The organism is Plantibacter sp. MPB07, from assembly GCF_046619465.1.
GTDB lineage: Bacteria > Actinomycetota > Actinomycetes > Actinomycetales > Microbacteriaceae > Plantibacter > Plantibacter auratus.
On record NZ_CP177043.1, the window covers coordinates 1,080,515 to 1,137,491 of the forward strand.

A 56,977-nucleotide genomic window follows, 5' to 3' on the forward strand; every position below is an offset into this window, starting at 1 on the left:
GACCGAACCGCGAGTGGGTGTACGGACGGGTGCCGCGCAGGATCATCGTCGAGGAACTGCTGGAGGGACCGGACGGCGGGATCCCCGACGACCTCAAGTTCTTCGTCTTCCACGGGCGCTGCCGGTACATCCAGCTCGACGCCGGCAGGTTCGGACGCCGGACCCAGGACTTCTTCCTCCCGGATTGGCGGCACCTGCCACTCAGCGGTGGGCCCGCGTGGGCCGACCCGGAACCGTCGGCGCCCGAACGGCTCGACGAGATGATCGACCTGGCCGAGCGCCTGGCCGCCGACACCGACTTCGTCCGCGTGGACCTGTACGACCTCGGCGACCGCATCGTGTTCGGCGAGCTGACGAGCTACCCCGCCGGTGGCGAGAGCCCGTTCGACCCGGAGCGGTACAACGCGGAGTTCGGTTCCTGGTGGACGGTGCCGAGGCGATACCGGTGAGTGACGTCCCGCGTGGTCCACGACGGCAGCGCTGGCTCGTGGCCGCGACCGAGTATGCGGGGCTCACGAGCTACACGGGCGGGATCGGACGGCACTACGCCGCGCTCCTTCCCGCCCTCGTCCGCTCGGGAGTCGAGATCGACCTCGTCGTGTGCTCGGACGACGAGCTGCCCGTCGGCGCGGACATCGACGGCGTCCGTCTCATCGACGCCGTACGGCACGGCAGTCGATCACCACGCGTCCTCAGGATGCTCCTCGGCGCCCGAACCGTCCGCCGGGTGTTCCGACGCGGTTCGTACGATCGGATCTTCCTGCCCGAGTGGAGCGCCCTCGGATCGGCGCTGCCGCGCTCGGCGCCCCTCGTGACGAACCTCGCCACGAGCATTCGTCTCTCCAACCTCGTCTCGGGACTCCGCCTCAGTGACCTGCCGGTCGCAGGGCGCATCGCGGTGATCGTCCAGGACGCGCTCGAGACCCGACAGATCCGACGGTCTGCTGTGCTCGTCGCGATCTCGACCGCGATGCTCGCGCGCACGAAGGACCTGCTCGGCGCCCTGCCGCCGGCCGCCGTCGTGCGCAACTGCATCGACGTCGACGCCGTCCGCGTTGCCGCGTCGACCGCCGGGCTGCCGGCTCAGTGGCCGACCGGGGCGGAACCGGTCGTGCTCTTCCTCGGCCGGCTCGAGTGGCGGAAGGGTGTCGTGGAGGCGTTTCAGGCGTTCGCGTTGCTCGTCCGGCAGAAGCCCGATGCCCGACTCGTCCTCGCCGGTTCCAGCGGTGACCGGCGGTTCGAACCGGACCTGACGGCGCTGCTGTCCATCCTGCCCGAGTCGGTACGGGACCGGGTCGTGTGGCTCGGGCATGTGGCGGGAGCGGAGCTCTATCGGGCCGTCGGAGCTGCGACGGTGGTCATGTGCCCCTCGCGCTGGGAGGGGTTCGGCAACGTCGCACTCGAGGCGAAGGCGATCGGGACCCCGCTGGTCGTGACCACCGGGAGCGGGTACGACGACTTCTGCACGGACGGCGTCGACTGTCTCATGGTGCCGCCGGGAGACCACGGAGCCCTTGCGCGAGCGCTTCGAAGGGTGCTGGACGCGCCGTCGGACGCCCTGACGCGGGCCGCGACCGCACGTGCGTCCGTCGATCGTTACGCGCCGGAGCCTGTCGCCGCGGCGCTGGTGGCCGCAGTCGACGGACTGCTCGGGCCGGTCGGCTGAACCCGGACCCAGTCGTCGCCGATCCGTCGGACTGCACCAGCCTGAGCGAACGCCTCCAGCCAACCGGTCATCGGCCAGGTTCCCCACCGGTCGGCGAACCGCGCGCCGTTCCGGAGGATGTCGTCGAAGTGCTGCCAGGGCGGGCGCTGCGTCTCGTGGTGCTGGTGGTAGGCGTGCGCGCCTCCGACCCACACGAGGGGTGTCCGCGACGCGCTCAGGGTGAACGCGAAGTCGGTGTCCTCTCCGCCGTACCCTTCGTACCTCTCGTCGAAGCCTCCGCTCCGGGACCAGGTCGACGCACTCGTCGCGAAGGACAACGACCAGAACAGCGGGTACTCGTCCTCGGAGGCGACGCGCTCCGCGCCGTCGTCCGGGTTCGGTCTCGCCGCATGCGGTGCCGTCGCCGCCGCCAATGCACGGCGGTCGGTGACGTCCACGCCTGGCTGCAGGTAGGTCACCGGGCCGCAGAGGACGGCGCCCGGGTGGCGATCGGACGCCTCACGGTATCGGTCGAGCAGGGCCGGCCCGGGGACGCAGTCCGCGTCGAGGAACACGATGAGGTCTGCACCACGGTCGATGGCGAGCGCTGCACCGGCGTTCCGGCCTGCCGCGAGACGGAGTCCGTCGGACCCCGGTGGAAGGTGGACCGTCAGCTCCGCGTCGAGGGTCGGGGGTGCGTCGTCCCCGATCCACACGACGAGTCGCTCCACCGCGTCGCCCGAGGTCGGTATGGACGCCCCGACGGCCTCGAGCTGCCGTTCGAGGTGTCCGAGTCGGGGGCGCGAGCACAGGGTCACGACAGACGTCCTCATCGCCCACCCCCTGCAGGATCGCCGGCCGCGACCGCTTCGATGGCCTCCGCTGCTCGTCGGGCGGCACCCGCAACCTGCCAACGAGACCAGTCGGGCCGGAGCTCCGAGGCCCGGTCGAGGATGCCCTTCCAGTCTGTGGCGTCTGGCCAGGACGACCGCACGACCGCCAGCTCGTTCGCCTCGAGTGCACGTGCGGTGGACACCTGCTCGTCGAAGGGGCGTTCCTGCGGGACCACGACCGCCGTGACGCCAGCCGCAGCGAGATCGGCGATCGCGTTCTGACCGGCCCACGACACCACCACCTCCGCCCGGCAGAGCGCGTCCCACGGGTCGTCGGTCCAGACGGACCCGGCACCGGCGCCGAGCGAGGTCCAGTCGCGACCGCTGGCGTGGGCGGCCTCCTCCACGGCTTCCTGCGACACCGAGGAGCCGCCGGCCCCGGCGAGGAGGAGCACCCCGCTGCGCCCGGCTTCCGCGGCAGTCCGCTCGCGACCCTCGAAGCGACTGATACCGCCGGTGTACACCACCTTGTCCCGTACGGGATGGAGGTGCTCCAGCTGCAGCACACCGTGAGGCCATGGGGCGATGATCGTCGACGCCGCGCGGAAGGCGAGCGCGTGCGGTTCGTCGTCGCGGTGGCCCGGCTGTGCCATGACGACGGTGGGGACGCCGAGCAGGCGTGCGAGGAGCACCACCTCGACGGAGACGTCCACCACCATCGCGTCCATCTGCTGCTGCGCGAGGGCGGCGGCGATGGTCGCAAGACGAGCACGGTGACCGGCGTGACCGAGCGGCGCCCAGTGCAGCAGCCCCTCCGCGGTCGGATCGCAGTCGTCCGGGGGAGACGCACCTTCCGGCACGTCGTCATCCCGGTCGAGCACCACCCAGGAACAGTTCGAGGGGAGTCCCATCGGCGCCGGGAACGAGCTGAAGCAGACGATGTCGGCGTCGAGGTGGGGTGCGACGGCGAGCAGACGCGTCACGTGCCCCCGTCCGTGGTGATGCACGTACCAACCGATGCGGGGCCTCACGAGCTGAACTCGTCGACGCGACCGGAACCGAACACGGGCGAGTCGCCGAGGAGCGCGGTGAAGTGCTCCTCGAGCCGGCCCACCCTGGCGTCGAGCGAGAACCGCGCGAGGGCGGATGCCCGGATCGAGGCGCGGAACCCCCGGTCGAGCTCCGACTGCCGGATCAACCCGTCCACGCGGTCCGCCATGGCCGCCAGGTCTCCTGGTGCGACGACCTGCATACCGACGCTCGCCTGGGCGATCTCGGGCACGCCGCCGACGGCGAAGCTGACCACCGGGGTCCCGGTCATCAGCGCCTCCGGTGCGACGAGACCGAACGGCTCGGCCCATGCCGGCGTCGAGACCGCTGCTGCGCTCCGCCCCACGAGCGTGGCGAGTCGCATCGGGTCGAGCGGCCCGACATGTCGGACGTCACGCCCCAGCAGCGGCGACACCACGCGCTCGGCGTACACCGGATCGCCCACGCGACCGGCGATGACGAGCCGTCGCCCCAGTCGACGGGCGACGTCGACCGCGAGGTGCGGAGCCTTCTCCGCGACGACCCGTCCGAACCACACGAGGTCGTCACCGCCTCGGCCTGCCCGCCAGGCATCCGGATCGATGCCGTTCAGGAGCACCTCGGACTCGACACCGGCCGTCGCCCAGGTGCGCTTCGTGAACTCGCTCACCGCCAGGAACCGGCTGCCGTCGGAACCGGCCCGGTTCGCGGCAGCGGCGACGGCCTCGTCGACCGGCGTGTGCAGGGTGGTGATCATGGGGACGCCCAGCTCAGGTGCCAGTTCCACCGGGAGCGCGTCCAGGCAGTGGTTGGACACGACGTCGTATCGCCCTGGCCGAGCGGCGATCGCCTCGAGCGCGCGGCGCAATGCCGGGACGGATCGGGTCAGGTGACCGGGGGGATACCGCTCGTCGTCGGGGGAGGACCAGCGCGGCCACCGCAACTCCGGCAGTTCGAAGACGCTGCCGCGCTCGACGAAGTCGGACCCCCGGACGCCGATGAACGTCACCTCGTGACCTCGTGCGCGCAGTGCGTTGACCTCCGACCACACGGCGGATTCGAGCCCGCCGGCGTGCGGGCGACGGATGGGGAAGCGCAGCGGGGCGATGACGACGACGCGCAGTCGTGGACCGGCCGTCACGAGGCGCGCTCGGCGACGACGCGGCGGTACAGCTCGGCGTGTGCTGCTGCGCTGACGGCGTCGTCGACGTCGCGCCGGGAGCGGCGCGCGGCGACGGCCGCGATCCGGTCGGAGGAGCCGGCACGGGTCGTGCCGTCCGCATCGAACAGCGCGCCGATGAGATGCTCGAGTGATGCTCCGTCCCCGAGGTCGTAAGCGGAGACGGTGTCGTCGGGATGCTGATCGAGGTACGCCCCGACTCCGGACGGGACGGCGACGGACACGCCGAGATCCCAGCAGAGTTCGAGCCAACCCGAGTGCGTGCCGTGCCGGTAGGGGAGGAGACAGACGTCCAGGCGGCTGAGTGCGATGGCGAGTCCGAGGTCGTCGAGACGCTCGTGCTCGATGAGCAGCGCGGCTTCCGAGCTGCTGACAAGCCGTCGGACGGCCTCGCATGCCTCCGGATCGCGGACCGCATGGTGCATCCGGACCTCTGCGACAACGTCCGCTCCACGGCGGCGGAGGCGTTCGACCGCGTCGATGAGGGTGGTGACGGCACCGACCGCGTCGACATTGGGGCGCAGGTCCTTCAGGTGGACGCCGACCCTCGTCTCCGCCGACGGCAATACGAGCGGAACCGTGACGTCATCCGACAGGAGCGACGGGTGCGGGATGACGACGGCGTCGCGGCCCCAACGTTCCCGGATGCGGGCGGCGGCGCCAGGGGTCAGGGTGATCAGGGCGTCTGCTCCACGGACGAGCTCGTCGAGCTGCCGGTCATAAGCGGCCTGGTTGTCGAGCTGCGGGTGTTCAAGATCGTGCACCGTGTACACGACCGACCAGCCGACCTGGTGCGCTGCCTCGATGCACGCGGTCACGTGTCCGGGTGGGAACGACTCCGTCCCGAAGTGGATGTGCAGCACGTCGGCATCGACGGCGTGGTCGTGGATCCAGTCCGGATCGAGGGCGGCGGGCGGCCACCAGACGCCCGATGGCGCTCCGTCGACCGGCGGATCGCTCAGCACGTCGATGTCGGGCGAGGCGGTGATGCGGCCGACGTAGGGGTGCGCGGCCGGGATCGAGACGACGCGGATCGGACGAGATGCCGGGTCGGCAGCTCGATCGGTGGCGTGCGGCATCACGGTCGACTGCATGGCGGGATCCCCTGTACGGATGCGGGCGCGAGACGCGCGGACGGGTCGGCACGATACGGGCGCCGTCCTCCGAACATAGGTCCGATGACGAGAGTGCCCGCGACCCTTGACGCGGGCCCCCCACTGCACCACGATGACGCAGGTGATCGCAGCCCCACCCCGTCTCCTCATGGTCGGCCCACAGCACCACGGAGTCGTCCAGTACGCGATCGACGTCGCCGACGCTGTCGTCCACGCAGACCCTCGCGCGGAACGGATGTACGCTTCGACCCCGGCCGACGCCGTGCTTCTGCTCGACGGCGTGGACCGTGCCCACGTCCACGTCACCGACCGTCTCTTCGGCCGGTCACCCGAAGAGGCGGCGGACGCCGTCGAGCGTCTCGCGGACGCCACCGAGTTGACGGTCACCCTCCACGACGTCCCGCAGACCTCCGACGGCAGGATGCTGGACCGCCGCATCGCCGCGTACGCCCGGTTCATCGCCGCCGCCCATGCGACAGCCGTCAACAGCCGGCACGAACAGGCGCTGGCTGAAGAGTTCCTCGGTGTCAGTGCCGCGACCGTTCCGCACGCCATCCCGCTCGGCTCCCGGATCGGTACGGCGGCGGTCTCGGCCGACGATGCATCGCTGCCGGGACCACGCCCACTCACCGTCCTCATCGCCGGGTTCATCTACCCGGGCAAGGGGCATTCGTCGGCGATCCAGGCGGCTTCGCGTGCGGCGGAGGTGCTCCGTGCCACCGGTCACCAGGTCGCCGACGTCGTCGTCCGTGCCATCGGCGCCCCCTCGGCCGGGCACGAGGACGACGTGCTCGACCTCGAGGCGGAAGCACGCGCCGCCGAAGTCTCGTTCGAGGTGACCGGATATCTCGACGATGCGGCGTTCACCGCGCAGATCTCGCGCCCCGGCATCCCCCTGGCCGCGCACGGCCATGTCTCCGCGTCACGCTCGATGCTCGACTGGGTCGAGGCAGGCCGCCGACCGCTCGTCGTCGACTCGCGCTATGCAGCGGAGATGGACCAACTGCGCCCGGAGACGATGGTCCGCTACGACCCGTCGACGCTTCACACCGAGTTGGCCGCGGCCTGGCTTGATCCCTCCCGGACGCGCCTGCCCGCCGGTCGTAGCCTCCGCCCGGCGCTGCCGGACACCGCGAGCGCGTACCTCGACTGGTGGGGCGCGACGGCCGGTACCGGTCGGCACCGCCCGCCGACGCTTTAGCACGCTCGCAGGAGCGACGCACCACCCTGGCCTCCGGTCGCTCGACCTGGGATCGTGGAACGATGACGCACAACGCACGGGACGGGTCGACGACGGACAGCTGGCGGTCTCGCGGCACGAGCGAGCCGGTGTCCGAGCGGAGCATCGAACAGGTCGACGCCTGGTGGCGCGCCGCGAACTACCTGTCCGTCGGGCAGATTTACCTGCTCGACAACCCGCTCCTCCGCCGCCCGCTCGAAGCCGTTCATGTGAAGCGCCGGCTCCTCGGCCACTGGGGGACCGCTCCGGGATTGAATCTGACGTACGCGCATCTCAACCGCGTGATCGCGGAGCGCCACCAGTCGGCGATGTTCATCGCCGGGCCCGGGCACGGCGGGCCGGCGATCCTGGCGAGCGCCTACCTGGACGGCACCTACAGCGAGATCTACCCGGACGTCGCCGAGACCGAGGCCGGGTTGACCCGGTTCTTCCGTCAGTTCAGCTTCCCCGGCGGGGTTCCGAGTCATGCGGCGCCCGAGACACCCGGCAGCATCCATGAGGGTGGCGAACTGGGGTACGTCCTGAGCCACGCGTACGGCGCGGCCTTCGACAACCCAGATCTCCTCGTCGCAGCGGTCGTCGGCGACGGTGAAGCGGAGACCGGACCGCTCGCGACCAGCTGGCACTCCAACAAGTTCATCGACCCGGTCCAGGATGGCGTCGTCCTGCCCATCCTGCACCTGAACGGCTACAAGATCGCGAACCCGACGGTCCTGGCGCGCATTCCACGCTCCGAACTCGAGAGTCTCCTGCGCGGATACGGACACGAACCGTTCTTCGTCGAGGGCGGGTTCGACGGCGAGGATCCGATGGAGGTCCACCGCAGGTTCGCCGAGGTCGTCGACGTCGTGCTCGACCGCATCGCGGCCATCAAGTCCCGGGCCGCCGCCGGAGACACCGGACGGCCGGTGTGGCCCATGATCGTGCTGCGCACACCGAAGGGCTGGACCTGCCCGGAGGTGATCGACGGCGTCCGGGTCGAGGGGACGTTCCACGCGCATCAGGTCCCGCTCGCCGACGCTCGGGACACCGAGGAGCACACGCGGATCCTGGAGTCCTGGATGCGGAGCTACCGGCCTGAGGAGCTCTTCGACGAACATGGTGCGGTGGTTCCGCTCGTGCGGGAGCTCGCTCCGCTCGGGGAGGCCCGGATGAGCGCGACCCCGCACGCCAACGGAGGTCTGCTGCGCACGGAACTCGACCTCCCCGCGATCGACGACGCCGCCGTCGTGGTGGACGCCCCGGGTGGTCGCGACGCCGGGGCGACGGGTGTCCTGGGGTCGTGGCTCACGGAGGTGATCCGGCGTAACCCGACCACCTTCCGGATCTTCGCTCCCGACGAACTCGCCAGTAACCGACTCCAGGCGGTCTTCGAAGTGACCGAACGGCAGTGGAACGCCGAGACCGTCCCGGGCGACGAGCATCTCGCCCGCGCCGGCAGGGTCATGGAGATGCTCAGCGAGCACCAGTGCCAGGGCTGGTTGGAGGGCTACCTGCTCACCGGTCGGCACGGCCTGTTCACCTGCTACGAGGCCTTCATCCACATCGTCGACTCCATGTTCAACCAGCACGCGAAGTGGCTGAACGGTTCACGTGAGTTGCCGTGGCGGCGCCCGGTGGCGAGCCTCAACTACCTCCTCACGAGCCACGTCTGGCGTCAGGACCACAACGGCTTCAGCCACCAGGACCCCGGGTTCATCGACCACGTCGTCAACAAGAAGCCCGATGTCATCCGGGTGTATCTGCCGTTCGATGCGAACACCCTCCTGGCCGTCTCGGAGCACTGTTTGCAGAGCACGGACGAGATCAACGTCATCGTCGCGGGCAAGGACCAGGAACCCGTGTGGCTCGGCATCGACGACGCTCGCGCGCACTGCGCCCGCGGGCTCGGCATCCTGCCCTTCGCCGGTTCAGAGCGTGCGGGGGAGCGCCCGGACCTCGTCATGGCCTGTGCCGGGGATGTCCCCACGCTCGAGACGCTGGCCGCCGTGAGTATCCTGCGCGAACGTATCCCGGAGCTGTCCGTCCGGGTCGTGAACGTGGTCGACCTCATGCGACTCATGAGCGAGGATCAGCATCCGCACGGCCTCTCCGACGCCGAGTACGACAGCGTGTTCACGACGGACCGTCCAGTCGTCTTCGCCTACCACGGGTACCCGTGGCTCATCCATCGGCTGACGTACAAGCGCCACGGGCACGATCAGCTGCACGTCCGCGGGTACCTCGAGAACGGGACCACCACGACACCGTTCGACATGGTGATGCTCAACGAGATCGACCGGTTCTCGCTCGTGTGCGACGCGATCGACCGGACGCCGGGGCTCGGCGAGCGGTTCGCGGGTCTCCGTCAGGAGATGCAGGACGCCCGGGTCCGAGCCCGAGCGCACACCAGGGAGTTCGGCGAGGACGCACCCGAGATCACCGGCTGGCGCTGGCCCGCTGTCGGTTAGGACCGCCCCGTGACGGGTCGCCCGAGCTCTCGGAGGAGCGTCGGGAACTCGTCCGCGAACTCGCGGGCGAGGGCTCCGAGGGGGCCGATCCGGTCGGCGAGCCGATCGCCGGAGGCGGCGTGCAGCACGGTACCCCAGCAGCTCGCCGCGAGCGCGGAGAGTCCGCGTGCCGCGAGCCCGGCGATCGCACCGGCCAGGACGTCACCGCTCCCCGCCGTCCCGAGGGCCGGACTCCCGCCGGGCGCGATGAAGTCCCGCTCACCGTCGGAGACCCTGCCCTGACAGGTGACGACGGCTCCGAACCGTCGCGCCAGCTCGAGCGCCGCCGTGTCCGGGTCGGCCTCGTCCACGTCGAGGAGGATCGCGGCCTCGGCCACGTTCGGAGTGAATACAAGGCGGCCCTCCAGCCCCTTCGAGAAGTCGGGAGCGTGTGACAGGGCACCGAGCGCGAAGGCGTCGAGGACCACCACGGTGTCGGCGCCAAGGAGCGGGCGCACACCGTCGAGGAGTGCCACGGCTTCGTCCGCGTCGTCGAGGCCAGGACCGAGCAGCAGACAGTCGACGTCCAGGACGTCCTCGAGGGGGCCGGCCCCGTCACCCCGGACGGCTCCGCCGCTGGTCTCCGCCAACCCGATCACGCCTGCCTCCGGGAAGGCGATCGCGAGTGGGGACGCTGCCGACGCACCGACCGCGAGCGTGATCCGACCCGCGCCGACCCTGAGAACGGCGAGGCCCGCCAAGGCGACCGCCCCGGGCGTCATCCGCGCGCCGCCGACGACGAGCACCGACCCACGATCGTCCTTCGACGATCCGGGATCGGGGAGTGGCCAGTCGGCGAGGACCTCGGGCGTGAGCGTGGTGGGGTCAGCTTCGGACATCGTTCGCCCCCGAGTGCTCGGTGACCGGAACCTGCGCCTGCTGCAGGTGCGCAGTCGCATTCGCCGCCCGCGCCTTCCACGCGCGTCCGTCGTGGACGAGGTGGGTGAAGGACGCGTTCGGCGTCGGACGGAGAGCGGCCTCCTCCAGGACGCGACGCTCGTCCCACCCCTCGCAGATGTAGCGGAAGAGCGAGATGACGGCGTCGTGACAGACCACCAGGGCCCGCGTGCGGTCGGTGTGCCGGTCCAGGTCGCCGATGAACGAGCGGAGGCGGAGGGCCACGTCCGTCCAGGCCTCACCTCCAGGCGGTCGATAGTAGAACTTGCCGAGGAACCGTCGTCGAGCGGCCTCTTCCGGGAACTCGGCGTCGACGCCGATCGAGGTGAAGGTGTCGAGGATACCGAGTTCGCGATCACGCAGCCGCTCGTCGACGACAGGACGAAGCTCATCGGCGTCGAGCGCTGCGGCCCGAAGGGCGACCACGGCCGTCTCGTGCGCTCGCCGATAGGGCGAACTGAACACGATGTCCGGCCGGTCGGCGGGTGTGAGGGCCGCGAGACGTCTCCCCACCGCAGCCGCCTGCTCGAGCCCGAGTGCTGAGAGCGGGACGTCGGCGTCACGGCTCGGAACGGCGATGCGGTGGGATTCCGAGCGATCGGCTTCGAATGCGGCGACGTTCCCGGCGCTCTCACCGTGGCGGACGAGGATCAGTTCCGTGATGGCCATGGATCCACGGTAGCCAGCACGATTCGGCGGCCGCAGACCTTGACGATTCGACGATGATCCTCCATGGAGCGACGCCGGCGGCCGTCCACGCGACGGTGATGCACCGTTCGATGATTGCGACAAACCGACGATGCCCCGGTCGCGACGGCGTCCTATCGTTCGACCATGTCGTCACCCTCCGCAGTTCCATCGTCGCAACCGTCAGCATGGGCTCCCATGGCGATCACCGCCTTCAGGGTGCTGTGGTTCGCCCAGCTCGGGAGCAACATCGGCACCTGGATGCAGACCGTGGGGGCCCAGTGGGTCTTGGTCGAGGCCGCAGCCGGCGCAGCGGTCATCGCGCTCGTGCAGACCGCGAGCCTCGCGCCCGCCATCCTGGTCGCCCTCCCGGCAGGTGTCCTCGCCGACTCGCTCGACCGGCGACGGCTGCTCATCTGGGGATCGGCGGCGAGTGCGGTCCTCGCGGCCGGACTCACCGTCGTGGCGTGGATCGGCGCGCTGTCGCCGTGGACGATCCTGGCCTTCACCTTCCTGCTCGGCATCACCTCCACCCTGACCTCACCCGCATGGCAGGCGATCCAGCCGGAGCTCGTGCCGCGCAACCTGATCGCGGCTTCGTCGGCGCTCGGTGGTGTCACCGTGAACGGAGCCCGCGCGGTCGGTCCCGCCCTGGCCGGCGTCGTCCTGTCGGCCTTCGGAGCCCCCGTCGTGTTCGGTGTCAACGCGCTGAGCTTCGTCGGGGCCGTGATCGCCCTCATCTGGTGGAAGCGGCCGGCGCAGACCGGTCTCGACGACCGCGAGCCGTTCGGGGCGGCGTTGCGAGCGGGGGTCCGGTACGTCGTGTCCGCGCACCTCGTCCGCCGGATCCTGCTGCGTTCCGCGCTCTTCGCCCTGCCGGCCAGCGCGCTCTGGGCGCTGCTGCCCCTCACCGCGAAGCGACTTCAACTCGACTCGAGCGGCTACGGCGTCCTGCTCGGCGCGCTCGGCGTCGGCGCGGTGCTGGGCATCTTCGCCCTGCCGCTCGCTCGCCGTCGGTTCTCAGACAACCTCGTCATCGCGGTGAGCGCGGTCCTCTTCGCGACGGGGTCGCTCGCAGCGGCTGTCCTGCCCGTCGTCCCGACGCTGGTGCTCCTGGTCCTCGCGGGGCTGGCCTGGATCGGCACGCTGACCGTGCTGAACGCCGCCCTGCAGCTCACCCTGCCGCAGTGGGTGCGATCGCGTGGCGCGTCGATCTACATCCTCGTCTTCATGGGGGCGATGGCCATCGGCTCGACCGGCTGGGGCATCGCGGCGCAGTGGCTCGGGACGTCGCTCGCCTACAGCGCTTCGGCCGTCCTGCTCCTGCTGGTGGCGGCCAGTGTGCGGGTGCTGCCCCTGCTCCCCGGAACAGGGACCGTCGACCGCAGCATCTCGATGTCCTGGCCCACACCCACGCTCGTGTTCGAGCCACAGCCGACCGACGGGCCGGTCCTCGTGCAGATCTCCTACGCGGTCCATCCCGACTCGCTCGCGGCGTTCCAGAAGGCCATGGGCCATGTCGAGTCCTCTCGTCGCCGGACCGGTGCCTCGAGATGGGCCCTGTACCGGAGCGGCGAGGAGTCCGACGTGCAGTTGGAGACCTTCATGGTGCCGTCGTGGGGCGAGTTCCGACGACAGGAGACGCAGCGTCTGACCGGCCGCGACCGCGACATCCGCGCTGCAGCGCTGGCCCACGCCGACGGTGCACCCGTCGAACGACACTTCTTCCCGAGTGATGCCCGCCGGACCGGTTCTGCCAGGGCGGAACGTCCTGATCTCGCGGAGTGAGTCGCAGCCGTGGAGGTGGAACAACCCGGGCGATGGTGAATGATGTGGGCGATACCGGACTCGAACCGATGACCTCTTCCGTGTGAAGGAAGCGCGCTACCAACTGCGCCAATCGCCCGCAGGTCGTCCGCACCGGAGAGGTGCCGAACAGCCGCGAGTCACGATACTAGCCGATGCCGGGGGACCAACGCACATCCGCACCGCTGTCGACCCAGTATGCGCGCCGGTTTGAACATCGGTCCCGGTTTCGGCTAGAGTCGTTCGAGCACGCAGTGATGCGGGCAATGCGGATGTGGCGCAGTGGTAGCGCATCACCTTGCCAAGGTGAGGGTCGCGAGTTCGAATCTCGTCATCCGCTCGAGTGTCAGTGGTGTTGTTCCGGCAGGAATCCTACTCGGCAGTGTGTTCGGTCACACATGGTGGCGTGGCCGAGAGGCTAGGCAGCGGCCTGCAAAGCCGTCCACACGGGTTCGAATCCCGTCGCCACCTCACCTCAGCAACACAGTTCCACCAGCAACATCCCGGCGTCGTGTTCACACACGCCACCCGGGCGATTGGCGCAGCGGTAGCGCGCTTCCCTGACACGGAAGAGGTCACTGGTTCGATCCCAGTATCGCCCACCACAGAAAGCCCCCGGACCCCCGGGGGCTTTCGTCGTTCGAGCACGTGCAGGCAACGCAGGGGGACCATGCTTCAGCGAGTCATGGCGGAGACCACCGGGCCGCAGCGGCGCTCGTCGCCATGGCGCGACGGACGTGTGGCATGAGCCGCATCGGCGATTGGTGGCGGTCAAGCAACGCGAAACCGCGACTGCATCCCACGGACCCGGGCCACGCCGCCGTCCCGTACCCGGCGCTCAGCCGGTCGGGCCGGGTGGCGTTCGCCCAGTGCGAGCAGTACCTCCTCCGTGAGATCGTCGAGGCCAGAGCGTGGGGACGACAGGTCGCCAGCCGCGGTGACACGCCCGACACCAACGGTTGGCTCGTCATGCCCGGTCGGACGCACTCCTCCCTGATGGACGACTCGAGGGGCATGGGGGCGATGCCGGCGGTGATGGACTCCGTTGTCCAGTGGCTCGCGGACGCCGGGGCGATCCGCCCACTCTCGGAACACACGCGGCGGGCCATCGCGGCATCGAACGCCGAGGAACGGCTCCGCGATCACCCGGAGTACCACCCTGACGGCGACGGCCGGCGCACCTGGGACGACGATGTCTGGGAGGTGGAGCCGATTCGGATGCTCCAGATCTACCCGCACCTCGCCGATGCGAACGACGACTGGAGCCAGCAGGCGCGCCGGTGAGTGGCTCCACCCACGTACCGCCCCCCGCCTGGCCGACGCGCCGAGGAAGACGGAATTTCGGCCCGATTTTCCGCGGAACATCAAGGGTTGGGCCGACTCGCCCGCGCCGAGGTGTCAACGAGCGCCCTCAACATCGGCTAGAGTTTCCAAGCACCCGGAAACGGGATGCAATGCGGATGTGGCGCAGTGGTAGCGCATCACCTTGCCAAGGTGAGGGTCGCGAGTTCGAATCTCGTCATCCGCTCGAGTGTCAGTGAGAACGTGCAAGCGTTCCGCTCGACAGTGTGTTTCATCACACGTGGTGGCGTGGCCGAGAGGCTAGGCAGCGGCCTGCAAAGCCGTCCACACGGGTTCGAATCCCGTCGCCACCTCGCTGGCAACACCACTCACCTGGGCGATTGGCGCAGCGGTAGCGCGCTTCCCTGACACGGAAGAGGTCACTGGTTCGATCCCAGTATCGCCCACAGGAACACGAAGGGCCCGAGCGAACAGCTCGGGCCCTTCGTCGTTGCACAGACCACCTCTTGCGCAGACCACCCGTCGCACGCCCGGACGTCCGTTCAAACGGCGAGGACCGCCCGCTCTCGGCGACGCAGGACCTCCGCGACGCCCCACACGATGAGGCCTTGGCCCGCGGCGTACGTCGCCATGATGATCTCGTCTGCCGCCCAGATCGTCACTGCAGGCACGAAGCGGTCGAGCCCGATCAATGAGTCGGAGACGAGGAACAGCGCACCGCCCACGGCGATCGTCGGCGTCGTCATCGTGGAAGACGCTGCCATGGCCCCGATCACGACGGCATAGAGGACCACCGCCGGATACAGCGCCCCCATGTCCTGCTGACTGAGGAGCGCGATGCCGGCGACGAGCCACACCAGGTACACGAGCGCCCAGACCGGCGGACGGTTCCTGATGCGCAGATGCCGCACGAAGAGCACGACATAGCCGGCCTGAGCGAGCATGAAGAACAGTATCCCCACGCCGAACGCGAGTTCGCCCGGGACCATGAGGGCGACGTCGCCCAGCCAGCTGCAGAGGATCGCGACGAGCGCCGTGACCGCAGCGGCCGACAGTCGTCGAACCGACCACACGAGCGCCAGCGCGAGGACCAGCATGATGAACGGCTTGGTGAGGAGCGACAGCCACTCCTGACCGGAGGCGAGGGCGATGATGTGCACGAGCGCGACCACGGGCAGCGTGGCGAACAGCGCCGTCGCAGCCCCGCTCCTCTGCACAGCCGTCATCAGCGCCACCCCCGTCACGTCGTAGGCCTTCACTCTAGCGATGCGGCCGAGCACGAACCACGGCCGCCGACCGACGGCAGCGTCTCCTCGTCGTGGACGACGATAGGCTTGCACGGCCAAGGTTTCACCTGAGAAAGAGAGATCATCCGTGAGTGACGGGTTCGCACTGTTCACCGACCGATCCGTGGTCGCCATGCGCGTCAACGGCGAACTGAAGGACCTCGCCGCCACGGTGACGGAGACGGACACCGTCGAGCCGGTGCACCTCGACTCGCCCGACGGTCTCAACATCCTCCGCCACTCCGCAGCCCACGTGCTCGCCCAGGCCGTGCAGCAGGTCGACCCGCACGCGAACCTCGGCATCGGCCCGCCGGTCACCGACGGCTTCTACTACGACTTCGACGTCGCCGCACCGTTCACGCCTGAGGCGCTCAAGGTGCTGCAGAAGACGATGGACCGCATCATCCGCCAGGGCCAGCGCTTCGTGCGACGCGTCGTCACCGAAGACGAGGCTCGCGCGGAACTCGCTGGGGAGCCCTACAAACTCGAGCTGATCGGCCTCAAGGGCGGATCGGCAGCCGACGACGAGAACGTCGAGGTGGGCGGCGCGGAGCTGACCATCTACGACAACGTCGACCCGAAGACGGGGGAGACGGTCTGGAAGGACCTCTGCCGCGGTCCACACCTGCCGAACACGCGCATGATCGGCAACGGCTGGGCCCTGACGCGTCTCGCCGCGGCGTACTGGCGGGGGAGCGAGAAGAACCCGCAGCTGCAGCGGATCTACGGCACCGCTTGGGCGACCAAGGATGAGCTGCGCGCCTACCAGACGCGGATCGAGGAGGCGGCCAAGCGCGACCACCGCAAGCTCGGTGCCGAGCTCGACCTCTTCAGCTTCCCCGAGGAGATCGGCTCGGGTCTCGCGGTGTTCCACCCCAAGGGCGGCATCATCCGCAACGAGATCGAGAACTACATGCGCGAGCGCTTGCTCGCTTCCGGCTACGAGCTGGTGAACACCCCGCACATCACGAAGGGGCACTTGTTCGAGGTCAGCCAGCACCTGGCCTGGTACAAGGACGGCATGTTCCCGGCGATGCACCTCGACCAGGAGGTCGACGCCGACGGCCACATCACCCGTCAGGGCCAGGACTACTACCTGAAGCCCATGAACTGCCCGATGCACAACCTGATCTACCGGGCTCGCGGGCGCAGCTACCGCGAACTGCCGTTGCGACTCGCCGAGTTCGGCACGGTGTACCGGTATGAGAAGAGCGGCACCCTCTCCGGGCTCACGCGCGTCCGTGGCCTCACGCAGGACGACGCCCACATCTACGTGACCGACGACCAGGTCAAGGACGAGGTCGGCCGCCAGCTGCAGTTCGTCTTGGAGACCCTCCGTGGCTACGGTCTCGACGACTTCTACCTGGAGCTGTCGACGAAGGACCCCGACAAGTACGTCGGCACCGACGAGGTCTGGGACGAAGCGACCGAGACCCTTCGCCAGGTGGCGGTCGAGTCCGGTCTCGAGCTCGTCCTCGACCCCGCCGGCGCAGCCTTCTACGGTCCGAAGATCTCGGTGCAGGCGCGCGACGCGATCGGTCGGACGTGGCAGCTGTCCACCGTGCAGCTCGACTTCAACCTGCCCGAGTTGTTCGAGCTGGAGTACACCGCCGCGGACGGCACGCGCAAGCGTCCGGCGATGATCCACCGCGCACTCCTCGGCTCGATCGAGCGCTTCTTCGCGATCCTGCTCGAGCACTACGCGGGTGCTTTCCCGGTATGGCTCGCCCCCGTGCAGGTCGTCGGCATCCCCGTCTCCGAGCAGTACGAGGAGTTCCTCGGCGGAGTCGTCGCCGAGCTGCGCTCGTCCGGGGTCCGAGCAGAACTCGACGCCTCCGACGATCGGATGCAGAAGAAGATCCGCAACCACACCAAGGCGAAGACCCCGCTGCAGCTGATCGTCGGCGAGGAGGACCAGGCCAACGGCGCGGTGAGCTTCCGATTCCGCGACGGCACTCAGGAGAACGGTGTCCCCGTGGCCGACGCCGTGCGCCGGATCCGCGCCGCCATCGCCGCGAAACTGCAGGTGAACACCGCAGCGGATCTGCCGGCATGACCCCGGGCACCGAACCGGAGTCGTTCGAGTCGATCGACACCTCCCACCTGGTGGGCGTCCCGGACGCGTTCCAGCGTCTCTGGACGCCCCACCGGATGGTCTACATCAAGCAGGGCCAGCCATCCGACGACGGTTGTCCGTTCTGCATCGCGCCGACGCTCGACGACGAGTCAGCGCTCATCGTGTATCGGGGCGAGCACGCCTTCGTGCTGCTGAACCTCTTCCCGTACAACTCCGGGCACCTGCTCGTCTGCCCGTACCGCCACGTCGCGATGTACGACGACGCGACGACGGAGGAGGTCGCCGAGATCGGTGGCCTGACGCAGACGGCGATGCGGGTCGTCCGGTCCGTCTCGAGGAACGACGGCTTCAACCTCGGCATGAACCAGGGTGCCGTGGCCGGCGCCGGGATCGCGGCGCACCTGCACCAGCACATCGTGCCGCGCTGGGCGACGGACGCCAACTTCTTCCCGATCATCGCCCAGACCAAGGCGCTCCCGCAGCTGCTCGGCGATGTCCGACAGGCGATCGCGGACGCCTGGCCGACCTCGGCCTGATCCGTCGTCGGCCGGTCCATCTGGACCGGTCCACCCAAGTCCAATTTCCGGCCTGTGGACGGAGCACCGTCAGGCCACCCGGCGGTACGCTCGCCATCATGACCGAGAGCAGCACGACCACTGGACAGCACGGCTCGAACCGCGTGAAGCGCGGACTCGCGGAGATGCTCAAGGGCGGCGTCATCATGGACGTCGTCACCGCCGAGCAGGCCCGTATCGCCGAGGACGCCGGGGCCGTCGCCGTGATGGCCCTCGAGCGCGTCCCGGCGGACATCCGGTCCCAGGGCGGCGTGGCTCGCATGAGCGATCCGGACCTCATCGAATCGATCATCGCCGAGGTGTCCATCCCCGTCATGGCGAAGGCTCGCATCGGACACTTCGTCGAAGCCCAGGTCCTCCAGGCGCTCGACGTCGACTACATCGACGAGTCCGAGGTCCTGAGCCCGGCCGACTACGTGAACCACATCGACAAGTGGGGCTTCGACGTGCCGTTCGTGTGCGGCGCCACCAACCTGGGAGAGGCGCTGCGGCGTATCAACGAGGGTGCCGCGATGATCCGCTCGAAGGGTGAGGCCGGCACCGGCGACGTGTCCGAGGCGACGAAGCACATCCGCAAGATCCGCTCCGAGATCGCGCACCTGTCGTCGATGTCGAAGGACGAGCTGTACGTCGCGGCGAAGGAGCTCCAGGCCCCGTACGACCTCGTCGTGGAGATCGCCGAGACCGGCAAGCTCCCGGTCGTGTTGTTCACCGCCGGGGGTGTGGCGACGCCGGCGGACGCCGCGATGATGATGCAGCTGGGTGCCGACGGTGTGTTCGTCGGATCCGGCATCTTCAAGTCCGGCAACCCGGCTCAGCGGGCGGCGGCCGTCGTCAAGGCGACGACCTTCTTCGACGACCCTCAGGTCATCGCCGAGGTCTCCCGCGGTCTCGGTGAGGCGATGGTCGGCATCAACGTCGCCGACCTCGCGGCACCGCACCGCCTCGCCGAGCGTGGCTGGTAGCCCCGCGTCCGGCCTGAGCCAGGTGACGTCGTGACCGGGGCGGCACGCGTCGGCGTCCTCGCCCTGCAAGGGGACTTCCGAGAGCACGCGGCCGTCCTCACCAGCCTCGGGGCGGATGTCAGCCTCATCAGGCGCCCCTCGGAACTGACCGGCCTCGACGGACTCGTCCTGCCCGGCGGGGAGTCGAGCGTGATGGACAAGCTCGCTCGCTCCTTCGACCTCGCCGGTCCGTTGCGCGAAGCGATCACCGCTGGCTTGCCCGTGTACGGCACTTGCGCCGGGCTCATCCTCCTGGCGGACCGGATCCTCGACGGGATCACCGGCCAGCAGAGTCTCGGCGGACTCGACGTCTCGGTCCGGCGCAACGCCTTCGGGTCGCAGCTCGACTCCTTCGAGACGGACCTGTCGATCCCGGTCCTCGGCGACCCGCCCGTGCACGCCGTGTTCATCCGCGCACCGGTGGTCGAAGCCGCCGGTCCGGCGGTGACACCCCTCGCCTCGCTGCCCGACGGTCGGATGGTCGCCGTCGAGCAGGGGAACCTGCTCGGCACGTCCTTCCACCCCGAGGTCACCGGCGACACCCGTTTCCACGCCTACTTCCTCGACAAGGTCGAGCGATCCCGCTGAAGCGCTGGCGCCCGATCCCGCGGCCCGTCCCGGCGTGATCGCGAGTTCCGGGCCGCTGGCCTAGACTGGTCAGGTTCTTTTCACGCAGTTAGGGAGCACATGTCCGGACACTCCAAGTGGGCGACGACCAAGCACAAGAAGGCCGTCATCGACGGCCGTCGCGCGAAGTCGTTCGCCAAGCTCATCAAGAACATCGAGGTCGCGGCCAAGATGGGCGGCGCAGACCTCGCGGGCAACCCGACGCTGCAGGACGCCATCCAGAAGGCGAAGAAGACCTCGGTCCCGAACGACAACATCGACCGCGCCGTCAAGCGCGGTGCCGGCCTCACCGGTGAGGTCGTCGACTACACCACGATCATGTACGAGGGCTACGGGCCGAACGGCGTCGCCCTGCTCGTCGAGTGCCTCACCGACAACAAGAACCGTGCAGCAGCCGATGTCCGGACGCTGATGTCCCGCAACGGCGGCACCATGGCCGACCCTGGCTCCGTCGCTTACAACTTCCAGCGCAAGGGCCTCATCGTCGTCCAGGCCGAGGGCACCACCGAGGACGACGTCCTCGGCGCCGTCCTCGACGCCGGCGCAGAAGAGGTGAACACCGAGGGTGAGACCTTCGAGGTCGTCACCGAGCCGAGCGACATGGTCGCGACCCGGACCGCCCTGCAAGAGGCCGGTATCGACTACGACTCCGCCGACGTCGCCTTCGTCCCGAACCTCAAGGTCGAGATCGACGCCGACACGGCGCGCAAGGTCTTCAAGCTCATCGACGCCCTCGAGGACAACGACGACGTCCAGAACATCTACAGCAACTTCGACCTCACCCCCGAGGTGCAGGCCGAGTTGGAGGCCGACGACGAGTAGTCCGGCGTCCGTGCCGAGCGGAGCTCGTTCGAACGGATGTACGACACTCCGTCCTCGCGGAGTGCTGGGCGCATCGCCCGCGCTTAGGGTCGGAGCATGACTCTGCGCGTCCTCGGCATCGATCCCGGCCTGACCCGATGCGGGGTGGGGGTCGTCGACGTCCTGCCGGGACGGCAGGCCACGATGGTCGAGTACGGCGTCATCCGGACGGATGCGCACGCCCCACTCGAGCAGCGACTCCTCATGATCGCGCAGGGCATCGCCGAGGCGATCGAGCGCACCTCGCCGACCGCGATGGCCGTCGAGCGGGTGTTCGCGCAACACAACGTCCGGACGGTCATGGGCACCGCTCAGGCGAGTGGGCTCGCCCTGCACGCTGCGGCCGCGAACGGGATCCCCGTCGGCCTGCACACCCCGAGCGAGGTCAAGGCCGCGGTGACCGGCTACGGCCGGGCGGACAAGCTCCAGGTGCAGACCATGGTCGCGCGGATCCTCGGTCTCGACGAACTCCCGAAGCCCGCTGACGCCGCAGATGCGCTCGCGCTCGCGATCTGCCACGCCTGGCGACCAGTCGTGTCGACTGCGGCGACACCCGTCGGCGCACCGCCGCAGGGGAGTGGAGCACTCACCCCGGCCCAGCGTGCGTGGGCGGCTGCGGAACGCGGCGGCGCTCCGCGCGAGGCGGCCGTCCGGGCCCGGGCAGCGCGGAGCCCTAGGCTGGAAGCATGATCTCCTCCCTCCGCGGCACCGTCCTGAGCGCGGTCGGCAACCTCGTCGTGATCGAGGTGGGCGGCGTCGGATTCGCCGTCCAGGTCACGCCGGCCCATGCCCTCTCACTCCGGGTCGGCACCGAAGCACTCCTCTCGACGACACTGATCGTGCGGGAGGACTCGCTCTCCCTGTTCGGGTTCCGATCCGCCGAGGAGCTGTCCGTGTTCGAGCTCCTGGTGAGCGTCACCGGGGTCGGCCCGAAGTCGGCACTCGGCGTCCTGGAGGCGCTGACGCCGGAGCAGATCGCCGCCGCCATCTCCGCGGACGACGACGCCCCGTTCCGGAAGGTCTCCGGGATCGGGCCGAAGACGGCGAAGCTCATCACCGTCTCGCTCGCCGGAAAGCTCCGCGTCACCAGGACGACGCCTGAAGCTCCGGCGACCACCGTGAACGCGGCAGCGATCGCCGATCAGGTCGTGACGGCGCTCATCGGGCTCGGTTGGCCGGAGAAGACGGCGACGCAGGCGGTCGTCGAGGCCTCCGCCTCCGCGAGTGCGGACGACCTCTCGACCGTGCCGTCGCTCATCCGCCTGGCCCTCGGCAGACTCGGCCCGGCGCACGCCGGAGGCCGTACCTCGTGACCGACGCTCCAGAAGACCTCACCAATCCAGCCGCCGAGTCCGATGCGGAATTGGCGTTCGAGGGGGCGCTCCGTCCGCGGTCGCTCTCCGAGTTCGTCGGTCAGTCCAAGGCGCGCGGTCAGTTGCAACTCCTGATCACGGCGGCCGGGATGCAGAACCGCACCCCCGACCACATCCTGCTGGCCGGCCCTCCTGGACTCGGCAAGACGACCCTCGCGATGATCGTCGCGCACGAGACGGGGAAACCGCTCCGGCTCACGAGCGGCCCGGCCATCCAGCACGCCGGCGACCTCGCCGCGGTCTTGTCGTCGCTGACCCCGGGTGAGGTCCTCTTCATCGACGAGATCCACCGCATGGCCCGCCCTGCCGAGGAGATGTTGTACCTCGCCATGGAGGACTTCCGCATCGACATCATGGTGGGCAAGGGTGCCGGCGCGACGAGTATCCCCCTCGAGCTGGCGCCGTTCACCCTGGTCGGGGCGACCACCCGGTCCGGTCTGCTGCCGAACCCGCTCCGCGACCGCTTCGGGTTCACCGCCCACCTCGAGTTCTACGACGAGCCGGAACTGCAGCAGGTGCTGCACCGCACCGCCGACATGCTCGGGCTCGACATCGACGGTCGGGCCGTCGCCGAGATCGCCGGACGCTGTCGGGGTACGCCGCGCATCGCCAACCGACTCCTCCGCCGGGTCAGGGACTATGCACTCGTGCACGGTGGCCGAGCCGACCTGGAGACCGTCCAGGCCGCGCTCGAGCTCTACGACGTCGACGCCCTCGGTCTCGACCGACTCGACCGGTCGGTCATGGAGGGCATGCTCGACCGCTTCGCCGGAGGCCCGGTCGGGCTCAGCACGCTCGCGGTCTCGGTCGGCGAGGAAGCGGAGACGATCGAGTCCGTCGTCGAGCCGTTCCTCGTCCGGATCGGCCTCATCACGCGCACGCCACGGGGCCGCGTGGCGACCCCGGCCGCCTGGCGGCACTTCGGCAGAACACCTTCTCAGCATGGCTCGACCCTCGATGGCCTATAATTTCCCTTTGGCGGTGCGTTCCCAACGTCTCCCGCCCTCAATCTCCTCTGGAAGGTTCCCATCGTGGATGCAATGACCCTCGTCCTGTTCGGCCTCGCCGGCGTCATGATCGTGTTCATGATGGTGAGCAACAACAAGCGGAAGAAGCAAGCCGCGGAGACCGAGCAGAAGCTCGTCCCCGGCGCCGAGGTGCTCACCGGCTTCGGTGTCTACGGCACCCTCATCTCGATGGACCGCGACTCCCGCAAGGCCGATGTCGAGATCGCCCCCGGCGTCATCGTCACCATCGACCCCCGCTACGCGGGTGCGGTCGTCGCACCGACGGTCGCCGAGACCGCCGAGGAGGCCCCCGTCGTCGAGTCGATCCCCGACGACGCCTCCTCACTCGACCTCTCCAAGCCCGAATTCGGCCAGCGCGTCGAGGACACCTCGAAGCCGCAGAAGAGCGACGACTAGTCCCAACCCCTTCCCGGGTGGTGGCCGTCGTGCCACCGCCGGCAGAGAAAGCTGAGTTCCGAGTTTGGCAAAGTCGACTCCGGTCAAGAAAGCGTGGCGTTCGCTCACCTGGCTTGGCGTAATCCTCATCGGTTTGTTCGCGATCAACGCGGCCGGGGTCCTCTGGGGGAACAGCTCATGGGCGCCCAAGCTGGCCCTCGACCTCGAGGGCGGCACCCAGATCATCCTCGCGCCGAAGCTGGAGTCCGGCCAGACGGTCTCCAACGAGCAGCTGAACCAGGCCGTGGCGATCATCCGCCAGCGCGTCGACGCGTCCGGCGTGTCGGAGGCGGAGATCACGACGCAGGGTCAGAACGTCGTCGTCTCGATCCCGGGAACCCCCGACGAAGCGACGCTGAACCGCATCGAGAGCTCCGCGAAGCTCGAGTTCCGTCCGGTCCTCACCTCGCAGCAGCTGACTCCCGGTCAGCCGTCCAACACCTTCATCGGTGAGGACGGCGCCTCGACCCCGTATCCGACGCCGGATCCGGGCCTCGAGAGCACGCCGACCGCGTCGCCGACGAACGCGAGCGACCTGTCGCAGGTGACGCCCGCGCTGTACGCCGCCTTCCAGGCCTACGACTGCGCCGCGAACGCGGACTCGCTCGACGCCACCGCAGCGCCCGCTGCCGAGCCGCTCATCACGTGCGACGTCGACGGCACCTTCAAGTACGTCCTCGGCCCGGTCGAGGTGTCCGGAGAAGACCTGTCCGACGCGAGTGCCGGCATCAAGACGACGTCGTCGGGTGCCAGCACGGGCGAGTGGGCGGTGTACCCGGTCTTCAACGAGAAGGGCACCGCGCTCTTCGCCGACGTCACCGGCCGCCTGACCTCGCTGCAGAGCCCGCAGAACCAGTTCGCGATCGTGCTCGACGGCAACGTCATCTCCGCTCCGCAGTCGCTCGCCGTCATCTCGGACGGCAAGCCCGAGATCAGTGGCTCCTTCACGGAGGAATCCGCCAAGACCCTCGCCGACCAGCTCAAGTTCGGCGCCCTGCCGATCAGCTTCGTCGTGCAGAGCCAGGACACCATCTCGGCGACCCTCGGTTCGACGCAGCTGGAGAGCGGCCTCATCGCCGGTCTGATCGGGCTCATCCTGGTCGTCATCTACACGCTGTTCCAGTACCGGCTCCTCGGCACCGTGACCATCGCCTCGCTCGTCGCGGCAGCGGTGCTCACCTATGTGGTGATCCTGCTGATGTCCTGGCGTCAGGGCTTCCGGCTCTCCCTTGCCGGGATAGCAGGTCTCATCGTCGCGATCGGTTTCACCGCGGACTCGTTCATCGTGTACTTCGAACGCATCAAGGACGAACTCCGCGACGGCCGCGGTCTGGAGTCCGCCGTCGAAGCCGGCTGGAAGCGCGCGAAGCGCACCATCTACGCGGCGAAGGGTGTCAACCTCCTGTCCGCCGTGGTGCTGTACGTCCTCGCGATCGGCAACGTCCGCGGCTTCGCCCTCACCCTCGGCGTGACCACGATCATCGACGTCATCGTCGTGCTGCTGTTCACCCACCCGATGATGCAGCTCCTCGGCCAGACGAAGCTCTTCAACAGCGGCAAGCCGTTCACCGGTCTCGACCCGTCGGCGCTCGGCGCCATCTACCGTGGTCGCGCAGAGTTCCGGAAGCCCGTCTCGGTGCCTGGCGCCAAGGCCGCGTCCAGCAGCCGTGAGGCGGCCAAGCGCCAGACGATCGCCGAGCGCAAGCAGGCGGCCCTCGTCGGAGGCGGCTCCGACACCAGAGCAGACGATCTGCCGACCGATGGGAAGGACTCCTGATGGGTGCGTTCGCACGGTTCGGAAACGAGCTCTACACCGGGAAGCGCTCCTACGACTTCGTCGGCAAGCGCAAGATCTGGTACACGATCGCCATCATCGCGGTCGTCCTCTCGGTGTTGATCCCGGTCGTCAAGGGCGGATTCAACTTCGGCATCGAGTTCCGCGGTGGTTCGCAGTTCCAGATCGCCGACGTCAAGAGCACCGATCAGACGCTGGCCGAAGACGCGGTCGCGTCCGTCGTCAGCGGTGCGACCACCCATGTCACCGTCGTGGGCGGCAACTCGGTCCGCGTGCAGACCGACCAGCTGAAGAACGACAAGGTCACCCAGCAGGTGTCGGCAGCCTTGGCCGAGGCCTACGGCGTCGAACAGTCCGACATCACGAGTTCGTTCATCGGCCCGTCATGGGGTCAGGACGTCTCCAAGCAGGCGATCGTCGGCCTCATCGTGTTCCTCGTGCTCGCGGCGATCCTCATGGCCCTGTACTTCCGCACCTGGAAGATGTCCGCGGCCGCGCTGCTCTCCCTCATGCACGACCTCATCATCACGGCCGGTGTCTACGCCGCGACCGGCTGGGAGATCACGCCGGCCGCCATGATCGGTTTCCTCACCATCCTCGGGTTCTCGCTGTACGACACCGTCGTGGTGTTCGACAAGATCCGCGAGAACACGACGCTCGACGCCGACGGCGCGGCCCGGACGTTCGGGGAGTCGGTCAACCTCGCGGTCAACCAGACCCTGGTGCGCTCGATCAACACCGGCGTGGTGGCGGCGCTCCCGGTCGCGGCGATCCTGTTCTTCGGTGCCTTCGTCCTCGGTGCCGACACGCTGCGCGACATCTCGCTCGCTCTGCTCGTCGGTATCCTCGTCGGCACGTACTCGACGATCTTCGTCGCCGCACCGCTCTACGCGAACTTCCGGCACAACGAGCCCCGCATCGCCAAGCACGACAAGCGCGTGCTGCAGGCGCGCGAGCGCGCTCAGACCTCGGATGACGCCGAGGGCGAACGCACGGAAGCAGACGCGCCGCTGGCGCGTTGACCCTGACAGCGACCGACAACCGCGTGCACGAGCGCAGGGAGGCCTGAGATGGCGGACACCACGACATCCTCGACGGCCTCCCTGCGCCGTCTCGTCCCACGGATCTTCTCGAAGGCACAGCCGGCCGGCGCCGTCGACACCCTGATGCGGACGGTGCGGCAGCACCATCCCAAGGCCGACCTGGCGCTCATCGAACGTGCGTACACGGTCGCCGAGCGGGCCCACTCCGGGCAGAAGCGCCAGAGCGGCGAGCCGTACATCACGCACCCGGTCGCCGTCTCCCAGATCCTGGCCGACCTCGGCATCGGACCGAAGACGATCGTCGCCGCCCTCCTCCACGACACCGTCGAGGACACCGACTACTCGCTCGACCAACTCCATGCGGACTTCGGCGACGAGGTCGCCATGCTCGTCGACGGCGTCACGAAGCTCGACAAGGTCAAGTACGGCGACAGCGCACAGGCCGAGACGGTCCGGAAGATGATCGTCGCGATGTCGAAGGACATCCGCGTCCTCATCATCAAACTCGCCGACCGGCTGCACAACGCCCGGACCTGGGGATTCGTCCCGGCCGAGAAGGCGGCGAAGAAGGCCACGGAGACCCTCGAGATCTACGCACCGCTCGCGCACCGCCTCGGGATCCAGGCGATCAAGTGGGAGCTCGAAGACCTGTCCTTCGCCGTGTTGTACCCGAAGCTCTACGCCGAGATCGAATCGCTCGTCAAGCAGCGGACGCCGCAGCGCGAGGAGTACGTGCAGCACGTCATCGACGCGGTGAACGAGGATCTCAAGGCGCAGAAGATCCGCGGCAAGGTCGCCGGTCGTCCGAAGCAGTACTACTCGATCTACCAGAAGATGGTCGTCCGCGGCCGCGAGTTCGACGACATCTACGACCTCGTCGGCATCCGTGTCCTCGTCAACTCGCTCCGCGACTGCTACGCGGTCCTCGGGTCGATCCACGCGCGGTGGACCCCCGTCCCGGGGCGTTTCAAGGACTACATCGCCACGCCGAAGTTCAACCTGTACCAGTCGCTGCACACCACCGTCGTCGGACCGGGCGGGAAGCCCGTCGAGATCCAGATCCGTACGAACGAGATGCACCAGCGGGCCGAGTTCGGTGTCGCCGCGCACTGGAAGTACAAGGAGCGGATGAACAGCGGGAAGACCGCGTCCTCCGCCGAGCCCGACAGCTCGATGGCCTGGCTCGCCCACATCTCCGACTGGCAGGCGGAGACGGCGGACCCGGGGGAGTTCCTCGACTCGTTGCGGTTCGAGATCGGTGCGAAGGAGGTCTACGTCTTCACCCCGAAGGGGCGTGTCGTCGGCCTGCCCGCCGGCGCGACGCCGGTGGACTTCGCCTACGCCGTCCACACGGAGGTCGGCCACCGGACGATGGGCGCCCGGGTCAACGGGCGGCTCGTGCCGCTAGAGAGCTCGCTCAACACCGGCGACGTGGTGGAGGTCTTCACCTCGAAGAACCCCGACTCCGGTCCGAGCCAGGACTGGTTGAACTTCGTCAAGAGCCCTCGGGCGCGGAACAAGATCCGCCAGTGGTTCACGAAGGAGCGACGCGACGAGGCCATCGAGCAGGGCCGTGACGCGATCGCGCGGGCGATGCGCAAGCAGAACCTGCCGCTCCAGAAGCTCATGAACCAGGACTCGTTCGCCGAGGTCGCGGCGCAGCTGCGCTACGAGGACGTCACGGCGCTCTACGCGGCCGTCGGCGAGGGCCACGTCTCGACGCAGTCCGTGCTCGAGAAGGTGGTCGCGCTCCTGCAGAAGGACGCCGACAGCGAGCACGCCGAGTACACCGTCCCGGTGCGCGGGAGCCGCCGTGAGCGGCTGCAGAACAGCGACTCCGGGGTCCTCGTGCTCGGTGCTCCCGACATCCTGGTCAAGCTCGCGAAGTGCTGCACCCCGGTGCCGGGTGATGAGATCGTCGGGTTCGTCACGCGGGGCTCCGGCGTCTCCGTCCACCGTTCGGACTGCCACAACGTCCAGGGACTCCTGCAGGAACCCGAGCGCATGATCGATGTGGAGTGGGCGCCGTCGTCGAAGAGCGTGTTCCTGGTCCAGATCCAGGTCGAGGCACTCGATCGAGCTGGACTGTTGTCGGATGTGACGCGGGTGCTGTCCGAGTACCACGTCAACATCCTGTCGGCGACGGTGAACACCTCGAGCGACCGCCTGGCCATCAGCCGCTTCGTGTTCGAGATGGGCGACACCACCCACCTCGACCGGGTGCTGAACGCGGTCCGGCGGATCGACACCGTGTACGACGTCTACCGGGTCAAGGGCGGCTGAGCGGGAGCGACCAGGACGCCAGTTCGCTCCGAGTCGGCTCGAGGCCGGGCAGCATCACCTCGGTGGCACTCGACACGACACGGACGATCCGTGTGCCGCCGAGGACCCGCGGGACGGAGCGGACCCAGGCGACGACCTCCTCAGGGCTGGTGAGCCCGAGCAGGAAGTAGTTGCGGATCGTCGTCATGGCCTCCTCAGCTTCGGCGCCGGTGCGCCGTGCCAGATCCGCGACCGTGCGCGTGGGGGTCGTGACCCGCAGTGCGCCGCACCGCTCGCTGTCGTCGGGGCGGAGTGACACCTGACGCAGACGCAAGCGGGGCGAACGCGCGCTGCGCCGTTCCATCGACACGAAGCCCGTGTGGACCCTCGGTGCGATGAGCGCCGCGCCGTGCAGCCAGGCGGCACTCGTCTCAGCGATGACCGCGCCGGCCAGCCCGGGCAGCTGTTCGAGGACCGCCGCGCGCAGCCTGACGGTGTCGGGTTCGTCGACACTGCAGTAGCCGTCTTCGAAGGCGAAGAGCTCGCCGTCGAGCCGCGCGGCGGCGAGCTCGGCGACGGAGAGCTCAGGTGGCTGGAGGTAGGCGGGGAGGCGGCTCGTGGAGGCCGGGGGATCCGTCGCGCAGTCTGGCTCGATGGGGGAGGACGTCTGGAGTGCCGTGGACATACGACGATCCTCCTGTAGCCGTCCGGCAGCAGGAGGATCGTCGACGGATCTGTGGAGAACCGCGACCGTCACGCGGTTGGTGGAGCGGATCCGCCTAGCGGATCGCCCCGAGCCACGCCTTGCGTGCATCCAGCGCCTGGATGGCCGCGGTGAGCCGGTCGGCGTCACCCGAGGCTCGTGCAGCCTCGACCTCGTCCTCGAGCTTGGCGATGGCGTCGGCGAGCTGGCTCGCGAGCCCCTCGGTACGCGCCTTCGTCTCGGGGTTGTTGCGCTTCCAGTGCTCGTCCTCGAGCTGCTTGACGTGGGTCTCGATCTTGCGGAGACGGTCTTCGACGACGCGGACCTGCTCGCGCGGGACCTTGCCGATCTCGTCCCACCGACGCTGGATGTCGGTGAGCGCCTTGCGCGCCGAGTCCCGATTCGTGTCGGCCAGGATCGGCTCGGCATCCGCCAACACCGCGAGCTTCAAATCCAGGTTGCCCTGGAACTCCTCGTTGTCGCGCGCGTCGAGCTCGGCCTTCGCGCCGTAGATCGCGTCGCCCGCGGCCTTGAACTTCGCCCAGAGCGCGTCATCCTGGCGCTTCCCGGCACGTGGGGAGGCCTTCCACTCGTCGAGCAGACTGCGGTAGGCGGGGATGCCCTCGGCGCCCTTGGCGATGAGGGCCTCGGCGCGCTCGACGAGCTTCTGCTTGATCGCGCGTGCTTCCTTGTGGACCGAGTCCAGCTCCGTGTAGAACGCACGACGGTGCTGCTCGATCGTCGCGCGCGCCGTCCGGAACCGCTTCCAGAGGTCGTTGGCGTCGTTCTTCGCGAGACGCGGACCGTCGTGCTGCTGGCGCTGCCACTCGGCGAAGAGTTCGTCGAGTCTCGCCGAGGTCTGCTTCCACTGCACCCGTGCCGGATCCTGCTGCGCGAGCTGCTCGGCCTCCTCGACGATCGCGAGACGCGCACGTGCCGCTTCCTCGAGGGCTGCCTTGGTCTCCTGGCTCTGCGCCTCGGTCAGCTCGCTCACGGTGCCGTCGAGCGCCGCGAGGCGGGTCAGGAGCGCCTGGAGGTTGCCGACCGCGTTGGCGGACTCGACCTGCTTGGTGATCGACTTCACGGCCTTCGCGACGTCCGTCGCCGGTGCACCGCGCTTCGCGCGCTGCTCGAGGAGCGTCACCTGTCCGGCGAGGTCCGTGAACTTGCGCTCGAAGTACGCGAGCGCCTCCTCCTTGGAGCCGTCGGGGTACTGTCCGACCGCTCGTTCACCGTCGGCCTCACGGACGTAGACGGTGCCGTCGTCGTCGACACGGCCCCACGGTTCGATCTCTGGACTGGTCACGCGCATCACCCTTGCTGTGTGTTGACCGCCGTTCGTGGCGATCGTGATCGATCCACAAGCCTATTACCCCGAGTCCTGCTCGGGGCGACCGCTTGCGCCGGTCGGTTCCGTCTGGTGCAGGTTACTGCACGCGCTACTGGACCGTCACCGAGGTGATGGTGGCCGGGACCGCTGGAGCACCGTCACCGCTGCCGTCTGCGACGCCGCCGGACACGACACCCGAGACGAGCTGGTCGAGACCGCTCGTGATCTGACCGAGCACGGTGTAGCCGCCGGCGGCGTCGGACGGGATGGTCGAGTCCTGGTAGACGAGGAAGAACTGCGAACCGTTGCTGTAGCCGTTCCCTCCCTGGCGTGCCATGGCGATGGTGCCGGCCGGGTAGACGTCGTCGGTCGGTGCGTTCTCGACCGGGCCGTAACTGTAGCCGGGGCCACCGGTGCCGGTGCCGTCGGGGTCGCCGCACTGCAGGACGTAGATGCCACTCGTCGTGAGGCGGTGGCAGGTGACGCCGTCGTAGAAGCCGGATTGGGCGAGGGAGATGAAGGAGGAGACGCCCTGCGGCGCGCAGGCGCCGTCGAGGGTGAGGTTCATGACGACGTCGTTGATCGTCATCTCACCACTCCAATCGCGGTCCTCGGCGATGGTGCTCGCGGGGACCTCGCCGGTGTTCGCGCCGTCCGTGGCCCCGGTGACACCGCAGGCCCCTGCCTCGGCGGAAGCCGTGGGCGTCGCGACCGGGGTGCCCGGACCGCCGGCGAAGAAGAACACCTGCGCAGCCGTGGCACCGGCCAGGATGACGACGAGCGCCGCCGCGGCGATCACGTTGTCGCGGACGCGGCGCTTCGAGCGGTGCTCGTGCACGGTGCGCCGGGCGTTGTAGGCGCGCAGTCGTGCGCGTGCTGCGCGTGCCTCTTTGTCCGGACCCTTGCTCGTTGCCACGTCGTTCCCTCCAGGTGCCGTCGGCCGAGCGGCGGCATCGCGCTGTCATCTGGCACCACGCCCGCGGCGGACTGCCCAGGAGAACCTTACGGGGAGCGCTCCGCGCGGACCAAACGACGCACGACGGCGGCGACCCCGTTCTGCAGCGGGTCCGCGTGTCGCAGGCTGCGGCTAGCCTGGTGGAATGTTCAGTCGAGGACCCGGCATCGCCGGCGCACCGGTTCCGCTCGCCGTGCGCATGCGGCCCCGCAGCCTCGAAGAGGTCGCCGGCCAGCAGCACCTGCTCCGTCCCGGCTCGCCGCTCGTCCGCCTGGCGAGCGACAACGAGGGGACGCAGGCGGCCGTGTCCGTCATCCTCTGGGGCCCACCGGGCACCGGGAAGACGACCCTGGCGCAGGCCATCGCGCACAGCTCCGGCCGCCGGTTCGTGGAGCTCTCGGCCGTGACGGCGGGCGTCAAGGACGTCCGGCAGGTCATGGAGGAGGCGATGTCGAGCCGCGACCTCTACGGCAGCTCGACCGTCCTCTTCCTCGACGAGATCCACCGGTTCACGAAGGCCCAGCAGGACGCCCTGCTCCCCGGCGTGGAGAACGGCTGGGTCATCCTGGTCGCCGCGACGACCGAGAACCCGTCGTTCTCGGTCATCTCCCCGCTGCTGTCGCGTTCGCTGCTCCTCACGCTCGAACAGCTGAGCGACGACGACCTCGGCATCCTCATCGACCGCGCCGTGACCGACCCGCGCGGCCTGGCCGGTCGCTTCACCGTGACGCCGGAGGCCCGCGCCGCGATCATCCAGTTGTCATCCGGCGATGCCCGACGAGCCCTGACGGCACTGGAGGCGGCCGCGATCGCCGCCGACTCCGACCTCGGCGCTCCGGTCGACCCCGACGAGCTCGATCTCGACGACTCGGGCCTCCTCGACGTCGGCGATGAGGATGATGAAGACGACGAAGACGGGGTGGACTCCGACACCGCGACGCGGGCGCCCCGCGGTCCCGTGATCACCGATGAGCTCGTCGCGCAGGCGGTCGACCGCGCCCTGCTCCGATACGACCGCAACGGCGACGAGCACTACGACGTCATCAGCGCGTTCATCAAGAGCATCCGCGGATCCGACGTCGACGCCGCGCTGCACTACCTCGCTCGGATGATCGAGGCGGGGGAGGACCCGCGCTTCATCGCCCGCCGCATCATCATCTCCGCGGCCGAGGACATCGGCATCGCCGACCCGCAGGCGCTGCCCATCGCCGTGGCGGCCGCCGACGCCGTCCAGTTCATCGGCATGCCCGAGGGTCGCATCCCGCTGGCCGAGGCCGTGGTGTACCTGGCCACGGCCGCCAAGTCGAACGCGGCCTACGTCGCCATCGACCAGGCCATCGCCGACGTCAGGGCCGGAGCCTTCGGACGCGTGCCGAAGCCGATGCGAGACGCCCACTACGCGGGCGCCAAGCGTCTCGGACACGGCAAGGGCTACCGCTACCCGCACGACCACCCGATCGGTGTCGTCGCCCAGCAGTACCTGCCCGACGAGCTCCGCGACGTCCGGTACTACCAGCCCACCGACCACGGCCACGAACGCGACATCTCGGCACGGTTGGACAAACTCCGGAAGATCGTCCGGGGCGAGTGATCCTCGGGTCGCGGCGGCCCGGCGACCGGGGCACGTCGTGCTAGTATTGAGCCGCCTAGAACCGGTGTGACTGCGCGGCTGCTCGATCACCGTGTTCGACGGGCGTGTTCTGTAGCCGAACAGCCCCGGCAGACCCCTCTGACTTTGTCCGGTGTGATTCCGGATCACCGACGCGTCTTCGCGCCGGTCATTCATCGTTTGAGACTTCATCGAAAGGAAACCGTGTCTACCAAGTCACGTACCCGCAGCAAGACCCGCCTCTCGCGAGCACTCGGCATCGCCCTCACCCCGAAGGCCGCCAAGTACCTCGAGAAGCGTCCCTACGCTCCCGGTGAGCACGGCCGCACCAAGCGCAAGGCCGACAGCGACTACGCCGTCCGTCTGCGCGAGAAGCAGCGTCTGCGCGCCCAGTACGGCATCCGCGAGGCTCAGCTCAAGATCGCCTTCCAGGAGGCACGTCGCACCCAGGGCCTGACGGGTGAGAACCTCGTCGAGATCCTCGAGACCCGTCTCGACGCGCTCGTCCTCCGTGCCGGCTTCGCCCGCACCACGGCTCAGGCTCGCCAGATGGTCGTGCACCGCCACATCATGGTCGACGGCCAGCTCGTCGACCGCCCGTCCTTCCGCGTGAAGCCGGGTCAGCTCATCCACGTCAAGCCGCGCTCCGAGGGCACCGAGCCCTTCCAGGTCGCCGCTGCCGGCGGTCACGTCGACGTCCTGCCGAAGGTGCCCGCGTACCTCTCGGTCGAGCTCGACAAGCTCCAGGCACGTCTCGAGCGTCGTCCGAAGCGCGCCGAGGTCCCCGTGACCTGTGAAGTGCAGCTCGTCGTCGAGTACTACGCAGCCCGCTAGGACTGCGACCCGGCCCAGGGCACCACACGAAGAGGCATCGGCTCCGGCCGGTGCCTCTTCGTCGTTGTACGACGCCATCGGTCCACCGCGCTCGACTACGATGGATGCTTGGTACGCCCGGCGACGCCCGGGTGGTCGCACCGCAGATGAGGAGTTCCCCATGAAGAACGTGTTCTGGCTGATCGTCGGCATCGGCGCCGGCTTCGTCGTCGCCCACGAGATCAACAAGACACAGTCCGGCAAGCGGTTCTTCTCCGAGCTGGACTCACGCGTCAGGGAGTTCACCGACACCGTCGGCGACGCCTACAAGGAGCGCGAGGCGCAGCTGCGCGACACGGCGGAGACCGTCGTCGCGCGCGTCGAGGACGCAGCAGAAGACCTCACCAAGCCGTAGCGGCACGCCCGGACGGGCATCGCCGCAGCGCACGAACATCGACACGCACACCCCTGACGTACGGACACCATGGACACCGCTGACATCCGCTCCCGCTGGCTCACCTTCTTCGGCGATCGGGGGCACACCGTCGTCCCCTCCGCCTCCCTCGTCAGCGACGACCCCTCGCTCCTCTTCACGGTCGCCGGCATGGTGCCGTTCGTGCCGTACCTCACCGGCGTCGTCCCTGCGCCGTTCGACCGCGCCACGAGCGTCCAGAAGTGCATCCGCACCAACGACATCGAAGAGGTGGGCAAGACGCCCCGGCACGGCACCTTCTTCCAGATGAACGGCAACTTCTCCTTCGGCGACTACTTCAAGGAGGGGGCGATCACCTACGCGTGGGAGCTCCTGACCGGCAGTGAGTCGAGCGGCGGCCTCGCCTTCGACGAGAAGGACCTCTGGGTCACCGTGTACAAGGACGACGACGAGGCGATCGACCTCTGGAAGCGCGTCGCAGGGCTCCCCGAGCACCGCATCCAGCGGCTCGACAAGGACACGAACTACTGGTCGACCGGTCAGCCCGGACCGGCCGGCCCGTGCTCGGAGATCTTCTTCGACCGCGGTCCCGCGTACGGAGCCGACGGCGGCCCGGCGACCGACGACGACCGGTACGTCGAGATCTGGAACCTCGTCTTCATGCAGTACCTGATCGAGAACGTGCGCGGCAAGGTCGACTTCGACATCGTCGGCGAACTCCCGAAGAAGAACATCGACACCGGCATGGGGCTCGAGCGGGTCGCCTTCCTCAAGCAGGGCGTCGAGAACATGTACGAGATCGACCAGGTGCGCCCGGTCCTCGATCGCGCCGCCGAGTTGAGCGGCCGTCGCTACGGCGCCGACCACGACGACGACGTCCGGATGCGCGTCATCGCCGACCACGTGCGCTCCTCGCTCATGCTCATGAGCGACGGCATCACCCCGTCGAACGAGGGACGCGGGTACATACTCCGCCGCCTCATGCGACGTACCGTCCGTGCGATGCGCCTCCTCGGTGTCGACACCGCGACGTTCCCCGAGCTGTTCTCCGCGTCGCGCGACGCCATGAAGGCCGCCTACCCCGAGGTCGAGACCGACTTCGGCAGGATCTCGCAGAGCGCCTACGCCGAGGAGGAGACCTTCCTCCGGACATTGGCCAGCGGGACGACCATCCTCGACCTCGCGCTCGAGCAGACGAAGGGCACGGGCCGGACGGCCCTCGCCGGCGACTCCGCGTTCCTCCTGCACGACACCTACGGGTTCCCGATCGACCTGACCCTCGAGATCGCGGAGGAAGCCGGCCTCTCCGTCGACCGCGACGCGTTCGATTCGCTCATGACCGCGCAGCGCCAGCGGGCGAAGGCCGACGCGAAGGCGAAGAAGAGCGTCCTCGCCGACCTCTCGGTCTACAGCGACATCCGCGCCAAGGGCGAGACCGTGTTCACCGGCTACACCGAGCTCGAGACCGAGAGCCGCATCCTCGGCATCATCGTGGGCGGCCACCCGGTGCAGCGCGCGGTCGCCGGTGACATCGCCGAGGTGATCCTGGCGGAGACCTCGCTGTACGCCGAGTCCGGCGGGCAGGAGGCCGACCAGGGCGTCATCGTCGGTCCCGGATACGAGCTCGAGGTGCTCGACGTCCAGAAGCCGGTCAAGGGTCTCATCGCGCACAAGGTGCAGGTGAGCCAGGGCGAGGTGGGCGTGGACGCACCGGCGACGACCATCGTCGACGCGAGCTACCGCCGCGGCGCGCAGCAGGCGCACTCCGGTACGCACATCATCCACGCCGCCCTCCGGCAGGTGTTGGGCGACAGCGCCCACCAGTCCGGTTCGTCGAACAAGGCCGGGTATCTGCGGCTCGACTTCACCTGGAACCAGCCGCTGTCACCGACGACGAAGTCGGAGATCGAGGAGATCTCCAACAACGCCATCCGCGACAACCTGCAGGTGAGCACCCGCGAGATGGCGCTTGACGACGCGAAGGCGCTCGGCGCCATGGCGCTGTTCGGCGAGAAGTACGGCGAGACCGTCCGCGTCGTCGACATCGGCGGACCGTGGTCGCGTGAGCTGTGTGCGGGCACCCACGTCAGCTCCAGCGCCGAGATCGGGTTGATCAACCTCGTCAGCGAGTCGTCCGTCGGCTCGACGAACCGTCGGGTGGAGTCGCTCGTCGGACTCGAGGCATTCCGCGACCTCGCCGCCGAGCGGGCGCTCGTCTCACAGCTCTCCGGCAGCCTCAAGACGCCGAAGGAGCAGCTGCCCGACCGCATCGCCGAACTCGTCGCGAACCTCAAGGCCGCTGAGAAGAAGATCGCCGCGTTCGAAGCCCGTGGCCTGAGCGAACGCCTCCCGGCACTGGCGCAGACCGCTCACCGCGTCGGCCCGGTGTCGCTCGTCGCCGAGCACCTGGGCGAGCTCGGGTCACCGAACGACGTCAGGACGCTCGTCACGCAGCTCCGCGAGCAGCTCGGCGCGAGCCCGGCGGTCGTCGCCCTGGGCGCGGTCGTCGGCGGGAAGCCCGCGATCGTCGTCGCGACGAACCAGGGTGCCCGCGACGCCGGACTCAAGGCAGGCGTCCTCGTCCGGGTCGCTGCCGGTGTCCTCGGCGGCAACGGTGGCGGGAAGGACGATCTCGCACAGGGTGGCGGCGTCGACGCCACCGCGCTCGGCGACGCCCTCGCGGCGATCGCACGCGAGATCGCCTGACGTGACGGACGAGTTCCGCCGCGGAGTCCGACTCGGGATCGATGTCGGGAAGGCCAGGGTCGGGGTCGCGAGAAGCGATCCCGACGGCCTGTTGGCCACGCCGGTGGAGACGGTCCCACGGGATCTCGGGGGCGATACCGACATCCGGGCGATCGCGGTCATCGCCGAAGAACTCGGCGCGGTGGAGCTCGTCGTCGGTCTCCCGATCGCCCTGTCGGGGAAGGACACGGCGTCCACGCAGGACGCCCGGGAGTTCGCGGCCCGGCTCAGATCGATCACCGGTGTCCCGGCCCGTCTCGTCGACGAGCGGCTGACGACGGTGACCGCCCACAGCGCCTTGCGCTCCGCTGGGAAACGACAGAAGCAGACCCGCTCGATTGTCGATCAGGTGGCGGCCGTCATACTCTTGCAGTACGCCCTCGACGCCGAACGCGGTTCGGGGCGACCCCCCGGAAGCCCCGTCGACCCGTGAACAGGACGTGCCTGTGTCGAATCTGACACCTCAGAACAACCCAGCAGACGATCCGCTCGCCGACCTCTTCACGTCCGAACGGAACGCCGCGGGGGAGCAGCCGGTGCCACTGTCCCGACGCGAGGCACGTCAGCAGCGTGAGGCCGCGGAAGCCGCCTCGACGCCGTCCGAGCCCGTCGATGAAGACGCCGCGAGCGACACGGCCGAACCGGCCCCGACCGGCGCCGCGTCCGTCGACGCCCCCTCGACCGCTGCGTCGTCGGGTGACTCCGGCGTCAGCGAGCCGGCCGCGAGCGACACACCCGTGAGCGCGCCGAGCCCACGTGCGCCCGAGTCGGACGACACCGATTCCTCAGCGTCCCGGGCCAGGACCACGACCATCCCCGCGTTCGAGGACCTGCTCGCTGAGGACGACACGGCGAACGACAGCGGGCCGCAGCCGATCCATCGGGGGCGCCGTCGTGCGCTGGCCGGCGGGGAACCGCCGAAGCGCCGACGTGGCCGTCGCGGGCTCATCGCACTCATCGTGTCGATCGTCGTCGTCGGGGGTCTCGTCGCGTGCGCCGCGGTCGTGTGGACGAGTTACGAGCCGCAGATCCGCAAGGTCCTCGGCTGGGAGGAACCGAACGACTACGAGGGTGCCGGCAGCGGCGAGGCCGTCGTCATGGTCAACGAGGGCGACATCGGCGAGGACATCGCGACGAGCCTGCACGACGCGGGGGTCACGAAGTCGTTCGACGCCTTCTACGACCTCCTCCTCGCCCAGCCCACCCAGCCGGAGTTCTTCCCGGGCGCCTACAAGCTGAAGCTCAAGATGAGCGCCGAATCCGCCCTTGCCGCCCTGACCGATGAGGCGAACCGCATGGAGGACACCTTCGTCATCCCCGAGGGCACCGCTGAGCAGGACGCCCTGCCGTCGATCGCGGAGGGCACCGGCATCCCGCTGGAGGAACTCCAGGCGGCGGCCGCCGACGTCGCGTCCTTCGGTCTCCCCGCCGAGGCGACCTCGCTCGAGGGGTTCCTCTTCCCGGCGACCTACAGCCTCCCCGACGGCGGCGATGCGCACGCGGTCCTCCAGACCCTCGTGAACCGATCGTTCCAGGCGCTCGACGACGCCGGGGTGAAGCCCGAGGACCGTTGGAAGACCATCGTCCTGGCCTCGCTCATCCAGAAGGAGGCTGGCCTCCGCGACGACTACTACAAGGTGTCGCGGGTCTTCCTCAACCGGCTGGACCCGGCCCAGTGGGAGAGCGGTCTGCTGCAGTCCGACGCCACGGTCGCGTACGGGACGGGCAACACCCACCGGGTGTCGACCACGGACGCCGAGCGCGCCGACGCCTCGAACCCGTACAACACCTACGTCCACCCGGGCATGGTCGTGCGACCGATCTCGAACCCGGGCGACCTCGCGATCGACGCCGCGCTGCACCCGGCCGACGGACCATGGCTCTACTTCGTCACCTGGAACCTCGACTCCGGCGAGACGATCTTCTCCACCACCCAGGAGGAGCATGAGGCAGCGGTCGACAAGTGGCTGTCCTGGATGGACGAGCACCCCGAGTACCAGTAGCGGGAGCGTGGCGCACATGAGTGGAACACGGGCGGGTCACGGCGAGGACGGACAGCCGCGGCTCGCCGTGCTCGGCGCGCCCATCGCCCACTCCAAGTCCCCGGCACTGCACGAGGCCGCCTACCGGGTGCTCGGGCTCGACTGGGACTACGGTCGCCACGAACTCGAGGCGGCCGACCTCTCGGCCTTCCTCGACGAACTCGGCTCGGACTGGCGGGGGCTCTCACTGACCATGCCCCTGAAGCATCGCGCGCTCGAGCTGGCCGACGTGGCCGACCGCGCCGCAACCGAGACCGGGGCGGTCAACACGCTGCGTCTCCGCCGAGCCGAGGATGGATCCCGTCGGATCGAGGGGTTCAACACCGACGTCGGCGGCATCGTCCGCGCGATCGGGGCGGCCGGCGTCGACGCGATCGCCTCCGCTGTCGTCCTGGGCGGGGGAGCGACGGCGTCCTCGGCGATCATGGCCGCGGCGGACCTCGGTGCCGAGCACGTCCACGTGGCGCTCCGACGACCGGCCCAGGCGCGACCACTCGAGGACCTCGCCGGCCGGCTGGGGCTGCGGTTCGCCTCAGGGCCGCTCGACGGTGAGACGCCTGACGCACCACTCGTGATCAGCACCCTTCCCGGCGGCGCCCTCACCGAACCGGGTCCGGTCCTGTCCCATGCTCCAGGCGCGCTCCTCCTCGACGTCGCGTACGACCCGTGGCCGAGTGTGCTCGCGGAGGCGTGGTCGCAGGCCGGCGGGTCGGTCCTCAGCGGACTGTCCATGCTCGTGCACCAGGCGTTGCTCCAGGTCCGGATCTTCGTCCTCGGCGATCCGCTCCTGCCGCTCGAGGACGAGACGACGGTGCTCCGGGCGATGCTCGACACGGTCCACCTCGATCACACCGGGGCGCCGGTCGCCTCGCACTGACCGCGCCGGACGCATCCGTCGCCCACCTGCACACCCGTCGACCGAAGGCGCACGGTCGCGTCCCGGCTCTATGGAAGGATAGGACCATGCTTCGTTGGCTCACTGCCGGAGAGTCTCACGGCCCGGAACTCATCGCCGTCCTCGAGGGACTCCCGTCCGGCGTACCCATCTCCATGGACGGCGTCCGCGCCGACCTCGCCCGACGGAAGCTCGGCTACGGCCGAGGATCCCGCATGAAGTTCGAGGAGGACGAGCTCAACCTGTCCGGCGGCGTCCGCCACGGCTTCTCCATGGGCAGCCCGATCGCGATCCGCATCGGCAACACCGAGTGGCCGAAGTGGGCCGAGGTCATGAGCCCCGAGCCGACCGAGATCTCCGACAAGTCGCGTGGCCGCAGCGCCGCGCTCACCCGCCCGCGTCCCGGGCACGCCGACCTGACGGGCATGCAGAAGTACGGTTTCGACGAGGCGCGTCCCGTGCTCGAACGCGCCAGCGCACGCGAGACCGCTGCGCGAGTGGCCCTGGGTGCCGTCGCGCGCTCCTTCCTCGGCGAGCTGGGCATCACCCTCGTCAGCCACACGCTGTCGATCGGGCCCGTGCGCGTTCCCGAAGACAGCCCGCTGCCGGTCCCGGCCGACGTCGACGCGCTCGACGCCGATCCGCTGCGCTGCTTCGACAAGGCGACCTCGGAGCGCATGGTCGCCGAGGTCGATGCGGCCAAGAAGGACGGCGACACCCTCGGCGGCATCGTCGAGGTCCTGGCCTACGGACTCCCACCGGGACTCGGCTCCTACGTCCACTGGGACCGCCGACTCGACGCACGGCTCGCAGCAGCGCTCATGGGCATCCAGGCCATCAAGGGTGTGGAGGTCGGCGACGGCTTCCTCACGACGACGCGTCGCGGTTCCGCGGCCCACGACGAGCTCGTCCAGGAGAGCGACGGCATCGCACGACAGAGCGACCGCGCCGGCGGCACCGAGGGCGGCATGACCACCGGCACCGTCCTCCGTGTCCGCGCCGGCATGAAGCCGATCGCGACCGTCCCGCACTCGCTCCGCACCGTCGACGTCGCGACGAGCGAGGCCGCCACCGCACACCACCAGCGCTCGGACGTCTGCGCGGTCCCGGCCTCCGGTGTCGTGGCCGAGGCGATGGTGGCCCTGGTCCTCGCCGAAGCGGTCCTCGAGAAGTTCGGTGGCGACTCCGTCCCCGAGACGAAGCGCAACCTCGACGGATACCTGGCAGCGATCCCGTCCAACCTGCGCACGCGAGGCGACCACGCCTCCAGCGCCGATGCCTGAGCAGGCCGCCGACCTCCGACTCCCCGTCGTCCTCATCGGACCGATGGGGTCGGGGAAGAGCCGGGTCGGCAAGCAGTTGGCGAAGCGCCTGGGCCTGCCGTTCGTCGACACCGACAGCGTCGTGTCCGGCGAGCACGGCGCGATCGCGCGCATCTTCGAGCAACACGGTGAGCCTCACTTCCGCGCCCTGGAGCGGGCGGCGGTCGCCGCCGCGCTCGAGCAGCCGGCGATCGTGTCGCTCGGCGGGGGCGCGGTCCTCGACGAGGACACGCAGCGTGAGCTCGCCGACGCACGCGTCGTGCTGCTGACGGTCACCGAGGAGGCCGTGCTGGCACGGGCCAACCTCGACAAGCGTCCACTGCTCCGCGACGACCCCGGCGCGTGGTCGCGCATCGCCGCCGCCCGGCGTCCCGTGTACGAACGACTCGCGGATGTCACCTTCGACACCTCGCACCGACCCATCTCAGGCATCGTCGACGAGCTCGTCGCCTGGGTGAAGGAGCCTGCATGAGCACCGAACCGACCACCCCGACCGAGCGGACCGTCATCGAGGTGACGGGATCCTCCCCGTACCCCATCACGATCGGGAGAGGGCTGGAGGACGTGCTCGTCGACGCCCTCGGGACCGGCGTGCAGCGGGTCCTCATCGTCCACCCGGCGACGCTGGGCGAGAAGGCGGCCAAGCTGCGCGAGACCCTGAGCGACCGGTACCAGGTACTGCTCGCCGAGGTGCCGGACGCCGAGGCCGGGAAACGGGTCGAGGTCGCCGCGTTCTGCTGGGGAGTCCTCGGGCAGGCCGACTTCACGCGCTCCGACGCGGTCATCGGGTTCGGCGGTGGCGCGGTCACCGACCTCGCCGGCTTCGTCGCCGCCACCTGGCTGCGCGGCGTCCGGCTCGTGCAGGTCCCCACGACGGTCCTCGGCATGGTCGACGCGGCCGTGGGCGGCAAGACGGGCATCAACACCGCGGAAGGCAAGAACCTCGTCGGCGCCTTCTACGCCCCGGCCGCCGTCGTCTGCGATCTCGACACGCTCGACACCCTCCCGAAGAACGAGATCCTCGCCGGGTTCGCCGAGGTTGCCAAGGCCGGGTTCATCCGCTACCCGGAGATCCTCGAACTCATCGAGGCCGATGTCGACGCCGCGACCGACCCCGACACGCCCGCCTTCCGCCGCTGCATCGAGCTCGCGATCCGGATGAAGGCCGACGTCGTCAGCGAGGACTTCACCGAGCAGGGCCTCCGCGAGATCCTCAACTACGGACACACGCTCGGGCACGCCATCGAGCACGCCGAGCGGTACCAGTGGCGACACGGTGCCGCGGTGGCGATCGGCATGATGTACGTCGCCGAGCTGTCCCGCCTCGCCGGCCGACTGTCGGACGAGGTCGTCGACCGCCACCGTCGCGTCCTGGAGCTCCTCAGCCTGCCGATCGCCTATCCGGTGGGCCGCTGGAACACCCTGCTCGCGACGATGCAGCGCGACAAGAAGACGCGCGGTTCGATGTTGCGGTTCATCGTGCTCGACGACCTCGCCAAGCCGACCGTCCTCCAGGGGCCCGAGACCTCGCTGCTCTTCGCCGCCTACCAGGAGATCGGCTCCTGACCGACGCCGGCGCGCTCCGCGAGCGCTCGTCCCGAACGGATACCCTCGACTCATGACCACCGTGCTCGTCCTCAACGGACCGAACCTCGGACGCCTCGGCAGCCGTGAACCCGACGTCTACGGCTCGGCCGACCTCGATGCGCTGCGCACCGTGCTCGAGACCGACGCTGGCGACGGGACGCGGATCGACCTGCGTCAGACGGACGACGAGGGCGAGCTGATCGGCTGGCTCCACGAGGCCGTCGACTCCGGGACGTCCGTGATCCTGAACCCCGCGGCGTTCACCCACTACAGCTACGGGCTCCGCGACGCGGCGGCCATGGTCACGAAGGCGGGCCTCCTGCTCGTCGAGGTGCACCTCTCGAATCCGCATGCCCGCGAGGCGTTCCGTCACACGAGCGTGATCTCCGGTGTCGCGACCGGCGTGATCGCCGGTTTCGGCTTCGACTCGTACCGCCTCGCCCTCGACCTCGTGGTCCGCCGCAGCACCGAGTGACGTGCGAGGCGCCCTGGTCCACCACGGGCGCGTTGGTCACGGGTCCTCGCAGCGGTTACACTCGTTCGTTGGGTCGTATCCGGCCGCACACTTTCCACGAACGGACATTCTCGCGCATGGCTTCTACCGCTGACATCAAGAACGGCATCGTCCTGAACATCGACGGGCAGCTCTGGACGGTGATCGAGTTCCAGCACGTCAAGCCGGGCAAGGGTGGCGCGTTCGTCCGCACCAAGATGAAGAACATCATGACCGGCAAGGTCGTCGACAAGACGTACAACGCCGGCACGAAGATCGACGTCGAGAACGTCGACCGCCGCGACTTCACCTACCTGTACGCGGACGGCGACTCCTTCGTCTTCATGGACAAGAGCGACTACGACCAGATCACCATCCCCGCCGTCGTCGTCGGCGACACCAAGAACTTCCTCCTCGAGAACCAGGACGTCACGGTCGCCCTCAACAACGGCAACCCCCTGTACGTCGAGCTCCCCGCGTCGGTCATCCTCGAGGTCACCTACACGGAACCCGGGCTCCAGGGCGACCGCTCGACCGGTGGCACGAAGCCGGCGACTGTCGAGACCGGCTACGAGATCCAGGTCCCGCTCTTCCTCGAGACCGGCACCAAGGTCAAGGTCGACACCCGCACGGGTGACTACCTCGGTCGCGTCAACGAGTGAGCGCTCGTACCAAGGCGCGCAAGCGCGCCCTCGATCTGCTCTACCAGGCCGACGTCCGTCAGCAGACCCTCGCTGAAGTCCTGTCCGCGGAAGCCTCTCGCGCCGTCAGCGAGCCCGACCGCCAGGCCTCCTGGTTGTACGCGCGGGAGATCGTCGACGGTGTCGGTGACCACGCCGAGGAGATCGACGAACAGATCGAGACGTACGCGCAGGGCTGGACGCTCGCGCGGATGCCCACGGTCGACCGGGCCATCCTCCGGATTGCGATCTGGGAGATCCTGTTCAACGACGAGGTGCCGCACGGCGTCGCCATCGACGAAGCGGTCGAGGCGGCCAAGACGCTGTCGACCGACGACTCGGCCGGCTTCATCAACGGCCTGCTCGGTAAGATCTCGCAGATCAACCCGCGGTGACGATGAGCGACGAGACCGGCGCGGCCCTGCCGCTGAAGCGCGTGCACCACATCGCGATCATCGCCAGCGACTACGAGGCCTCCAAGCGCTTCTACACCTCGGTGCTCGGCTGCGAGCTGCTCACCGAGGTGTACCGGGCCGAGCGTGACTCCTGGATGGGCGACCTCGCCCTGAACGGTGAGTACCTCATCGAGTTGTTCTCCTTCCCGGACCCGCCGGCACGCGCATCCGGACCCGAAGCGCTCGGACTGCGGCACCTCGCCTTCGCCGTCGACGACGTCGACGCCGGCCACGCCCGTCTGGTGGAGCTGGGGGTCCGCGTCGAAGACGTCCGGATCGACCCGCACACCTCGCGCAAGATGCTGTTCTTCTTCGATCCCGACGGCCTCCCGTTGGAGCTCTACGAGGCCTGATCCGACTGCTAGGCTCGGGTGTTGACCAAGACAACCTTTAAGACCGTCCAGAGAGGCGGAGAAGGGAGTCGGCGATGAGCGCACGTACCGTGCTGCACGAAGCTGACATCGCGCGGGCGTTGACTCGGATCTCCCACGAGATCCTCGAGTCCAACCGCGGAGCAGACGACCTCGTGATCCTGGGCATCCCGACGCGCGGGGTCATCCTCGCGAAGCGGATCGCCGCCACGATCTCCTCGATCTCGGGCGCGACCATCGTCTCGGGTGCACTCGACGTCACGATGTACCGCGACGACCTGGCGAAGCACCCGACCCGTGCACCGCAGCCCACGACGCTCCCGCCACAGGGGATCGACGGGCGCACGGTCGTCCTCGTCGACGACGTCCTGTACTCGGGACGCACGATCCGCGCCGCCCTCGACGCCCTGACCGACCTGGGCCGCCCGCGCGTCGTGCGGCTCGCCGCGCTCGTCGACCGCGGGCACCGCGAGCTCCCGATCCGACCCGACTTCGTGGGGAAGAACCTGCCCTCCTCCCAGGCGGAGCGCATCTTCGTCCGGCTCACCGAGTTCGACGGCGACGACTCCGTGACGATCGAGGGGAGCGGCGAATGAGGCACCTGCTGTCGACGAAGACACTCACCCGCGACGAGGCGATCGAGATACTCGACGTCGCGGAGGACATGGCCGAGACGCAGTTCCGTGAGGTCCGCAAGCTCCCGACCCTCCGTGGGAAGACGGTCGTCAACCTCTTCTTCGAGGACTCGACCCGCACGCGCATCTCGTTCGAGGCTGCCGCGAAACGGCTGTCCGCAGACGTCATCACCTTCAGCGCCAAGGGGTCGAGCGTCTCGAAGGGTGAAAGCCTGAAGGACACCGCACAGACCCTCGCCGCGATGCACGCCGACGCCGTCGTGATCCGACATTCCGCGTCCGGAGCGCCGCAGACCCTCGCCGACAGCGGGTGGATCGACGCCGGCATCCTGAACGCGGGGGACGGGACGCACGAGCACCCGACGCAGGCCCTCCTGGACGCGTTCACCATGCGCAAGCGCCTCCACGGCGAGCGGTCCCGCGGTCGCGCGCTCGACGGGGTGGCGGTGACGATCGTCGGCGACATCCTGCATTCCCGGGTCGCCCGCTCGAACGTCTGGCTGCTCGACACGCTCGGCGCCGAGGTCACCCTCGTCGCCCCGCCGACACTGCTTCCGGTGGACCTCGGCCCCTGGCCGGCAACCGTCCGCTACGACCTGGACGACGCGATCGCCCAGCGTCCCGACGTGCTGATGATGCTCCGGATCCAGTCCGAACGCATGCACGCCGCCTTTTTCCCGAACAGCCGGGAGTATTCCAGGCGCTGGGGGCTCGACGACGAGCGGCTCGCCCGCCTCGATCCGGCTAGCATTGTCATGCACCCCGGGCCGATGAACCGCGGTCTGGAGATCTCGTCCGGGGCAGCCGACTCACCCCGGTCGACCGTCCTCGAACAGGTCGCCAACGGGGTGTCGGTCCGGATGGCCGCGTTGTACCTGCTGCTGTCCGGCGATCGAGAGGAATCCACCCGTGTCTGAGCCCACTTCGAACCACGACGTCACCCTGATCACCGGAGCGACGCTCGCCGACGGGACACGCACCGACATCCTCCTGCGCGACGGACGGATCGCGGAACGCGGCTCCGGGCTGAGCGCCGTCGGCGCGACCGTCGTCGACGCGGACGGCCTCCTCGCGCTGCCCGGGCTCGTCGACCTCCACACGCATCTCCGGGAACCCGGGTTCGAGCAGAGCGAGACGGTGCTCACCGGCACGCGTGCCGCAGCCGCCGGCGGCTTCACCGCGGTGTTCGCGATGGCCAACACCTCGCCGGTGGCCGACACGGCCGGGGTCGTCGAGCAGGAGCAGTCGCTCGGTGAGCGCGCCGGCTACGCCACGGTGCAGCCGATCGGTGCCGTGACGGTCGGACTCGCCGGAGAACGACTCGCCGAACTCGGCGCCATGGCCTCCTCACGCGCCAAGGTCCGGGTCTTCTCGGACGACGGCCTCTGCGTGTCCGACCCGCTGCTCATGCGTCGCGCGCTGGAGTACGTGAAGGCCTTCGACGGCGTGATCGCCCAGCACGCGCAGGAGCCCCGACTCACCGTCGGTGCGCAGATGAACGAGGGCGCCCTCTCCGGCGAGCTCGGTCTCACCGGATGGCCGGCTGTCGCTGAGGAGTCGATCATCGCCCGCGACGTGCTCCTCGCCGAGCACGTGGGTTCCCGCCTCCACATCTGCCACGTCTCGACGGCCGGTTCCGTCGACGTCATCCGCTGGGCGAAGGCCCGGGGCATCCCCGTCACGGCCGAGGTCACGCCGCACCACCTGCTGCTCACGGAGGAGCTGGTGGCGAGCTACGACGCCCGGTACAAGGTGAACCCGCCCCTGCGACGGGCGGAGGACGTCCAGGCGCTGCGCGAGGCCCTCGCTGACGGCACGATCGACATCGTCGCGACGGACCACGCACCGCACCCGGTCGAGGCCAAGGACTGCGAGTGGGACGCCGCCGCGAACGGCATGGTGGGCCTCGAGTCCGCCCTCTCCGTCGTGCACGCGTCGATGGTCGCGACCGGGCTCCTGGACTGGAACGACGTCGCCCGGGTGCTCTCGGCGACGCCGGCGAGGATCGGACGGATCACCGGGCAGGGGGCTTCGATCGAGGCCGGTGCTCCGGCGGAGGTCGTGCTCTACGACACCGCCGCCACCCGTCCGTTCGGCACGGCCGACCTGGCCGGCAAGGGCGTGAACTCGCCCTACCTCGGCCTGGAGCTGCCCGGCCGCGTCGTCGCCACCTTCCACCGGGGCTACGCGACCGTCCTGGACGGCGCCGTGCTCCCGACGGAGCAGGTCGCGGCCGCAGCACGCCGTGCCGCGCGATCCGCGGAGGTCGAGCACTGATGGACGGGCGGATCCTCGCGGCCGTCCTCGTCGCCCTCGTCCTCCTCGGCATCCTCGCCCTCATGGCCTTCGCCTGGCGACGCCGCGTCGCGCGCGACGCCCAGGTCGGTCCCCTCGCGGAGCTCCCCGACCCTCGGCCGGTCCCGTCACTGACGGTCGAGGTCCTCTACGTCGCGACGTCGAAGCACGACCAGCCGCTCGAACGGCTGGCGTTGCAGGGACTGCGCTACCGATCCCGGGTCACGCTCGAGCTCGGTGCCGCCGGAATCGTCGTCGACGTCCCGGGGGAGCGGCCGACGTTCATCCCTGCGACGAGCATCGTCGGCGTCGACCAGACCAACCTCACGATCGACCGGGTCGTCGAGCCGGGCGGGCTCATCCGCCTGAGCTGGCGCCCCGTCCCGACGGTGATCGCGGACAGCACCTTCCGCGTCCTCGAGCAGGCGGACCGCGCCCGCATCATCGACACCGTCACGAGCCTCATCCCCGCCGCGGACGCCGGATTCCGGCCGACCGGCACCCCAGACACCGTCGCCGACATCACCTCGGCCGACGACTCCACCCCACCGCCTCACGAGAGGGCTTGACCATGACCTCCTTCACCCCACCCAGTCCAGCGGTACTCGTCCTCGAGGACGGCAACCGCTACGTCGGGCACGCCTACGGCGCGACCGGCCGCACGCTCGGCGAGGTCGTCTTCGCCACCGGCATGACCGGCTACCAGGAGACGCTGACCGACCCGTCCTACGCCGGACAGATCGTCCTGATGACCGCGCCGCACATCGGCAACACCGGCGTCAACCGCGAGGACATGGAGTCCGCCCGCGTCTGGGTCGCCGGATACGTGGTGCGTGACGCGTCGCGCGTCGTCTCGAACTTCCGAGCGGACCGCTCGCTCGACGACGAACTGGTCCAGGACGGCGTCGTGGGCATCAGCGGCATCGACACCCGCGCGGTGACCCGGCACATCCGTTCCGCCGGTTCCATGCGCGGCGGCGTGTTCTCCGGCGAGGACTTCGAGTTGTCCGGCGCCGAGCAGCTCAGTCTCGTCCGGGCCGGCGCGCAGATGGCCGGTCTGAACCTGTCGAGCCAGGTCTCCACGACCGAGCAGTACACCGTGCCGGCGGTGGGCGAGCGCGTCGGTTCCGTCGCGGTCCTCGACCTCGGCGTCAAGACGTCGACGCTCAACCACCTCGCCGCTCGCGGCTTCGACGTCGTGGTGCTGCCGCAGTCGGTGACCTCGGCCGAGGTCCTCGCGCTCGAACCGTCCGCACTTTTCTTCTCCAACGGCCCCGGTGACCCGGCTGCGAGCGACGCGCACGTCGCCCTCCTGCAGGACGTGCTCCGCGCGGGCGTGCCGTACTTCGGCATCTGCTTCGGCAACCAGCTGCTCGGGCGCGCGCTCGGCTTCGAGACCTACAAGCTGCCGTTCGGTCACCGCGGGATCAACCAGCCGGTCCTCGACAAGGCGACCGGTCGGGTGGAGATCACCTCGCAGAACCACGGTTTCGCGGTCGACCTGCCGATCGAGGGCAGACACGAGACGCCCGCCGGGTTCGGTCTCGCCGAGGTCAGCCACTACAGCCTGAATGACGAGGTCGTCGAGGGCATCAACTGCATCGACATCCCCGCGTTCTCGGTCCAGTACCACCCCGAGTCCGCCTCGGGTCCGCACGACGCGGTCTACCTGTTCGACCGGTTCCGCGACCTCGTGACCGGCCACGCCACCACTTCCAGCACCAAGGAGAACAACTAGTGCCCAAGCGCGACGACATCAACAGCGTCCTCGTCATCGGCTCCGGGCCGATCGTCATCGGGCAGGCCGCCGAGTTCGACTACTCGGGCACCCAGGCATGCCGCGTGCTGCGCGAGGAGGGCGTCCGGGTCATCCTCGTCAACTCGAACCCGGCGACCATCATGACCGACCCCGACTTCGCCGACGCGACCTACGTCGAGCCGATCACCTGGCAGGTCATCGAGACGATCATCGCGAAGGAGAAGCCCGACGCGATCCTGCCGACCCTCGGCGGCCAGACGGCGTTGAACGCCGCGATCCAGCTGCACGAGCACGGCATCCTCGAGAAGTACGACGTCGAGCTCATCGGCGCGAACTTCGAGGCGATCAACAAGGGCGAGGACCGCCAGATCTTCAAGCAGCTCGTGCTCGACGCGGGCGCGGACGTGGCCCGTTCGTACATCGCCCACACGGTCGAGGAGGCCGTCGGCTACGCCGAGGACCTCGGCTACCCGCTGGTCGTGCGCCCCTCGTTCACCATGGGCGGCCTCGGCTCGGGATTCGCATACACCGAGACGGAGCTCCGCCGGATCGTCGGCGACGGCCTCCACCAGAGCCCGACCACCGAGGTGCTCCTCGAGGAGTCGATCCTCGGCTGGAAGGAGTACGAGCTCGAGCTCATGCGCGACACGGCCGACAACACCGTCGTCGTCTGCTCGATCGAGAACGTCGACCCGGTCGGCGTGCACACCGGCGACTCCATCACGGTGGCCCCCGCCCTGACGCTGACGGACCGCGAGTACCAGAAGCTCCGCGACATCGGTATCGACATCATCCGCGCGGTCGGCGTCGACACCGGCGGCTGCAACATCCAGTTCGCGGTCGACCCGGCCGACGGCCGCATCATCGTCATCGAGATGAACCCGCGCGTCTCCCGCTCGAGTGCCCTCGCCTCGAAGGCGACCGGCTTCCCGATCGCGAAGATCGCGGCGAAGCTGGCCATCGGGTACCGCCTCGACGAGATCCCGAACGACATCACGAAGGTCACGCCCGCGAGCTTCGAGCCCACGCTCGACTACGTCGTCGTGAAGGTCCCGCGCTTCGCGTTCGAGAAGTTCCCAGCCGCCGACCCGACACTCACGACCACCATGAAGTCGGTGGGTGAGGCGATGGCCATCGGACGTAACTACGCCACGGCCCTGCAGAAGGCGCTGCGGTCGCTCGAGAAGCGCGGTTCCAGCTTCCACTGGGGCGACGAGTCCCGCAGTGTCGAGGAGCTGCTCGAGGTCATGAAGACCCCGACCGACGGCCGCATCGTCGTCGTGCAGCAGGCGCTCCGCAAGGGTGCCACCGCTGAGCAGGTCTTCGAGGCCACCAAGATCGACCCGTGGTTCATCGACCAGATCGTCCTGATCAACGACGTCGCCGACTGGATCGCCGCGGCGGAACGCCTCGACACCGAGGTGCTCCGTACCGCGAAGAACCACGGTTTCTCGGACGCGCAGATCGGTCAGCTGCGCTGGTTCGGCGAGCAGGAGGTGCGCGAGGTCCGGCACATCCTCGGTGTCCGCCCGGTCTACAAGACGGTCGACACGTGCGCCGGCGAGTTCCCGGCGCTCACCCCGTACCACTACTCGAGCTACGACACCGAGACCGAGGTGGTCGCGAGCGACCGCCGCAAGGTGGTCATCCTCGGGTCCGGCCCGAACCGCATCGGCCAGGGCATCGAGTTCGACTACTCCTGCGTGCACGCGTCCTTCGCCTTGCAGGCCGCCGGCTTCGAGACCATCATGATCAACTGCAACCCGGAGACCGTCTCGACGGACTACGACACGAGCGACCGCCTCTACTTCGAGCCGCTCACGCTCGAGGACGTCCTCGAGGTCATCCACGCCGAGAGCGAGTCGGGCGAACTCGTCGGTGTCGTCGTCCAGCTCGGCGGCCAGACGGCGCTCGGGCTCGCGAAGGGGCTCGAGGCCGCAGGCGTCCCGATCCTCGGCACCACGCCGACCGCCATCGACCTCGCCGAGGAGCGCGGCCAGTTCCAGGAGATCCTGGACGCCGCCGGCCTCGTCGCACCGAAGAACGGCACCGCGGTGGAGATCGAGGGTGCGCTGCGCGTCGCCGAGGAGATCGGCTACCCGGTCCTCGTCCGCCCGAGCTTCGTGCTCGGCGGACGCGGCATGGAGATCATCTACGACAGCGCCTCGCTCACGGACTACTTCGTGCGCATCGAGGACCAGGGCATCGTGGGCCCGGCCCAGCCGCTGCTCGTCGACCACTTCCTCGACGACGCGATCGAGATCGACGTCGACGCCCTGTTCGACGGCGAGGAGCTCTACATCGGTGGCGTCATGGAGCACATCGAGGAGGCCGGGATCCACTCGGGCGACTCGAGCTGCACCCTGCCGCCCGTCTCGCTCGGTCGTGCCGAGATCGACCGCGTGCGGAACGCGACGCTCGCGATCGCCCAGGGGATCGGCGTGCGCGGTCTGCTGAACGTCCAGTTCGCGATCGGCGCCGGCATCCTCTACGTCATCGAGGCGAACCCGCGTGCGTCCCGCACGGTGCCGTTCGTGTCGAAGGCGCTCGGCATCCCGCTGGCGAAGGCCGCATCACTCATCATGACCGGCGCGACGGTCGCCGAGCTCAAGGACTCCGGGCTCCTGCCCCCGGTCGACGGATCCCGGGTCCCGATCGACTCCCCGGTGTCGGTCAAGGAGGCCGTGCTGCCCTTCAAGCGCTTCCGCACGAAGGACGGCCAGATCGTCGACAGCGTGCTCGGCCCGGAGATGCGCTCCACCGGCGAGGTGATGGGCATCGACAAGGACTTCCCGCGCGCGTTCGCGAAGAGCCAGGAGGCGGCCTACGGCGGCCTGCCGTCGAGCGGAACGGTGTTCGTCTCGGTCTCCGACCGCGACAAGCGCTCGATCATCCTGCCGGTGCTGCGCCTCCAGCAGCTCGGGTTCGACATCCTCGCGACCGACGGCACGGCCGAGGTGCTGAACCGGAACGGCATCAGTGCCCGGACGGTGCGCAAGTACAGCGAGACCACGGCCGCGGGCGAGGACGACTCGATCGTCGACCTGATCAACCGCGACGAGGTCGACATGGTCATCAACACCCCGAGTGGCCGGTCGGCTCGCGCGGACGGCTACGAGATCCGCGCGGCCGCCGTCGCGGCCGACAAGCCGCTCTTCACGACGATCGCGCAGCTCACCGCAGCGGTCGGCTCCTTCGAGGCACTCGGCGGGGGCTTCGAGGTCCGCTCGCTCCAGGAGTACGCACTCGATCGGGCTGCGCGCTCGTGACGGCTTCCTTCGGAACCCGACTGGACGAGGTCTTCATCCGGTCGGGCCGACTCTGCGTCGGCATCGATCCGCACCGCTTCCTGCTCGAGGCGTGGGGGCTGCCCGACACCGCCGCCGGCGCGGGGGCCTTCGGCCTCGCCGTCGTCGAGGCCGCAGCCGGTCGCGCCGGGATCGTCAAGCCGCAGGTGGCGTTCTTCGAACGGTTCGGGTCGGCCGGGTACATCGCCCTCGAAGGGGTCCTCGCCGCGGCACGCGACGCCGGGCTCCTCGTGATCGGCGACGCCAAGCGCGGTGAGATCGGGACGAGCATGGAGGGCTATGCCGAAGCGTGGCTGACCCCCGGTTCACCGCTGGAGGTCGACGCCCTCACCGTGAACCCCTATCTCGGCTTCGGCTCACTGCAGCCGGTACTCGAGCTCGCCGAGCAGCACGGCAAGGGCGTGTTCGTGCTGACGGCGACCTCGAACCCGGAGGGTCGCGACGTCCAGCTCGCCGAGGACAGGGCCGGCCTCACCGTCGCGGCGTCGATGCTCGAGGAGATCGACCACTGGAACGCACGGCACCACCCCGGGGCTACCGGTTCGATCGGTGCGGTCATCGGAGCCACGCTCCGTCTCGAGGAGTTCGGCCTGACGGAGGTACCGCCGACGACCACGCTCCCGATCCTGGCACCCGGGTTCGGCCACCAGGGGGCCTCGGTCGCCGACCTCGGATCCATCTACGGCGACCTCGCGCCGGGCGTCATCGTCTCCGAGTCCCGGAGCCTCCTCGCGGCTGGACCCTCGGGGATCGCGGACGCCGTCGAACGTTCCGTCGCAGCCGTGAGGAGCGCCCGTGGTTGACCAGGAGCAGGACCAGCCCAGTAGGAACATGCCGGAGGTCGACCGGGCCGCCGCCTCACGTGAGGCCGTTCGCAAACGCCGCGCGCGTGCGACCGTCAAGGCGTCCATCGCCTCCGGTGCCCGCACCCCCTTGGAGGTACTCGACGCCGCGACCGCCGATCCGGACGGTATCGAGGGCGGCATCCGCATCACCGAGTACCTCCTCAGCATCCCGAGTGTCGGCGTCACCAAGCTCGGGCGCATCCTCGAATCGCTCGGCATCTCCTCGGTGAAGCGCCTCGGCGGTCTCGGGCGGTTGCAGCGGGATCGCCTCCGCGCCTTCATCGCCGAGCGCTACCCGGGGAACGCGCGCAGCCGACTCGTCGTGCTCGCCGGCCCGACGGCCGTCGGCAAGGGGACGGTGGCCGCGTACATCCGCGACCACTACCCGGAGGTGCACCTCTCCGTCTCGGCCACGACGCGCAAGCCCCGACCGGGGGAACAGCACGAGGTGAACTACTACTTCGTGACCGACGACGAATTCGACGGCCTCATCGAGGGCGACCGCCTGCTCGAGCACGCCACGGTCCACAACGCGTACCGCTACGGCACGCCACGCGAGCCGATCGAGCGTGCGCTCGCGGCCGGCGACAGCGCGTTGCTCGAGATCGACATCCAGGGTGCCCGGCAGGTCCGGGAGGCGATGCCGGAGGCGACCCTGGTGTTCCTGCTGCCCCCGAGCTGGGACGAACTGGTCCGCCGACTGGTCGGACGAGGCACCGAGGACGAGGAGGAACGGGAGCGCCGACTGCGCACCGCGAAGGTCGAACTGGCCGCCGCGGACGAGTTCGACCACCGTGTCGTCAACGACGACGTGGCCCGCGCGGCCCAAGAGGTCGTAGACTTGATGAAGATTCACGGGGATTGACGTCCGACGCGCACCCCGCATCGATCCGATCTTCCCCGAACACAACCACACGAGGAGTGTGAACCTGCATGGCTGACAAGCTCAAGGGCATCATCGATCCGCCCATCGACTCCCTGCTCACCAAGGTCGAGTCCAAGTACGCACTCGTGATCTTCGCGTCCAAGCGCGCGCGCCAGATCAACGACTACTACGCCGACCTCCACGAGGGCAGCCTGTTCGACAACGTCGGGCCGCTGGTCGACTCGTCCGTCGAGGACAAGCCGCTCTCGATCGCGATGCACGAGATCAACGAGGACAAGCTCCAGATCAAGCCGATCGCCGAATAACCGCTTCACCACGACGAATCCGCCGGGCGCCAGACGACCGGCGGATTCGTCGTGTCGGGCCCGTTCCCACCACCGCGACGCCTTGCGTCATGGACGGACGACGTGTCCGAGGCCTCGACTAGAGTGATGAACGGTCCGGCCCCGGAACACCGCGACGGCCGATCCCTCCACCATCGCACCACCACTTCCGACGGGAGACCGCATGACCGAGCTGCGCCTGTTCACCTCCGAATCCGTGACCGAGGGACATCCCGACAAGATCTGCGACCAGATCTCGGACAGCATCCTCGACGCACTCCTCGAGGTGGATCCGCGCAGTCGAGTCGCCGTCGAGACGCTCGTCACCACCGGGCTCGTCCATGTCGCCGGTGAGGTCTCCACGAGCGGCTACGTCGACATCCCGACGATCGTCCGCGAGCGCATCCGGTCCATCGGCTACACCTCGTCCGACATCGGATTCGACGGCGACTCCTGCGGCGTGAGCGTCTCGATCGGCTCGCAGTCCGCCGACATCGCCGCCGGAGTCGACCATGCCTTCGAGTCCCGCGAGCAGTCCAGTGTCGACGCCTACGACCTCCAGGGCGCGGGCGACCAGGGCATCATGTTCGGGTTCGCGACCACCGAGACGCCGCAGTACATGCCGCTGCCCAGCTGGATCGCACACCGTCTCGCGGAGCGACTCGCCGAGGTCCGCAAGTCCGGCCAGCTCGACTACTTGCGCCCGGACGGCAAGACCCAGGTCACCATCGGGTACGACGGCTTCCTCCCGAAGACCGTCGAGACGGTCGTGGTCTCCACGCAGCACAATCCGGGTGTCTCCACGGAGCAGCTGCGTCGCGACGTCCAGCGTCACGTCATCGAACCGGTCCTCGCGACGGTCGAACTCGACAGCTCGAACGTGACGCACCTGATCAACCCGACCGGCATCTTCGTCGTCGGTGGCCCGATGGGCGACGCGGGGCTCACCGGACGCAAGATCATCATCGACACCTACGGCGGAGCGGCTCGACACGGCGGTGGGGCCTTCAGCGGGAAGGACCCGTCGAAGGTGGACCGCTCGGCCGCATACGCCATGCGCTGGGTGGCGAAGAACGCGGTCGCCGCCGGATTCGCCGAACGTCTCGAGGTGCAGGTCGCCTACGCTATCGGCAAGGCCGCGCCTGTCGGACTCTACGTCGAGACCTTCGGGACGGCCCATGTGCCGGAGGCGGACATCACGCGCGCGATCCGCGACGTCTTCGACCTCCGTCCGGCCGCGATCATCGCCGACCTCGACCTCATCCGCCCCATCTACGCCGCCACGGCGGCGTACGGGCACTTCGGCCGCGAGCTCCCCGACTTCACGTGGGAGCGTCTCGACCGGGTGGAGGCGTTGCGGTCAGCAGCCGGGCTGTAGCCGTGGTCGGCGCGAGGGTCGCCAGGGTGGTACTCGACTCCCCGTTGCCACAGCTCGACCATCTGTTCGACTACGCCATTCCCGAGGAGCTGGCCGATGACGCCGTGCTCGGCGCGCGCGTCTCGGTCCCGTTGCGCTCGGCCGGGCGGTCGGCGAACGGGTTCATCGTGGACCTCGCCGACTCGAGCGAGTTCGGCGGAGCGCTCAGCCCGCTGAGCTCGGTCGTGTCGTCGGTACCGGTCCTGACCCCGACCCTGTGGACGCTCGCACGCCGTATCGCGGATCGCAGCGCCGGGAGCGCGATGGACGTCCTGCGTCTCGCCATTCCGCCGCGACAGGTCCGGGTGGAGAAGACCTGGACCGCCGCGACCCCGCCGGAGCCTCCGTCGGTCGAGCGGCGCACCGTCCCGGGGTTCGCCTCCGGCACCCTCGACCGCCTCGCGCCGGGGGAGCGGTACGCGATCAGCGCGATCCCCACCCTGACCGCGACGAGCGCGGGCGTCTGGCTCCCGGACTGGTCCTTCAC

The 56,977-nt window shown here is 69.1% G+C and carries 53 protein-coding genes and 7 tRNA genes (2 of these 60 cut by a window edge); 49 read left to right on the plus strand and 11 right to left on the minus strand.

Features of this window, described 5'->3' with window-relative positions:
* Both ACLIME_RS05065 and ACLIME_RS05070 read left to right on the plus strand, forming a co-directional pair.
* Positions 1-449 carry the end of an ATP-grasp fold amidoligase family protein gene (locus tag ACLIME_RS05065; RefSeq protein WP_411558357.1) on the plus strand. The gene continues 1,240 nt to the left of window position 1, outside the view, so only the last 449 of its 1,689 coding nucleotides appear in the window; its start codon lies beyond the left edge, outside the window; the stop codon is at positions 447-449.
* Positions 446-1,666, plus strand: a complete 1,221-nt coding sequence (locus tag ACLIME_RS05070; protein ID WP_411558358.1) for a glycosyltransferase family 4 protein — start codon at positions 446-448, stop codon at positions 1,664-1,666. Before ACLIME_RS05065 ends, ACLIME_RS05070 begins: the two co-directional genes overlap by 4 nt.
* Here the strand turns inward: ACLIME_RS05070 and ACLIME_RS05075 are convergent.
* From ACLIME_RS05075 to ACLIME_RS05090, 4 genes are read right to left on the minus strand one after another with little or no spacing between them, the layout of a single operon-like run.
* Positions 1,597-2,478 carry a glycosyltransferase family 2 protein gene (locus ACLIME_RS05075; protein WP_411558359.1) on the minus strand — a complete coding sequence of 294 codons (882 nt, stop codon included), beginning with the start codon at positions 2,476-2,478 and terminating at the stop codon, positions 1,597-1,599. The genes ACLIME_RS05070 and ACLIME_RS05075 overlap by 70 nt on opposite strands.
* A complete protein-coding gene (locus tag ACLIME_RS05080) occupies positions 2,475-3,461 on the minus strand; it encodes a glycosyltransferase (RefSeq protein ID WP_411558360.1) in 987 nt (328 codons plus the stop codon). Before ACLIME_RS05080 ends, ACLIME_RS05075 begins: the two co-directional genes overlap by 4 nt.
* 44 nt (positions 3,462-3,505) lie before the next feature.
* On the minus strand, positions 3,506-4,648 hold the full coding sequence (locus tag ACLIME_RS05085; RefSeq protein WP_411558361.1) for a glycosyltransferase: 1,143 nt from the start codon (positions 4,646-4,648) through the stop codon (positions 3,506-3,508).
* Positions 4,645-5,781 (minus strand): glycosyltransferase, encoded by a 1,137-nt coding sequence (locus ACLIME_RS05090; RefSeq protein ID WP_411558362.1) that lies wholly within the window; start codon positions 5,779-5,781, stop codon positions 4,645-4,647. The genes ACLIME_RS05085 and ACLIME_RS05090 overlap by 4 nt, the downstream gene beginning before the upstream one ends.
* Before the next feature lie 133 nt (positions 5,782-5,914).
* Between ACLIME_RS05090 and ACLIME_RS05095 the strand changes: the two genes are divergently transcribed.
* A complete protein-coding gene (locus ACLIME_RS05095) occupies positions 5,915-7,003 on the plus strand; it encodes a hypothetical protein (RefSeq protein ID WP_411558363.1) in 1,089 nt (362 codons plus the stop codon).
* 62 nt (positions 7,004-7,065) lie between these two features.
* Positions 7,066-9,492, plus strand: coding sequence for a phosphoketolase (locus ACLIME_RS05100; protein ID WP_411558364.1), 2,427 nt, complete (start codon positions 7,066-7,068; stop codon positions 9,490-9,492).
* Here ACLIME_RS05100 and ACLIME_RS05105 read toward each other — a convergent pair.
* Together ACLIME_RS05105 and ACLIME_RS05110 are read right to left on the minus strand one after the other, a co-directional pair.
* Positions 9,489-10,370: an NAD(P)H-hydrate dehydratase gene (locus ACLIME_RS05105; protein WP_079705906.1), complete on the minus strand. Its 882-nt coding sequence runs from the start codon at positions 10,368-10,370 to the stop codon at positions 9,489-9,491. The genes ACLIME_RS05100 and ACLIME_RS05105 overlap by 4 nt on opposite strands.
* The gene (locus tag ACLIME_RS05110) at positions 10,357-11,097 is read right to left on the minus strand and encodes a histidine phosphatase family protein (protein WP_411558365.1); all 741 of its coding nucleotides are present in this window, start codon (positions 11,095-11,097) and stop codon (positions 10,357-10,359) included. Before ACLIME_RS05110 ends, ACLIME_RS05105 begins: the two co-directional genes overlap by 14 nt.
* 216 nt (positions 11,098-11,313) lie before the next feature.
* Between ACLIME_RS05110 and ACLIME_RS05115 the strand changes: the two genes are divergently transcribed.
* Complete coding sequence (locus ACLIME_RS05115) at positions 11,314-12,903, plus strand: MFS transporter (protein WP_411558366.1); 1,590 nt, start codon at positions 11,314-11,316, stop codon at positions 12,901-12,903.
* A 45-nt stretch (positions 12,904-12,948) separates the two neighbouring features.
* Here the strand turns inward: ACLIME_RS05115 and ACLIME_RS05120 are convergent.
* Positions 12,949-13,021, minus strand: a tRNA-Val gene (locus tag ACLIME_RS05120).
* Between the two features lie 168 nt (positions 13,022-13,189).
* On the opposite strand from ACLIME_RS05120, the gene ACLIME_RS05125 reads away from it, so the two are divergent.
* The 7 genes from ACLIME_RS05125 (at position 13,190) to ACLIME_RS05155 (ending at position 14,669) form a co-directional block, all read left to right on the plus strand.
* Positions 13,190-13,261, plus strand: a tRNA-Gly gene (locus ACLIME_RS05125).
* 60 nt (positions 13,262-13,321) lie between these two features.
* Positions 13,322-13,392, plus strand: a tRNA-Cys gene (locus ACLIME_RS05130).
* A gap of 59 nt (positions 13,393-13,451) precedes the next feature.
* A tRNA-Val gene (locus ACLIME_RS05135) sits at positions 13,452-13,526 on the plus strand.
* A 139-nt stretch (positions 13,527-13,665) separates the two neighbouring features.
* Entirely contained in the window at positions 13,666-14,205 is a 540-nt protein-coding gene (locus ACLIME_RS05140) for a hypothetical protein (protein ID WP_411558367.1), read from the plus strand.
* A 172-nt stretch (positions 14,206-14,377) separates the two neighbouring features.
* Positions 14,378-14,449, plus strand: a tRNA-Gly gene (locus ACLIME_RS05145).
* A gap of 56 nt (positions 14,450-14,505) precedes the next feature.
* Positions 14,506-14,576 (plus strand) — tRNA-Cys (locus ACLIME_RS05150).
* A gap of 21 nt (positions 14,577-14,597) precedes the next feature.
* Positions 14,598-14,669, plus strand: a tRNA-Val gene (locus tag ACLIME_RS05155).
* A 96-nt stretch (positions 14,670-14,765) separates the two neighbouring features.
* On the opposite strand, the gene ACLIME_RS05160 is transcribed toward ACLIME_RS05155, so the two are convergent.
* Entirely contained in the window at positions 14,766-15,449 is a 684-nt protein-coding gene (locus ACLIME_RS05160; protein WP_411558368.1) for a lysoplasmalogenase, read from the minus strand.
* A gap of 193 nt (positions 15,450-15,642) precedes the next feature.
* Between ACLIME_RS05160 and thrS the strand changes: the two genes are divergently transcribed.
* The 12 genes from thrS to ACLIME_RS05220 all read left to right on the plus strand — a co-directional run bounded on the left by thrS (position 15,643) and on the right by ACLIME_RS05220 (position 28,610).
* Positions 15,643-17,565 carry a threonine--tRNA ligase gene (gene thrS / locus ACLIME_RS05165; protein ID WP_411558776.1) on the plus strand — a complete coding sequence of 641 codons (1,923 nt, stop codon included), beginning with the start codon at positions 15,643-15,645 and terminating at the stop codon, positions 17,563-17,565.
* Positions 17,562-18,122 (plus strand): HIT family protein, encoded by a 561-nt coding sequence (locus ACLIME_RS05170; RefSeq protein ID WP_411558369.1) that lies wholly within the window; start codon positions 17,562-17,564, stop codon positions 18,120-18,122. Before thrS ends, ACLIME_RS05170 begins: the two co-directional genes overlap by 4 nt.
* Positions 18,123-18,220: 98 nt before the next feature.
* Positions 18,221-19,126: a pyridoxal 5'-phosphate synthase lyase subunit PdxS gene (pdxS, locus tag ACLIME_RS05175; RefSeq protein ID WP_079705912.1), complete on the plus strand. Its 906-nt coding sequence runs from the start codon at positions 18,221-18,223 to the stop codon at positions 19,124-19,126.
* A 30-nt stretch (positions 19,127-19,156) separates the two neighbouring features.
* Positions 19,157-19,753 (plus strand): pyridoxal 5'-phosphate synthase glutaminase subunit PdxT, encoded by a 597-nt coding sequence (gene pdxT, locus ACLIME_RS05180; RefSeq protein ID WP_411558370.1) that lies wholly within the window; start codon positions 19,157-19,159, stop codon positions 19,751-19,753.
* 99 nt (positions 19,754-19,852) lie between these two features.
* Positions 19,853-20,614: a YebC/PmpR family DNA-binding transcriptional regulator gene (locus ACLIME_RS05185; protein ID WP_079705914.1), complete on the plus strand. Its 762-nt coding sequence runs from the start codon at positions 19,853-19,855 to the stop codon at positions 20,612-20,614.
* A gap of 96 nt (positions 20,615-20,710) precedes the next feature.
* Positions 20,711-21,343, plus strand: a complete 633-nt coding sequence (gene ruvC, locus ACLIME_RS05190) for a crossover junction endodeoxyribonuclease RuvC (RefSeq protein ID WP_064293815.1) — start codon at positions 20,711-20,713, stop codon at positions 21,341-21,343.
* Positions 21,340-21,966 carry a Holliday junction branch migration protein RuvA gene (gene ruvA / locus ACLIME_RS05195; protein WP_064293816.1) on the plus strand — a complete coding sequence of 209 codons (627 nt, stop codon included), beginning with the start codon at positions 21,340-21,342 and terminating at the stop codon, positions 21,964-21,966. Before ruvC ends, ruvA begins: the two co-directional genes overlap by 4 nt.
* Positions 21,963-22,994, plus strand: a complete 1,032-nt coding sequence (gene ruvB / locus ACLIME_RS05200) for a Holliday junction branch migration DNA helicase RuvB (RefSeq protein ID WP_079705916.1) — start codon at positions 21,963-21,965, stop codon at positions 22,992-22,994. The genes ruvA and ruvB overlap by 4 nt, the downstream gene beginning before the upstream one ends.
* A 72-nt stretch (positions 22,995-23,066) precedes the next feature.
* Entirely contained in the window at positions 23,067-23,450 is a 384-nt protein-coding gene (locus ACLIME_RS05205; protein WP_064293818.1) for a preprotein translocase subunit YajC, read from the plus strand.
* A gap of 64 nt (positions 23,451-23,514) precedes the next feature.
* Positions 23,515-25,266 carry a protein translocase subunit SecD gene (secD, locus tag ACLIME_RS05210; protein ID WP_071260131.1) on the plus strand — a complete coding sequence of 584 codons (1,752 nt, stop codon included), beginning with the start codon at positions 23,515-23,517 and terminating at the stop codon, positions 25,264-25,266.
* Complete coding sequence (gene secF, locus ACLIME_RS05215; RefSeq protein WP_086473302.1) at positions 25,266-26,306, plus strand: protein translocase subunit SecF; 1,041 nt, start codon at positions 25,266-25,268, stop codon at positions 26,304-26,306. The genes secD and secF overlap by 1 nt, the downstream gene beginning before the upstream one ends.
* Positions 26,307-26,354: 48 nt before the next feature.
* Complete coding sequence (locus tag ACLIME_RS05220) at positions 26,355-28,610, plus strand: RelA/SpoT family protein (RefSeq protein ID WP_411558371.1); 2,256 nt, start codon at positions 26,355-26,357, stop codon at positions 28,608-28,610.
* Here the strand turns inward: ACLIME_RS05220 and ACLIME_RS05225 are convergent.
* The 3 genes from ACLIME_RS05225 to ACLIME_RS05235 form a co-directional block, all read right to left on the minus strand.
* Complete coding sequence (locus ACLIME_RS05225; RefSeq protein ID WP_411558372.1) at positions 28,597-29,274, minus strand: hypothetical protein; 678 nt, start codon at positions 29,272-29,274, stop codon at positions 28,597-28,599. The genes ACLIME_RS05220 and ACLIME_RS05225 overlap by 14 nt on opposite strands.
* A 94-nt stretch (positions 29,275-29,368) precedes the next feature.
* Positions 29,369-30,598, minus strand: coding sequence for a DUF349 domain-containing protein (locus ACLIME_RS05230; RefSeq protein WP_411558373.1), 1,230 nt, complete (start codon positions 30,596-30,598; stop codon positions 29,369-29,371).
* Between the two features lie 133 nt (positions 30,599-30,731).
* Positions 30,732-31,538: a peptidylprolyl isomerase gene (locus ACLIME_RS05235; RefSeq protein ID WP_079705920.1), complete on the minus strand. Its 807-nt coding sequence runs from the start codon at positions 31,536-31,538 to the stop codon at positions 30,732-30,734.
* A 184-nt stretch (positions 31,539-31,722) separates the two neighbouring features.
* Here ACLIME_RS05235 and ACLIME_RS05240 point away from each other — a divergent pair, with 184 nt between their 5' ends.
* The 25 genes from ACLIME_RS05240 to ACLIME_RS05360 all read left to right on the plus strand — a co-directional run.
* Complete coding sequence (locus ACLIME_RS05240; RefSeq protein WP_411558374.1) at positions 31,723-33,168, plus strand: replication-associated recombination protein A; 1,446 nt, start codon at positions 31,723-31,725, stop codon at positions 33,166-33,168.
* 222 nt (positions 33,169-33,390) lie between these two features.
* Positions 33,391-34,020: a 30S ribosomal protein S4 gene (gene rpsD / locus ACLIME_RS05245; RefSeq protein WP_064293825.1), complete on the plus strand. Its 630-nt coding sequence runs from the start codon at positions 33,391-33,393 to the stop codon at positions 34,018-34,020.
* Between the two features lie 160 nt (positions 34,021-34,180).
* Positions 34,181-34,414 (plus strand): hypothetical protein, encoded by a 234-nt coding sequence (locus tag ACLIME_RS05250; protein ID WP_064293826.1) that lies wholly within the window; start codon positions 34,181-34,183, stop codon positions 34,412-34,414.
* A 69-nt stretch (positions 34,415-34,483) separates the two neighbouring features.
* Positions 34,484-37,138: an alanine--tRNA ligase gene (gene alaS / locus ACLIME_RS05255; protein WP_411558375.1), complete on the plus strand. Its 2,655-nt coding sequence runs from the start codon at positions 34,484-34,486 to the stop codon at positions 37,136-37,138.
* Between the two features lies 1 nt (position 37,139).
* A complete protein-coding gene (gene ruvX, locus ACLIME_RS05260; protein ID WP_411558376.1) occupies positions 37,140-37,610 on the plus strand; it encodes a Holliday junction resolvase RuvX in 471 nt (156 codons plus the stop codon).
* A gap of 13 nt (positions 37,611-37,623) precedes the next feature.
* Positions 37,624-39,180, plus strand: a complete 1,557-nt coding sequence (mltG, locus tag ACLIME_RS05265; RefSeq protein WP_411558377.1) for an endolytic transglycosylase MltG — start codon at positions 37,624-37,626, stop codon at positions 39,178-39,180.
* A gap of 16 nt (positions 39,181-39,196) precedes the next feature.
* On the plus strand, positions 39,197-40,096 hold the full coding sequence (locus ACLIME_RS05270) for a shikimate dehydrogenase (RefSeq protein WP_411558378.1): 900 nt from the start codon (positions 39,197-39,199) through the stop codon (positions 40,094-40,096).
* A gap of 86 nt (positions 40,097-40,182) precedes the next feature.
* Positions 40,183-41,397, plus strand: coding sequence for a chorismate synthase (aroC, locus tag ACLIME_RS05275; protein WP_064293830.1), 1,215 nt, complete (start codon positions 40,183-40,185; stop codon positions 41,395-41,397).
* Positions 41,390-41,908 carry a shikimate kinase gene (locus ACLIME_RS05280; protein ID WP_079705925.1) on the plus strand — a complete coding sequence of 173 codons (519 nt, stop codon included), beginning with the start codon at positions 41,390-41,392 and terminating at the stop codon, positions 41,906-41,908. Before aroC ends, ACLIME_RS05280 begins: the two co-directional genes overlap by 8 nt.
* The gene (aroB, locus tag ACLIME_RS05285) at positions 41,905-43,002 is read left to right on the plus strand and encodes a 3-dehydroquinate synthase (RefSeq protein ID WP_411558379.1); all 1,098 of its coding nucleotides are present in this window, start codon (positions 41,905-41,907) and stop codon (positions 43,000-43,002) included. Before ACLIME_RS05280 ends, aroB begins: the two co-directional genes overlap by 4 nt.
* Before the next feature lie 52 nt (positions 43,003-43,054).
* Entirely contained in the window at positions 43,055-43,498 is a 444-nt protein-coding gene (locus ACLIME_RS05290; protein ID WP_124769342.1) for a type II 3-dehydroquinate dehydratase, read from the plus strand.
* A gap of 116 nt (positions 43,499-43,614) precedes the next feature.
* Positions 43,615-44,178 (plus strand): elongation factor P, encoded by a 564-nt coding sequence (gene efp / locus ACLIME_RS05295; RefSeq protein ID WP_056005785.1) that lies wholly within the window; start codon positions 43,615-43,617, stop codon positions 44,176-44,178.
* On the plus strand, positions 44,175-44,591 hold the full coding sequence (gene nusB, locus ACLIME_RS05300) for a transcription antitermination factor NusB (protein WP_064293834.1): 417 nt from the start codon (positions 44,175-44,177) through the stop codon (positions 44,589-44,591). Before efp ends, nusB begins: the two co-directional genes overlap by 4 nt.
* A gap of 2 nt (positions 44,592-44,593) precedes the next feature.
* Positions 44,594-45,004 carry a VOC family protein gene (locus ACLIME_RS05305; RefSeq protein ID WP_086473292.1) on the plus strand — a complete coding sequence of 137 codons (411 nt, stop codon included), beginning with the start codon at positions 44,594-44,596 and terminating at the stop codon, positions 45,002-45,004.
* 74 nt (positions 45,005-45,078) lie between these two features.
* The gene (gene pyrR, locus ACLIME_RS05310) at positions 45,079-45,618 is read left to right on the plus strand and encodes a bifunctional pyr operon transcriptional regulator/uracil phosphoribosyltransferase PyrR (protein WP_064293836.1); all 540 of its coding nucleotides are present in this window, start codon (positions 45,079-45,081) and stop codon (positions 45,616-45,618) included.
* Positions 45,615-46,574, plus strand: a complete 960-nt coding sequence (locus ACLIME_RS05315; RefSeq protein ID WP_071260160.1) for an aspartate carbamoyltransferase catalytic subunit — start codon at positions 45,615-45,617, stop codon at positions 46,572-46,574. The genes pyrR and ACLIME_RS05315 overlap by 4 nt, the downstream gene beginning before the upstream one ends.
* A complete protein-coding gene (locus tag ACLIME_RS05320; protein WP_208612334.1) occupies positions 46,567-47,934 on the plus strand; it encodes a dihydroorotase in 1,368 nt (455 codons plus the stop codon). Before ACLIME_RS05315 ends, ACLIME_RS05320 begins: the two co-directional genes overlap by 8 nt.
* Entirely contained in the window at positions 47,934-48,521 is a 588-nt protein-coding gene (locus ACLIME_RS05325; protein ID WP_411558380.1) for a hypothetical protein, read from the plus strand. The genes ACLIME_RS05320 and ACLIME_RS05325 overlap by 1 nt, the downstream gene beginning before the upstream one ends.
* A gap of 2 nt (positions 48,522-48,523) precedes the next feature.
* Positions 48,524-49,690, plus strand: coding sequence for a glutamine-hydrolyzing carbamoyl-phosphate synthase small subunit (gene carA / locus ACLIME_RS05330; protein ID WP_085510883.1), 1,167 nt, complete (start codon positions 48,524-48,526; stop codon positions 49,688-49,690).
* Complete coding sequence (gene carB / locus ACLIME_RS05335) at positions 49,690-52,980, plus strand: carbamoyl-phosphate synthase large subunit (protein WP_411558381.1); 3,291 nt, start codon at positions 49,690-49,692, stop codon at positions 52,978-52,980. The genes carA and carB overlap by 1 nt, the downstream gene beginning before the upstream one ends.
* Positions 52,977-53,822 (plus strand): orotidine-5'-phosphate decarboxylase, encoded by an 846-nt coding sequence (pyrF, locus tag ACLIME_RS05340; RefSeq protein ID WP_193555813.1) that lies wholly within the window; start codon positions 52,977-52,979, stop codon positions 53,820-53,822. The genes carB and pyrF overlap by 4 nt, the downstream gene beginning before the upstream one ends.
* A gap of 28 nt (positions 53,823-53,850) precedes the next feature.
* Positions 53,851-54,729, plus strand: coding sequence for a guanylate kinase (gene gmk, locus ACLIME_RS05345; RefSeq protein WP_124769345.1), 879 nt, complete (start codon positions 53,851-53,853; stop codon positions 54,727-54,729).
* Between the two features lie 68 nt (positions 54,730-54,797).
* Entirely contained in the window at positions 54,798-55,055 is a 258-nt protein-coding gene (gene rpoZ, locus ACLIME_RS05350) for a DNA-directed RNA polymerase subunit omega (protein WP_056005756.1), read from the plus strand.
* A 202-nt stretch (positions 55,056-55,257) separates the two neighbouring features.
* Positions 55,258-56,451 (plus strand): methionine adenosyltransferase, encoded by a 1,194-nt coding sequence (gene metK, locus ACLIME_RS05355; RefSeq protein ID WP_064293843.1) that lies wholly within the window; start codon positions 55,258-55,260, stop codon positions 56,449-56,451.
* Positions 56,452-56,477: 26 nt separating this feature from the next.
* Positions 56,478-56,977 carry the 5' end (the start) of a primosomal protein N' gene (locus ACLIME_RS05360; protein WP_411558382.1) on the plus strand. The gene runs 1,435 nt beyond the window's last position, so 500 of the gene's 1,935 nt are visible here — the first part of the coding sequence; its start codon is at positions 56,478-56,480; its stop codon lies off the right edge, out of view.

Coding starts and splice junctions, on each gene's coding strand:
- ACLIME_RS05075 (WP_411558359.1), bottom strand. CDS start 2,478: ATGAGGACGTCTGTCGTGACCCTGTGCTCGCGCCCCCGACTCGGACAC.
- ACLIME_RS05090 (WP_411558362.1), bottom strand. CDS start 5,781: ATGCAGTCGACCGTGATGCCGCACGCCACCGATCGAGCTGCCGACCCG.
- ACLIME_RS05095 (WP_411558363.1), top strand. CDS start 5,915: ATGACGCAGGTGATCGCAGCCCCACCCCGTCTCCTCATGGTCGGCCCA.
- ACLIME_RS05100 (WP_411558364.1), top strand. CDS start 7,066: ATGACGCACAACGCACGGGACGGGTCGACGACGGACAGCTGGCGGTCT.
- ACLIME_RS05105 (WP_079705906.1), bottom strand. CDS start 10,370: ATGTCCGAAGCTGACCCCACCACGCTCACGCCCGAGGTCCTCGCCGAC.
- ACLIME_RS05110 (WP_411558365.1), bottom strand. CDS start 11,097: ATGGCCATCACGGAACTGATCCTCGTCCGCCACGGTGAGAGCGCCGGG.
- ACLIME_RS05115 (WP_411558366.1), top strand. CDS start 11,314: ATGGCGATCACCGCCTTCAGGGTGCTGTGGTTCGCCCAGCTCGGGAGC.
- ACLIME_RS05140 (WP_411558367.1), top strand. CDS start 13,666: ATGAGCCGCATCGGCGATTGGTGGCGGTCAAGCAACGCGAAACCGCGA.
- ACLIME_RS05160 (WP_411558368.1), bottom strand. CDS start 15,449: ATGACGGCTGTGCAGAGGAGCGGGGCTGCGACGGCGCTGTTCGCCACG.
- thrS (WP_411558776.1), top strand. CDS start 15,643: ATGCGCGTCAACGGCGAACTGAAGGACCTCGCCGCCACGGTGACGGAG.
- ACLIME_RS05170 (WP_411558369.1), top strand. CDS start 17,562: ATGACCCCGGGCACCGAACCGGAGTCGTTCGAGTCGATCGACACCTCC.
- pdxS (WP_079705912.1), top strand. CDS start 18,221: ATGACCGAGAGCAGCACGACCACTGGACAGCACGGCTCGAACCGCGTG.
- ACLIME_RS05185 (WP_079705914.1), top strand. CDS start 19,853: ATGTCCGGACACTCCAAGTGGGCGACGACCAAGCACAAGAAGGCCGTC.
- ruvC (WP_064293815.1), top strand. CDS start 20,711: ATGACTCTGCGCGTCCTCGGCATCGATCCCGGCCTGACCCGATGCGGG.
- ruvA (WP_064293816.1), top strand. CDS start 21,340: ATGATCTCCTCCCTCCGCGGCACCGTCCTGAGCGCGGTCGGCAACCTC.
- ACLIME_RS05205 (WP_064293818.1), top strand. CDS start 23,067: ATGACCCTCGTCCTGTTCGGCCTCGCCGGCGTCATGATCGTGTTCATG.
- secF (WP_086473302.1), top strand. CDS start 25,266: ATGGGTGCGTTCGCACGGTTCGGAAACGAGCTCTACACCGGGAAGCGC.
- ACLIME_RS05220 (WP_411558371.1), top strand. CDS start 26,355: ATGGCGGACACCACGACATCCTCGACGGCCTCCCTGCGCCGTCTCGTC.
- ACLIME_RS05225 (WP_411558372.1), bottom strand. CDS start 29,274: ATGTCCACGGCACTCCAGACGTCCTCCCCCATCGAGCCAGACTGCGCG.
- ACLIME_RS05240 (WP_411558374.1), top strand. CDS start 31,723: ATGTTCAGTCGAGGACCCGGCATCGCCGGCGCACCGGTTCCGCTCGCC.
- ACLIME_RS05250 (WP_064293826.1), top strand. CDS start 34,181: ATGAAGAACGTGTTCTGGCTGATCGTCGGCATCGGCGCCGGCTTCGTC.
- alaS (WP_411558375.1), top strand. CDS start 34,484: ATGGACACCGCTGACATCCGCTCCCGCTGGCTCACCTTCTTCGGCGAT.
- ACLIME_RS05270 (WP_411558378.1), top strand. CDS start 39,197: ATGAGTGGAACACGGGCGGGTCACGGCGAGGACGGACAGCCGCGGCTC.
- aroC (WP_064293830.1), top strand. CDS start 40,183: ATGCTTCGTTGGCTCACTGCCGGAGAGTCTCACGGCCCGGAACTCATC.
- ACLIME_RS05280 (WP_079705925.1), top strand. CDS start 41,390: ATGCCTGAGCAGGCCGCCGACCTCCGACTCCCCGTCGTCCTCATCGGA.
- aroB (WP_411558379.1), top strand. CDS start 41,905: ATGAGCACCGAACCGACCACCCCGACCGAGCGGACCGTCATCGAGGTG.
- ACLIME_RS05290 (WP_124769342.1), top strand. CDS start 43,055: ATGACCACCGTGCTCGTCCTCAACGGACCGAACCTCGGACGCCTCGGC.
- efp (WP_056005785.1), top strand. CDS start 43,615: ATGGCTTCTACCGCTGACATCAAGAACGGCATCGTCCTGAACATCGAC.
- ACLIME_RS05305 (WP_086473292.1), top strand. CDS start 44,594: ATGAGCGACGAGACCGGCGCGGCCCTGCCGCTGAAGCGCGTGCACCAC.
- pyrR (WP_064293836.1), top strand. CDS start 45,079: ATGAGCGCACGTACCGTGCTGCACGAAGCTGACATCGCGCGGGCGTTG.
- ACLIME_RS05315 (WP_071260160.1), top strand. CDS start 45,615: ATGAGGCACCTGCTGTCGACGAAGACACTCACCCGCGACGAGGCGATC.
- ACLIME_RS05325 (WP_411558380.1), top strand. CDS start 47,934: ATGGACGGGCGGATCCTCGCGGCCGTCCTCGTCGCCCTCGTCCTCCTC.
- carA (WP_085510883.1), top strand. CDS start 48,524: ATGACCTCCTTCACCCCACCCAGTCCAGCGGTACTCGTCCTCGAGGAC.
- gmk (WP_124769345.1), top strand. CDS start 53,851: ATGCCGGAGGTCGACCGGGCCGCCGCCTCACGTGAGGCCGTTCGCAAA.
- rpoZ (WP_056005756.1), top strand. CDS start 54,798: ATGGCTGACAAGCTCAAGGGCATCATCGATCCGCCCATCGACTCCCTG.
- metK (WP_064293843.1), top strand. CDS start 55,258: ATGACCGAGCTGCGCCTGTTCACCTCCGAATCCGTGACCGAGGGACAT.